The following is a 56,724-nucleotide window of genomic DNA, read 5'->3' as shown; positions in this document are numbered from 1 at the left end:
CCAAAACCTTGCAATGGTGTGATGTCTTTGACGGGTGGGAGCAAGTAGCGGGTTCTTCCGCGGGCGGAATCGTGTGCAGCTCTCTACCGCACTACATAGCCGATCGGGTCATCCGCAACGACCGGCGCGCCCTCTGGTCTTGAGTGCTCCAGCATTCCTGCGGCGTCGGCCACGAGCTGCGTCTCCATCTTCATCGCCTCGACGACGGCGACGGGCTGGCCATCGGCGACGGTCTCGCCGTCGGCCACCAGCCAGCGCACCAGGGTGCCCGGCATGGCGGGGAGCAGCGGGACACGCCCGGCGTCGTCCACGCTGTGCGACGCCGGAGGCGCGCCCTGGGCCGGTGCCGCGCCCGAGCCGGCCGCGGGGCCGACGCCGAACCCCATCCCGCCCGGAGTGCGTACCCGGTGCCGCTTCCCGTCGATCTCGACCCACGTCTCCACGACCCCGGGCTCGACCACAGGCGCGGTCAGCGCCTGGGGGTCGATCGAGGCGAGCAGCTCCGTCTCTATCCACTGTGTGTGGACGGCGAAGCCGGACCCGTCGGTCGAGGCGGTGAACGCCGGGTCTTCGAGCACCGCGCGGTGGAACGGCAGCACCGTGGGCACGCCGTCGACCACCGTCTCGGCCGCGGCCCGCCGGGTCCGGGCGAGCGCGGCCTCGCGGGTGGGGCCCCACACGACGATCTTGGCGAACAGCGAGTCGAACTCGCCGGGGATCACCGACCCCGGCTCGACCCCGGCGTCCACCCGCACACCCGGGCCCGACGGCGGCACGAACCGATCGATACGCCCGGGGCCGGGCAGGAACCCGCGCGCCGGGTCCTCGGCGTTGAGCCGCAGTTCGATGGCGTGCCCGCGCGGGGCGGGGTCCTCGGTCACCGACAGCGGAAGGCCGCTCGCCACACGGAGCTGTTCGACCACGAGGTCGAGCTCGGTGGTCTCCTCCGTGACGGGATGCTCCACCTGGAGCCGCGTGTTGACCTCCAGGAACGAGAGGGTGCCGTCCGCGCCGAGCAGGAACTCCACGGTCCCGGCGCCGCGGTATCCGGCGGCGGCGCACAGGTCGCGAGCCGACTCGTGGATCCGCTTGCGTACCGCGGGGTCGAGGAACGGCGCGGGGGCCTCCTCGACCAGCTTCTGGTTGCGTCGCTGCAGGGAGCAGTCGCGCGTGCCCGCGACGACCACGTGCCCGTGGTTGTCGGCGATGACCTGCGCCTCCACGTGCCGGGGCCGCTCCAGGAACCGTTCGACGAAGCACTCGCCGTGCCCGAATGCGGCCTCGGCCTCGCGCCGGGCGGCGTCGAACAGCTCGGGCACCTCTTCCAGGGTCCGGGCCACGCGCATGCCGCGTCCGCCACCGCCGTGCGCGGCCTTGATGGCGAGCGGCAGACCGTGCTCCTCGGCGAAGGCGAGCGCGCCGGCGGAGTCGGGCACCGGGCCGGCCGAGCCGGGCACCAGGGGCGCGCCGACCGTCCGGGCAAGGTCGCGCGCGGCGATCTTGTCGCCGAGCAGCTCGATCGTGGCCGACGTCGGCCCCACCCACACGAGCCCGGCCTCCTCGACGGCGCGTGCGGCGGCAGCGCGCTCGGACAGGAAGCCGTACCCGGGGTGGACGGCGTCCGCGCCGGAGCGGCGGGCGACGTCGAGCAGCTTCTCGACCGACAGGTAGGTCTCGGTGGCGGTGCGGCCGTCCAGGGACCAGGCCTCGTCGGCCAGGCGGACGTGCGGGGCCTCGGCGTCGCCGTCGGCGTACACGGCGACGGAGCGGATGCCCAGGTCCGCACACGCGCGGATGACGCGGACCGCTATCTCGCCTCGGTTCGCGACGAGCACGGTGCGGATCATGGGGTGCCTCCTGGGTGGTTCTGGATCGTGTCTTCCGCCCGGGCGCCCGGCGTGCGGTCGCGGACGGCGAAGCGGACGCGTGCGCCCGCGGGGAGCTGCGCGGCGAGCGGCACGTGGGCGGCGGCGACCGCCCCGACCACGGGATACCCGCCGGTCAGGGGATGATCGGCGAGGAAAAGGACGGGCAGCCCGTCCGGCGGTACCTGGATGGCGCCGGTCACGCAGCCCTCGCTGGGCAGCTCGGCGCCGTCCCGGTCCGGGATCCGGGCGAGGGGCTCGCCGTCCAGCCGCAGCCCGATCCGGTTGGAGCGCGGCGTCACCAGCCAGTCCTGGCCGGTCAGGCGCGCGATGGCCGCGGCGTCGAACCAGTCGTCGCGTGGCCCCAGGACGATCGGCAGCACTGTCACCTCGCCGGGTGCCGGCAGGCTGCCCGACGGCGGCGCCTCGCCCGGGCGCACCGCGGTCCCTGGGCTGGTCGGGCTCGCCTGGCTGGTCGGGCCGGCTGGCCAGGCTGCCGGGACGCCCCGCTCCGGGACGCCGACGGGCAGCAGGTCGCCGGGCCCCAGCGGGTCGGGTCCCAGCCCGGCCAGCACGTCGGTGGCGCGGCTGCCCAGCACGGGCGGCACGGCGATCCCGCCGCGCACCGCCACGTAGGCACGCATGCCCCGGGCGGGCGGCGCGAGGCGCAGCTCGTCGCCGTCGTCCAGCGCGAAGGGTTCGCCCGGCCGCGGACGCCGGTCGGGGCGGGACGGCTCTACGGCACCTGGTTCGGCGGAGCTCGGCTCGGCGTTGCCCGATATGCGTCCCGATCGGGCTGCACCCGGCCGCACCACGATCTCGCCCACCGCCCCCGTCACCGCGAGCACCTGCGGTCCGTGGGCGCGCAGCCGCAGGCCGCCGACCGACTCGACGGCCGCGGCGTCCGACGGGTTGCCGACGGCGCGGTTGGCCGATCGCAGGCTCGGCCGGTCCAAGGCGCCGGATGCCGAGACGCCGGCCCCCTCGGAACCGGGCCGCCCGAGGTCCTGGACCAGCGCCTGCACGCCGGGGCTCACGACTTCAAGAGCTCCGCGACCAAGGTCTGCGCCGGGGACCGCCGTCTCCGTGGGCTCGCAAAGGTCCGCCTGGACCACACGCTCGTGCACGGTTTCGAGCGGAGGAGCATGCCCAAGTGTGTGGTCGACGCGGACCTTCCTGGTGTCTCCGGCCAGCTCGCGGACCGCTACGAAGCGGACGCCGTCGCCTGGGAGCAGCAGGGCCGGGCGCTCGCGCGTCACGTCCCAGACGGGCGCGTCGGTACGGCCCAGGAGCTGCCACCCGCCGGGGCTCTCCCGCGGATAGACGCCGCTGTACTGCCCGGCGAGTGCCACCGACCCGGCCGGAACACGGGTGCGCGGGGTCGAGCGGCGGGGGACCACGAGCTCGGCGTCGTCGCTGGTCATATACGCGAACCCGGGCGCGAACCCGACGAACCCGATTGTCCACGCGGCGGCGGTGTGCCGCCGCACGAGCTCCTCGGGGCTCCAGCCGAGGAGCTCGGCCGCCTCGGCGAGGTCGGCGCCGTCGTACAGGACGTTGATCTCGACGGTCCGCGCGGTCGCGGTGGCGCGCCGCTCCAGCGGACGGGTCCGGAGTTCCGCGGCCAGGGCCGCCGCGGTGATCGCCGAAGGGCGGAAGGGCACGAGCAGCGTCCGCGCGCCCGGTACGGGCATGCCGACGCCGCGCACCGGGTCGGCCAGCAGGGACTCGTACAGCGCGACCGCCTGGTCCAGGTCGTCGAGCTCGACCAGGAGGGCGTCGTCGCGGGCGGTCAGTACCCGCATCACGCTGCGGGGCCGCTGCCCGCCGCCGGGGCGAACGCCGTGAGCGTGATGCCCTCGGCGTCGAACACCTCGCGGATCCGCCGGGCCATGGCGACGGCGCCGGGGGAGTCGCCGTGCACGCACACCGAGTCGGCGCGCACGGCGACGTCGGACCCGTCCACCGCCGTGACCACGCCCTCGGTGACGAGGCGAAGCATGCGCCGCGCGACGTCGTCGGCGTCGTGCAGCACGGAACCCGGCTCGCGCCGGGAGACCAGGCGGCCCTCGGGGGTGTACGCACGGTCCGCGAACGCCTCGGTGGCGGTCGCGAGACCGGCGTCGGACGCCGCGGCCAGGGCCACGCTGCCGGGCAGGCCCAGCAGCACGAGCCCCGGGTCGACGGCGGCGACGGCGGACGCCACGGCCTTGGCGACCCGCTCGTCGACCGCCGCCGTGTTGTACAGCGCGCCGTGCGGCTTGACGTAGGTGACGACCCCGCCCTCGGCGTCCGCCAGGCCGCGGAGCGCGCCGATCTGGTAGGCGACGTCGGCCTCGAGCTCGTCGTCGGGCACGTCCATGTTGCGGCGGCCGAACCCGGCCAGGTCACGGTAGCCGACGTGCGCGCCGATAGTGACGCCGTGCGCCACCGCCGACCGCACGGTGCGGCGGATGGACGCCGGGTCCCCGGCGTGGAACCCGCAGGCGACGTTGGCGCTGGAGACGATGCCGAGCATCTGCTCGTCGTCGCCGAGGCTCCAGCGGCCGAAGCCCTCGCCGAGGTCGCTGTTCAGATCGACGGCGCTCATGGTGCGTTTGTCCTTTCGGTGGTGCGAGGTGCCGAGCCGGAGGCTCAGGCGGGCCGGTCAGGCGGAGAGCAGGTCGAAGATCGGCCCCACCGCGTTGACCGCCATGTACCAGGTGACCACGGTGGCCAGGGTTCCGACCACCAGGAGCCACCGCGGGTACCGCACGCCGCCCAGCAGCGAGCCGCGGAACCAGCCGATGTACATGAACAGGGTCAGCCCGATCGGCAGGATGAGGCCGTTCACACCACCCACGAACACCAGCAGGGTGGCCGGTGCGGTACCGATCGTCAGGTACACCGCCAGCGAGACGACGATGAAGCCCACCGTCCACAGGTCGGCGGCGCGGCCCGTGATCCTGGCGGAGAACACCGGCAGGAACGAGACCGACGTGTAGGCGGCCCCGATGACGCTGGTGATCGCCGCGATCCAGAACACCGCGCCGAAGATGCGCAGGCCGGTCTCGCCGGCCGCGGCACCGAACGCGTCGGCGGCCGGGTTGCCGGCCACGTCCAGCACGACGCCGGAGGCGACGACGCCGAGGATCGCCAGGAACAGCACGTACCGCATGATCCCGGTGACGATGATGCCGCTGACGGCTGCCCGGTTGACCTCCCGGACGTGCTCGGGGCCCGCCGTCCCGGAGTCGAGCAGCTTGTGCGCGCCGGCGTACGTGATGTATCCGCCGACGGTGCCGCCCACGATCGTGGTGATGGTGGCGAAGTCGATGGTGTCGGGCAGCACCGTCTGCTTCAGTGCCTCGCCGACGGGCGGGCCGGACAGGATCATGACGATCACGGTGAGCACGATCATCACCAGGCCGGCCACGATGACGACCCGGTCGACGACGGCTCCCGCGCGCTTGGCGAGGAAGATGGCGACGGCGATGGCGGCGCTGATCGCGCCGCCCAGCCGGGGGTCCATGCCGAACAGGGCGTTCATGCCCAGGCCGGCGCCCGCGGTGTTGCCGATGTTGAAGATCAGCCCGCCGAACACGATCAGCACGGCGAGCACGTAGCCGCTGCCCGGCAGGGCTTCGTTGGCCAGCACGCTCGCGCGCTTGCCGGTCAGCGTGATCATGCGCCACACGTTCATCTGGACGGCGAGGTCCAGCAGGATCGAGACGAGGATGCCGAACGCGAACGCGGCACCGAGCTGCTGGGTGAAGGTGGCGGTCTGGGTGATGAAGCCGGGACCGATGGCGGAGGTCGCCATGAGGAAGAGCGCGCCCAGCAGGGAGCGGCTGCGCGCGGAGGCGAACCGATTGATACCGGCTCGCGGGGTGCCCGGGGGCGGCTCCGGGGCCGCTGTTCCGGCCGGCGGGCTCGCGGGCTCGTGGCTCGTGTCGGACATGGCGTCCTCCTGGTCGTTGTGATGCACCGGATTGTTCAACAGTCAGGATCGTGTCGCTCGGATGTTTCATCCGCATTGCCGGACCTTGTCGATCATGGCACGGCTCCAGCGCTGGGGCATAGGCCGGGATACGAGATGTTTACGTTTCTGGCCCTGTCGGATTGTTCAACGAAGCCCTACGGTCAGTCACGACACCTCTGAGGGGAGAGACGACCATGTCGACACCACGTACCGCCGTCAGAGCACGGGCGGGCGCCGTAGCCCTCGCGCTCTGCGCCACCACGGCTCTGGCGGCTCCGGCGTCCGCCGGGGCTCCGCCCGAAGCCGAGGCTCCGGCCGCCGAATGCCTCGACCCGAGCATCCCGCTCTCGGTCGAGGAGCGCCGCCTGGCCGCCCACCTGCCTGACGCCGCCGATCCGACGGTGCCCGCCGACAAGACCTACGCCCGGACCGTCATCGAGGGCGGCGGCTTCGGCGGGTATGCGGCCGCCCTCACGGCGGCCCTGTGCCGCACCGGCACGCTCGACGGCGCGACGGCCCTGGCCGAGCGGAAGGGCGAGGCCCTGTGGGACGCCGCCGTCCGTCGCGCCCAGGCCGACGGCGACGTCCCGGGTGACCTGCCCGCGAGCGACGACCGCCCGCTGTACTGGACCCGCGTCGAGGCCATGGCGGTGCTGCGCCAGTGGGCGCCGGAAGGCGGCCTCACCGGCGCCGAGCGCGCCGGCCTGATCGAGACGTTCGACAAGGCCGCGCGCGGCATGTTCGACATCGATCTGCCGCGCGGTGACAACGTCCTGCGCGTGATCGTCAGCGGGTTCGACGTCTACACGCTCGACGGCGGCACCACCTCGCCGGCGCCGGGCACCGTCGGCAACAACATCCGGCACGGCAACCCGTCGGGCGCCACCGCGCTCTCGCTGGACGGCACCACCTACCGCACCGACGGCGGCAAGCTCGCCCATGTCGAGGCGTACACGCTGCCCGTGAGCTACCCCGAGTTCGAGCGTGGCTACCTCGAGGACACGGTCGGCCCGTTCATGGAGCCCGGTCCCCGGCAGGTCGACGCGTCGCTCACCGTGAGCCAGGCCGGCGGGTCGCAGTTCAACCTGGAGCAGTGGAACGGCCGCTACCACGGCACCTACCCGGGAAACGACAACGGCTTGCCGTGCCCGATCGTGGGCGGCGTGCCACAGCTCGCGGTCGACAACCCGGGCTGCAACATCCAGGTCGTCGACCGCTGGGGCGGTGGCGACGGGCTCACCGACCCGCCGCAGTGGACCACGGCGAGCCTGCCGATCGCGGAGATGATCGCCGCCGACACCGGGGCCGACGTGCCGCGCCCGCCGGGCGACACGTGGCCGGACCCGTCGGTCGCTTTCGGCGTCGTCTGGAACACGAGCTACACGCAGTTCCCCGACTGCACGTCGCCCGCGCGCGAGACATTCAACAGCCCGCCGCCCGTCGACTACCCACCGGCCACGCCGCCGGTGCCGCCGGCCGAGGGCTCCTGCTCGTACAGCGGGGGTGGCGGCAACTACCTCTCGAACGAGAGCGCCTATCGCAACACGCTGCTGCGTGACCGAGCCGGGCTCGACATCCCGGCCGGGCACATCCACACCCCGGACATGCAGCACTTCGAGACCGACTTCGGCGTGAGCGACCCGACGTTCGACGCGTGGCGCACCTCGATAGCGGCCCAGTCCCGCAACCTGGTCCACACGGTCCTGAACACGATCGACTAACCACATCCGCCGAGGTAGAACCCTGGCGAGGTAGAACCCTGGCGAGGTAGGACCAGGGCGAAGTAGAACCGCAGCGAGCCAGAACTCGAGCACATGGCTCAGCTTCTACCTCGCCAAGCTTCTACCTCGCCAGGCTTCTACTTCGCCAGAGTTCTACTTCGCCCTGGTCCTACCTCGGCGGGGGAAGGTGGGTCCGTAGGATGGGTTCAGTGACAACCGATCGGGCCGAGCGGAGTGCCGACGCCATCCGCGAACTGATCGTCACCGGGCGCCTGACGCCCGGGCAGCGGCTCTCCGAGCAGTCGGTCAGCGAGTCGCTCGACGTCTCCCGCAACACCCTGCGCGAGGCCTTCCGGATCCTGGTCCACGAGGGCCTGCTGGTCCGGCGCCCCAACGCGGGCGTCGCCGTCGCGCGACCCACCCTCGCCGACATCGTCGACATCTACCGCGTGCGGCGGCTCATCGAGGTCCCCGTGCTCGCCGCCGGCGACCCCGCCCACCCGGGGGCCCGCATCATGCGGGACGCCGTCGACGCGGCCCTCGCCGCCCGGCTCGGCGGCGACTGGCGCGACATCGCCGCCGCCAACATGCGGTTCCACTCGGGGATCGTGGCGCTCGCGGGCAGCCCCCGCCTCGACCGCGTGCACGCGAACCTCTCCGCCGAGCTGCGCCTGTCGTTCGGCCTGCTGGGCGACAACGGCTCCTTCTTCGACGGCTTCGTGGACCGCAACGCCGGCCTGCTGCGCCGGTTCCTGGCGGGCGACGCCGACGGCGCCGCGGCGGACCTGAACCGCTACCTCACGGACTCGGAGCGCATGCTCCAGGACATGGTGGACGGCGCTGCCCCGGTCGGCTCGCCGGATACCGTGAGCCTGTGAGCACTCTTCCCATCTTCGACTCCCCCTCCACGGTCAGCCCGGGGCTCGACGCCGCCTGGATCGCCCGCACCGTCGAGGTGGCCCTCGACGAGGACCTGGGCCCCGCGCCCGGCCGGGACGTCACCTCGCAGGCGACCATCCCGCCGTCGGGCACCGGGGTGGCCGAGCTGGTGGCACGGGAGGACGGCGTGGTGGCAGGCCTCGTGGTGGTGCGCGAGGTACTGGACCAGGTCGCGACCCGGCTGGGCCTGCCGGCCCCGACCGTCACGTACCACGCGCAGGACGGCGACGCCGTCACTGCGGGCCAGGTCCTGGCGGTCCTGAGCGGCCGCACCCAGGTGCTGCTCGTGGCCGAGCGGACCATGCTCAACCTGGCCAGCCGCGCGTCCGGCGTCGCGACGGCGACCCGCGCGTTCGCCCGCGAGCTCGCCGGCACGGGTGCGCGGGTGCTCGACACCCGCAAGACGACCCCGGGCCTGCGCGCCCTGCAGAAGTACGCGGTGCGGGCCGGCGGCGGCACCAACAAGCGCATGGGCCTGTACGACGTCGCCATGGTCAAGGACAACCACGTGGTCGCCGCCGGGTCGGTCGCCGCGGCGATCCGCGCCGTCCGCGAGATGTTCCCCGACGTCCAGATCCAGGTCGAGGCCGACACGACCGCCCAGGCCCTGGAGGCCCTGGCCTCGGGCGCGGACTTCCTGCTGCTCGACAACATGGAACCGGAGCTGCTCGCCGAGACCGTGACCGCCGTCCGCGCGCGGGAGGGGCGCGACGGCGTCCCCGCGCACGTCGAGCTGGAGGCGACCGGGAACCTGACGCTCGACAGGGCGCGCAAGATCGCGGCCACGGGAGTGGACTACCTGTCGGTAGGCGCCCTCACCCACAGCGCCCCCATCCTGGACCTCGCCCTGGACCTCCGCCCCTGACGCCGGCCCCGCTGAGTGCTGGCTATTCGCCCCTCCGATGTGGCCAACGCGGCGAAAATCCCGCACTCAGCGGGTGATGGGCACCGATAGAATCGCATCCGTGACCGATAACCCCGCCGCCGAGAATGCCGCGACCCCGCCGACCGATGACCTGCCCGAGCAGCTGCGGATCCGGCGCGAGAAGCGTGAGCGCCTGCTGGCGCGCGGCATCGAGGCCTACCCGGTCACCGTCCCGGTCACCCACGCAATCACCGAGGTGCGCGCGACGTACGGCCACCTCGAGGCCGGCCAGGAGACGGACGACGTCGTCGGCGTCGCCGGCCGGGTCGTGTTCATCCGCATCGGCGGCAAGCTCTGCTTCGTCACGCTGCAGGACGGCGAGGGCAACCGCCTCCAGGGCATGCTGAGCCTCGCCGAGCTCGGTGAGGAGGCGCTCGCGGCGTTCAAGACCGACGTCGACCTGGGCGACCACCTCTTCCTGCGCGGCCGCGTGGGCTCGTCGCGGCGCGGCGAGCTGAGCATCTTCGCGGACGAGTGGCAGATCGCGGCGAAGTCGCTGCGCCCGCTGCCCGTGCTGCACAAGGACCTGTCCGAGGAGGCGCGCGTCCGGCAGCGCTACGTCGACCTCATCGCACGCCCCGCCGCCCGTGACATGGTGCGCCTGCGTGCCGGCGTCGTGCGTTCTTTGCGGGAAAACTTCCACCGCCGCAGCTTTATCGAGGTCGAGACTCCGATGCTGCAGACCATTGCCTCGGGCGCGAGCGCCCGGCCTTTCTCGACGCACATGAATGCGTACGACCTGGAGCTCTTCCTGCGCATCGCGCCCGAGATCTTCCTCAAGAAGGCGGTCGTCGGGGGTGTCGAGAAGGTTTTCGAGATCAACCGTAACTTCCGTAACGAGGGTGCGGACTCGTCGCACTCGCCGGAGTTCGCCATGCTCGAGGCGTACGAGGCCTACGGGGATTACAACACCATCGGCGCGCTCACCCAGGACCTGGTGCAGACGGCGGCACAGGACGTTCTCGGCACCACGCTCGTCGGCCTTCCGGACGGTTCCGAGTACGAGCTGGGCGGTGAATGGGCAAACCTACGGATGTACGACTCGCTCTCCGAAAGCCTCGGCGAGGAGATCACCGGCGACACGTCGGTCGAGGAACTCGAGAAGATCGCCGGCCGCCTCGACATCGAGGTCGGCAACAAGAAGATTCTCAATCACGGAAAGCTCGTCGAGACGCTCTGGGAGCACCGGGTGGGTGACCACCTGTCGGCGCCGACGTTCGTCCGGGACTTTCCCGTGGAGACGTCGCCGCTCACCCGTGACCACCGCTCGGAAAAGGGGCAGGTCGAGAAGTGGGACCTGTACGTCCGGGGCGTCGAGCTGGCCACGGGCTACTCCGAGCTGGTCGACCCCGTGATCCAGCGGCAGCGCTTCGAGGCGCAGGCCAGGATGGCCGCGGCCGGCGACGACGAGGCCATGCTGCTGGACGAAGATTTCCTGACCGCGATGGAATTCGCCATGCCCCCTTCGGGCGGAATGGGCATGGGCATCGACCGCCTGCTCATGGCGCTGACGGGCCAGGGGATCCGCGAGACCATCCTTTTCCCGCTGGTGAAGCCGCAGGCCTGAGAAATATGAACCGCGCAGACGAGTTTGTGAGGATCTTGTGATGGATACGACGCTTGCGGTGCTCGCCGGGCTCACGCCCTCGGTGGGCGTCGGCCTGTTGTTCTGGTTTGCGATGCGCAAGATCCTGCGAGCCGACCGGCACGAGCGGGAGGCCCTCGAGCGAATGGATCGCGAGGGCATGGTGGCAGCGGAAAAGATGGGGAATTCCCCTTCGCACTGATCTGCGCCGCCGAGGTTATCCCCGCCGACCTTCCGGATCAAATCCACGTACATCACTGTCCGAGGGTGAAGTTTTGGTGATCGGGGCGGCATGCCCATTATTGACATGTCAATATTGAGTGAGGCATGCTCCGAACTAACCCCGGAATTTGTGGCGCGGAAGGGAAGTACCCGTATGGTTCAGAAGGTTCAGCTCGTTCTCGAAGACGACATCCATGGCGGTGCCGCTGACGAGACCGTGAACTTCGGCCTCGACGGCGTCTCCTACGAGATCGACCTCGACGCCGAGCACGCGGCTCAGCTGCGTGACGCACTCGCTTCGTGGGTCGGCCACGCACGTAAGGTGAAGTCGCCTGCCGCGCGTACCGCCACCACTCGCCGGTCGCGTTCCGGCAGTGACACGGCCGCGGTCCGCGAATGGGCCAAGGCCAACGGCTACACCGTGAGCGATCGCGGACGTATCGCGGCCGAGGTCCAGGAGGCCTACGCGAAGGCCAACGGCTGACGCAGTCGTTGACACGACGGCGGAATGCGCCCCGGCGCCCCTTTCCGAAGGGGCGGCCGGGGCGTCGTGCATTCCGGCCGGAGCATGGGCCCGGCGGAATTAGGCTGGCCGCATGAGTATCCCTACCGCTGCCCTGTGGATCGGTACCTATCCGACGGCGGGGGACGCCCCGGGCACCGGTGAGGGCATCTGGCGCGTCGACATCGATCCGAGCGGAAGGTTCGCGGGCGGGGAGCTCGTCGTGCAGGCCGCCTCGCCGTCGTTCCTCGCGCTGGACCCGTCGGGGCGCACGCTCCTGGCGGTGACCGAGCGCGAGCCCGGCAGGCTCACGTCCTTCCGCGTGTCCGACGCCGGTGAGCTCTCGCCCGCGTCTGCCGCCGCCTCGGGCGGTTCGGGTCCGTGCCACGTCGTGGCGACCGCCACGGTGGCCTGGGTGGCGAACTACACCGACGGCGTGGCCGCCGCCGTGCCCCTGGCGGACGACGGCGGGCTCCGGGCGCCGCGTACGTTCTCGCACGCCGGGTCGGGCCCGGTCGCGGACCGGCAGGAAGGGCCGCACGCGCACTTCACGCACGTGTGGGGCGACCGCGTCCTCGTGTCCGACCTCGGCACGGACGAGCTGCGTACCTACCCGCTGGACGCCGGGGAAGAGGTCGGCACCACCACGGTCGCCGCCGTCCTGCCGCCCGGCACGGGCCCGCGCCACCTGGTCGAGCTGGCCGACGGCACGATCCTGGTCGCGGGCGAGCTGGACTGCCGACTGCACGTCCTGGTCCCGGCCGGACCCGGCCGCCTGGAGCACGTGGGCTCCGTGGCGATCACCGGGCGCACCATGCCCGACGGCGCCGCGGGCTACCCCTCGCACATCAGCGTCGCCGGCGACCTGGTGCACGTGGGTGTGCGGGGCCCGGACGTCCTGTCGGTGCTGCGGGTGCGCGAGGCTCCGGCCGGTGCGGACGGCCCCGGCGTCGTCGGGCACCTCGTCGTCGAGAACGTCTCCGACGTCGACCTCGGGGCGGGAGCGTGGCCGCGCCACCATGCGGTCCTGGCCGACGGCGCCGTCGTGGTCGTCGCCGCGCAGAACACCGACGAGCTGATAGCGGTCCGCCTCGACCGCGCGTCGGGTGCGGGCGAGGTCGTCGACCGGCTGGAGCTGCCCGTGCCCGCGTGCGTCCTGGAGGCGTGATGCGCGAAAGCCTGCCCGCGGACCTCGCCGAGCCGGACACGGGCCGTCCGCTCCGGATCGCGATGGTCTCCGTGCACACCTCGCCGCTGGAGCAGCCCGGTACGGGCGACGCGGGCGGCCTGAACGTGTACGTGCTGGAGCTGTCCCGGGCGCTCGCCCGGCGCGGGGCGCAGGTGGAGATCTACACACGGGCGACGTCGTCGGCCCAGCCCAAGGTGACCGACGCCGAGCCGGGCATCCGCGTGATCCACGTGTCCGCGGGGCCGTACGAGGGCCTGGACAAGAACGACCTGCCGGGCCAGCTCTGCGCGTTCGCGGCGGGGGTGCTGCGCGCCGAGGCGCACCGCCCGGAGGGCTGGTACGACGTGCTGCACACCCACTACTGGCTGTCGGGACAGGTGGGCTGGCTCGCGGCCGAACGCTGGGACGTGCCGCTGGTGCACACCATGCACACGATGGCGCGCGTGAAGAACGCGTCCCTGGCGCCCGGGGACACCCCGGAGCCGCACGGCCGGGTCATCGGCGAGGAGCAGGTGGTCGCCGAGTCCGACGCCCTGGTCGCGAACACCGATCAGGAGGCCGGCGAGCTGGTGCGGGACTATCACGCCGAACCCGACCGGGTGCACGTGGTGCAGCCGGGTGTGGACCTTAAGGTGTTCTCGCCGCTGCCCGAGGCTGACCTCGTCGCCGAGGCGGCGGACGGCGATCCGGTGGACCGGGTGCGGCGGCGGGCCGAGCTGCGCGAGCGCCTCGGGCTCCCGCCGGACCGGAAGATCGTGCTGTTCGCGGGCCGCGTGCAGCTGCTCAAGGGCCCGGACGTGCTGGTGCGGGCGCTGGGCGAGCGGATCTGGTCGGAGGGCGACGGGCAGCCGCCCCTGCTGGTGGTCCTGGGCGGCGCCTCCGGGCGCGCGACGGCGGTCCGCGAGCTGGAGGCGCTCGCCTACCAGGAGGGGGTGGCCGCGCACGTAGTGGTGCGGCCACCGGTGCCGCAGCGGACGCTGGCGAACTACTTCCGGGCGGTCGACCTGGTGGCGGTACCGTCCCACAGCGAGTCGTTCGGCCTGGTGGCGGCCGAGGCCCAGGCCTCGGGCACGCCGGTGGTCGCGGCGGCGGTGGGTGGGCTGCGCACGGTGGTCCAGGACGGCGTCTCCGGCGTCCTGGTGCCCGACCACGAGCCCGAGAGCTGGGCGCTGGCCCTCAAGAGCCTCCTGGACGACGACGAGCTCCGAGCGTGCCTGGCCACCGGCGCCCGCGCCTCGGCGACGAGATTCGGCTGGGACCGCGCGGCGGAGGAGATCGTGGCGGTCTACGAACAGGCCCGCAAGCACCACGCCGCCCGCTAGCTGCGCGCCCGACGCGCGTCGGCCGTCGCGCCCGCGGCCGGTGCCTGTCCAGGGTCTGGGACCGGCACCAGCCGCGTTCCCGAACCTCGGGGGGAGTGCGGCAGGATGGGGGCATGACCTACACCCTCGTGCTGCTCCGCCACGGCGAGAGCGAGTGGAACGCCAAGAACCTGTTCACCGGCTGGGTGGATGTCGCCCTCTCCGAGAAGGGCGTCGAGGAGGCCAAGCGTGGTGGCACGCTCCTCAAGGAGGCCGGCGTCTCGCCCGACGTCGTGCACACCTCGCTGCTGCGCCGCGCGATCTCGACCGCGAATCTCGCGCTCGACGTCGCCGACCTGCACTGGATCCCGGTGAAGCGCAGCTGGCGCCTCAACGAGCGCCACTACGGCGCGCTGCAGGGCAAGGACAAGAAGCAGACGCTCGAGGAGTTCGGCGAGGAGCAGTTCATGCTCTGGCGCCGCTCCTACGACGTGCCGCCGCCCGAGATCGAGCTGGGCTCCGAGTTCAGCCAGGACGCCGACCCGCGTTACGCCGACGCCCCCCTGGTCCGCACGGAGGCCCTCAAGCTCGTCCTCGAGCGCGCCTTGCCGTACTGGGAGAGCGAGATCGTGCCCGACCTCAAGGCCGGCAAGACGGTGCTCGTCGCCGCGCACGGCAACTCGCTGCGGGCCCTCGTGAAGCACCTCGACGGCGTCTCCGACGAGGCCATCGCCGGGCTCAACATCCCGACGGGCATCCCGCTGGTCTACGAGCTCGACGAGGAGACCCTCGCCCCGGTGAACCCGGGCGGCACCTACCTGGACCCGGAGGCGGCGAAGGACGCGATCGCCGCGGTAGCCAACCAGGGCCGCTGACCCCTCCGCCGAAGTAGAACCAGGGCGAAGTAGAACTGTGGCGAAGTAGAACCGCCCTGGTTCTACTTCGCCACAGTTCTACTTCGGCGAGCTGGCGGTCACACGTCCGGGAAGTCGCCCGTCACCAGGAAGGTCACGCGGCGGGCCACCGAGACGCCGTGGTCACCGAAGCGCTCGTAGTAGCGGCCGACGAGGGTCACGTCGACGGCCTCCTGGACCGTGCCCTGCCACTCGGGCGCCAGGAGCTTGTTGAACGTCTCCTGGTGCAGCTCGTCGATGATGTCGTCGTCGCGCTCGATCGCCTCGGCCACCGTGAGGTCGCGTGTCGCCAGCAGCTTGGTGGTCCGCTGGGCCACGCGGACGGCGGCGTCGTGCATCTTCGCGAAGGTGTCCTCCGCCTCCGGCACGATCGCGTGCGCGGGGTAGCGCCCGCGTGCCACCTGGGCCACGTGCCGGGCGAGGTCGCCCATCCGCTCCAGGGAGGCGCTCATCCGCAGCGCGCTCACCACTATGCGCAGGTCGGTGGCGACCGGGGCCTGCTGCGCGAGGATGTGCACGCAGCGCTCGTCGAGCGAGTCCTCGATGGCGTCGATGGTCTTGTCGGAGGCGATCACCTCCTGTGCGAGCTGAAGGTCGGCCTCAAGCAGCGCCGTTCCGGCACGGGTGATGGCGGACTCGACGAGCCTGCTCATCTCGATCAGGTCGTCTCCGACCTGCTGGAGCTCAGCTTCGAAGATCTGTCGCATCGGTTTCCTCTCGCACTCGGGGCGCACGGACGGTTCGCGTCCGCTGAGCGCCGCCGCAAGGCGGGCAGGGGCCGACGCACGGCCGGGCCGGCCGCCCGGACAGTTCCCGGGACGACGCACGGCACAGCTACCGCCCGCACCCGCCAAGGTTCGACGTCGCGCTGTACCGGGAGGTTAACGCTCTTCCTCCCGTACATGAACAGTAGGCGACACGATGCCCCGTGCGCCCGCCGACGTCGACCTGCGGTTGAAACGTCGACCTACCCTGGAGGCGTGGACGGAATCATCTCCGGGGTGCCGGTGCTGGCCGCCGGCATCCTCGGCGTGATCGTCGGCGTGGTTGCCACCGTGGCCTTCCGCGTCTCCGAGCGGCAGCAGCATGCCCTTGCCCAGGCCGAACCCGACGAGCTCGACGCGGGTCTCGTCCGTGTGCTCTCGGTGCTGCGGTCCGCGGCCGTCGTGCTCGACGGCGAGGACGAGGTGATCCGCGCCTCGCCGCCCGCCTACGCGCTCGGTGTCGTGCGCAACGACGCCCTCGTGCACCCCGCGATCACGGACCTGGTGGCCCTGGTGCGGCGCGACGGCGTCATCCGCGAGCAGGAGCTGGAGCTGCCCCGCGGCCCGGTGGGCCAGGGCACCGTGCTCCTGCAGGTGCGCGTGGCGCCACTCGGCCTGGAACGGGTTCTGGTGCTCGCGGAGGACCGCACCGAGGCACGGCGCGTCGAGGCGATCCGCCGCGACTTCGTGGTCAACGTGTCCCACGAGCTGAAGACGCCGGTCGGAGCGCTGGCGCTGCTGGCCGAGACCGTCGCCGACGCCGCGGACGACCCGGTCGCCGTCCGCCGGTTCACCGAACGTATGCAGCGCGAGGCGGTCCGGCTGTCCGCCCTCGTGCAGGAGATCATCGAGCTGTCGCGCCTGCAGGGCGCCGGCGCCGTCCCGAAGCTGACCCCCGTCCCGATCCGCGAGGTCGTGGAGGAGGCGGTCGACCGCGCGCGGACCACCGCGCAGTCCAAGAACATAGCGATCACGATGGGCGGCGACCTGGACACCGAGGTCTACGGCGACCACAACCTCCTGGTCACCGCCGTCCGCAACCTGGTCGACAACGCCGTCGCCTACTCCGGGCCCGCCAGCCGCGTGGGCGTCGGGGTGAACGAGCGGGCCGGCCTGGTCGAGATCGCCGTCGTCGACCAGGGCGTCGGGATCGCCGAGGATGCGCAGGACCGCGTCTTCGAGCGCTTCTACCGGGTGGACCCCGCGCGCTCGCGCGACACCGGTGGCACCGGCCTCGGCCTGAGTATCGTCAAGCATGTGGCCGCCGACCACGGGGGCGACGTCACGATGTGGTCGGAGCCCGGCCGGGGCTCCACCTTCACGCTGCGCATCCCGTCCGCGGACCGGCCTGACGGCGGGAGCCGCGGCACCTCTCGTGAGGAAGCGGGACAGCACGAGGCGCAGGACCTGCAAGGCCAGCACAAGGCCACGGACAACGGGGCCACGAAGAACGAGGAGGTAGGTGCGTGACGCGCATCCTGGTGGTAGAGGACGAGGAGTCGTACCGGGACCCGCTGACGTACCAGCTGACCCGCGAGGGTTTCGAGGTGATCGAGGCCGCGGACGGCAACTCGGCGCTCGCTGCGTACGACGCGGAGGGGGCGGACCTGGTGCTGCTCGACCTGATGCTGCCGGGGCTGTCGGGCACCGAGGTGTGCCGCGAGCTGCGGGCGCGCGGCGACGTGCCGGTCATCATGCTGACCGCGAAAGACTCGGAGATCGACAAGGTCGTGGGCCTGGAGCTCGGCGCCGACGACTACGTGACCAAGCCCTACTCGTACCGGGAGCTGCTCGCTCGCGTCCGGGCGGTGCTGCGCCGCCGTCAGCCCAACGACTCGGCGGAGCACGACGAGGACGGCGTGCTCGAGGTCGGGCCGGTCCGGATGGACGTGGAGCGGCACACCGTCGCCGTCTCCGGGGAGGGCGTGGCGCTACCGCTCAAGGAGTTCGATCTGCTCGAGCTGCTCATGCGGAACGCGGGCCGGGTGCTGACCCGCGGCCAGCTCATCGACCGGGTCTGGGGCGCCGACTACGTGGGCGACACCAAGACGCTCGACGTCCACGTGAAGCGCATCCGGTCGAAGATCGAACCGGACCCCGGCACGCCGAAGTACCTGCTCACGGTGCGTGGCCTGGGTTACAAGCTGGCCGACGACGAGGCGTGACGCGCGCGCCGGCGCCCGTCGCGTGTCGCACGTCACGGGGTGAATGGGACGCTGGTCATCTTCCGTTCACCTGATGTTTGCTCACGGGACGGCGCTGGTGAGTAGTTTCGCGATCCGTGCGTACCTCCCTCTACACCCGTCTCGTCTCCGCTGCCACCGCAGGCGCCTTCATGCTGCCGCTCGCGGGCTGCGGCGTCGAGCTGCCCGGGTTCGGGGCGGAGGACGAGCCGAGTGCCGACCCCGAGCCCACCGTCGTCGGTGAGTTCCGCGGCGCCGGTTCCAGCGCTCAGGGTGCCGCGATGGAGGCGTGGATCGCCGGCTTCCGTGAGCAGCACCCTGATGCGGCGATCAGTTACGACCCGGTCGGCTCGGGTGATGGCCGCGAAACCTTCCTCGCGGGCAGCACCGCGTTCGGCGCCTCCGACGTCGCCCTCAACGACGAGGAGATGGCCGCGTCGGGTCCGGCGTGCGACGGCGGCAACGCCATCGACCTGCCGGTCTACATCAGCCCGATCGTGGTGACCTTCAACGTGAAGGGCGTCGACCAGCTGAACATGTCCTCGGACCTGATCGCGCGCATCTTCACGGGGCAGATCACCCGGTGGGACGACCCGGCGATCGTCACGGCCAATCCCACCGTTCAGCTGCCCGCCCTGGAGATCACGCCGGTGCACCGGTCCGACGACTCGGGCACCACCGACAACTTTACCGACTACCTGCACGCGACGGCCCCGGAGGCATGGCCGCACGATCCCGACGGCCTGTGGCCGCTGCCCGACGGGTTCGCCGCGGAAGGCACGGGCGGCGTGATCGAGACGGTCCGCTCGACGCCGGGCGCCATCACCTACGCGGACGCCTCGGCGACCGCCGACCTCGGGCAGGTCGCCATCAAGGTGGGCGAGGAGTACGTGCCCTACAGCGCGGACGCCGCGGCCGCCGTCGTGGACGTCTCGCCCCGGATCGAGAACCGCTACGAGCACGACCTCGCGTTCGTGCTCGACCGGAAGATCGACAAGTCCTTCGCCTATCCGATGGTGCTCGTCTCCTACCTGGTCGTGTGCTCGCGCTACGAGGACAAGGCCGAGGGCACCTTCGTCAAGGAGTTCGTCGAGTACGTGGCCTCCGTGGAGGGCCAGGAGCGGGCGGCCGCGGCGGCAGGCAGTGCCGTCATCTCGCCTGACCTCCAGGACTGGATCGCGGAGGCCGCGAAGTCCATCTACCTGACCCAGGAACGCCCGGAAGAAGAGGCGGCTGGACAGGCGGCCCGGCAGCCCGGAGGGACGGCCGGCGGGTGAATAATCCCAGACCATGCCATGGTGAGCGTGTTGCGGATCACCCCCTCCGTGATGGCTTGTTCACCTTGCGTTTACCTAGACCTGGGGATCAGGTCATTCCCACTCCCTAGCGTCCCGATTGACGCGCCGGCGATCGCCGCGCGTACGACTTGAACAGGATGGAACGACACGTGAAGATCAGCCGATTCCCCCGCGTTGGCTCCGCTGTCATGGTGGGCGCGCTCGCGCTGAGCCTCGCAGCTTGCGGGTCCGACCCCGGTGCGGACGAGCCGAACGGTGAGGGCTCCGAGACCGCCATGGACCTCTCCGGTGACCTCAACGGCGGCGGTGCGTCGTCGCAGGAGTCCGCGATGGAGGCCTGGCGCGCCGGCTTCCAGGGCCAGTACCCGGACGTCACCGTGAACTACGACCCGGTCGGCTCGGGTGGCGGCCGCGAACAGTTCGGCTCGGGAGCCTTCTCGTTCGCCGGCTCGGACGCGGCGCTCGACGAGGACGAGATGGCCACTGCGGAGGAGATTTGCGGCGCGGGCGGTGTCATCGAGTACCCGGGGTACATCTCCCCGGTGGCCGTCGCCTTCAACCTCGAGGGCATCGACACGCTGAACATGTCCCCGGAGACCATCGCGAACATCTTCGCGGGCGAGATCACGACCTGGGACGACGAGGCGATCGCCACTGACAACCCGGACGCCGACCTGCCCAGCACCGACATCACCGTCGTGCACCGCTCGGACGACTCGGGTACCACCGAGAACTTCCAGGAGTACCTGAACACGGTCGTCCCGGACGTGTGGACCTACGAGCCCGAGGGCATCTGGCCCATCGAAGGCCAGGAGTCCGCGCCGCAGACCTCGGGCGTGGTCAGCGCCGCGCAGGCCGGCGAGGGCACCATCACCTACGCCGACGCGTCGCAGATCGCGGACCTGGGCACGGTGGCCGTGGGTGTCGGCGACGAGTTCGTCGAGTACAGCCCTGAGGCCGCTGCCGCCGTCGTCGAGGGCTCGCCCCGCGTCGAGGGCACCGGCGAGCACGTGTTCGCCTACGACCTCCAGCGCGACATCGAGGGCACCTACCCGATCGTCCTGGTCTCGTACCACCTGGCCTGCGCGACGTACGAGGACGCCGCTACCGCGGACCTCGTCAAGGGCTTCTACACCTACATCCTGAGCGACGAGGGTCAGCAGGCCGCCGCCGACTCGGCGGGCTCCGCCCCGCTCCCGACCTCGCTGACCGAGCAGTTCCTGCCGTCGGTCGAGGCGATCACGGCCGGCTGACCCCGGCCGCACCGAGCTATATGCAGTAATGCAACCCGGCCGGTGGTCGGGCCGCACGAGCACGGCAGTCGCTCGTGGCCCGACCGCCGGCATGGCTGTGCCAGGCTTACCTCAACACAGACACGACGAGCCGAGGAACCTCTGTGACGACCACTGACAGCCCGCCCGCTCCCGCGGCGCCGGTCCGGCGACGACGGTCGAGCGGTGACACCGAACGGGGCTTCAGCCGGACATTCCGCTGGATCGCGACGGGGTCCGGTGCCCTGATCCTCGCGACCCTCGCGGCGGTGGCGCTGTTCCTGATCGTGCGGGCGTGGCCCGCCATGACCGCGAGCTCGGCGGAGCTGGCCGACGCTGTTCCCAGGTACCCCGACGACACGTCGTTCCTCGCGTACGTGGGACCGCTCGTCTTCGGCACGCTGCTCGCCGCCGTCCTGGCCCTGCTGATGGCCACCCCGGTGGCCATGGGCATCGCGCTGTTCATCTCGCACTACGCGCCGCGCAGGCTTGCCCAGGTCCTGGGGTACCTGGTGGACCTGCTCGCGGCGATCCCGTCGGTGGTCTACGGCTTGTGGGGAATCGCGGTCCTCGCGCCCGCCGTCGGGCCCGTGTGGCTCTGGCTGAACGAGTACCTCGGGTGGTTCCCGCTCTTCGCCGGGGGCGCGTCGCCGACCGCCCGCGTGCTGGCTACCGTCTCCGTCGTGCTCGCCGTGATGATCCTGCCGATCATCACGGCGGTCTCCCGGGAGGTCTTCCTGCAGACGCCGAAGCTGCACGAGGAAGCGGCCCTCGCCCTCGGGGCCACGCGCTGGGAGATGGTCCGCACCGCGGTGCTGCCCTTCGGCCAGTCCGGCGTCATCTCCGCGGCGATGCTGGGGCTCGGTCGTGCGCTCGGCGAGACCATGGCCGTGCTGATGATCCTGTCGCCCGGGTTCCTGTACTCGTTCAACATCCTCCAGGCAGCGCAGCAGCAGACGATCGCCGCCTACATCGCCCTGGACTTCCCGGAGGCGAGCGGCCTGGCCGTCAACGCGCTGATCGCCACGGGGCTCGCGCTGTTCGTCATCACGCTGGCGGTGAACATGGCCGCGCGGGCCATCGTCGCCCGCCGCAAGGAATTCTCGGGGGCCAACTGATGAGCGCCGACACGTCCACCATGGACTCCACAGAGCGCACCCGCGCGCTCCTGACCACTGCCGAGCCGCGTCGCCGACGCGTCGACCGGGCGATGACGGTGCTCATCTGGGGCGCCTTCGCGCTGGCGATGGTGCCGTTGGTCTCCCTGCTCTGGACCGTACTGTTCAATGGTGCGGGCCGGATCAGCCTCGAGTTCCTGTCGTACTCGATGCGCGGCATCTTCGGCGGTGACCCGAGCGGCGGTATCTATCACGCCGTGACGGGGACGCTGATCATCACCGGCTGGGCCGCGCTCGTCTCGGTGCCCATCGGCATCCTGGTCGCCATCTACCTGGTCGAGTACGGCCGCGGTGCCCTGGCGCGGTCGGTGACCTTCTTCGTCGACGTCATGACGGGCATCCCGTCGATCGTGGCCGGTCTCTTCGCGGTCTCTCTGTTCACGATCTTCTTCGGCCCGGGGGCCCGGTTCGGGTTCATGGGCGCGGTGGCGTTGTCCGTGCTCATGATCCCCGTCGTGGTGCGCTCCTGCGAAGAGATGCTCAAGCTCGTGCCCAACGAGCTGCGCGAGGCGTCCTATGCGCTCGGTGTGCCCAAGTGGCTCACGATCGTGCGGGTGGTGCTCCGCACCTCCGTGGCGGGTCTGACCACCGGTGTCCTGCTGGCCGTGGCCCGCGTCATCGGTGAGACGGCACCCCTGCTCGTCGCCGTCGGCGTGACCGACTCGATCAACTTCGACGCCTTCGACGGGCGCATGATGACGCTGCCGGTCTTCATCTATCGTCAGTACGCCCAAGGCCTTGCCACCTGCCGCGAGGGCCAGGAGGGCTGCGTCGCTGACATCGCCCTGCAGAACGCGTGGGGCGCTGCCTTGACCCTGATCGCGATCGTGATGATCCTCAACATTGCGGGCCGGCTCGTGAACCGCTGGTTCGCACCGAAGCTCCGCTGACGCGCATCGCACGTCTACCTCACCCGAAGCCACAGCCCGAAGGAATCAGACAGATGGCTCAGCGCATCGACGTCACGGACGTCAACATCTACTACGGCGACTTCCGCGCCGTCGAGGGCGTCTCCATGACCGTCGACCCCAAGTCCGTGACGGCCTTCATCGGCCCGTCGGGCTGCGGCAAGTCGACGTTCCTGCGCACGCTCAACCGCATGCACGAGGTGATTCCCGGCGCCTACGTGGAGGGCAAGGTCGAGCTCGAGGGCGTCGACCTGTACGGCGACGACGTCGACCCGGTGGCGGTTCGCCGGAACATCGGCATGGTGTTCCAGCGACCGAACCCGTTCCCGACGATGTCCATCAAGGACAACGTGCTGGCCGGCGTCAAGCTGAACAACCGCAAGATCTCCAAGTCCGACGCCGACGACCTGGTCGAGTCGTCCCTGCGCGGCGCCAACCTCTGGAACGAGGTCAAGGACCGCCTCGACCGGCCCGGCTCAGGCCTGTCCGGCGGCCAGCAGCAGCGCCTCTGCATCGCCCGCGCCATCGCCGTGAAGCCGCAGGTGGTGCTCATGGACGAGCCGTGCTCGGCTCTGGACCCGATCTCTACGCTGGCGATCGAGGACCTCATCCAGGAGCTCAAGAAGGACTACACGATCGTCATCGTGACGCACAACATGCAGCAGGCCGCGCGTGTGAGCGACCGGACGGCGTTCTTCAACATCGCGGGCACTGGCAAGCCCGGCCGGCTCATCGAGATGAACGACACCGCGACGATCTTCTCGTCGCCCGCCGAGAAGGCCACCGAGGACTACGTCTCGGGCCGCTTCGGGTGACCCTCGGTCCGCCGAGGTAGAACCAGGGCGAGGTAGAACCAGGGCGAGGTAGAACCAGGGCGAGGTAGGACTCTGGCGAGGTAGAACCGCAGCGGAAGCCGCTGGTTTTACCTCGCCAGAGTCCTACCTCGCCCTGGTTCTACCTCGGCGGGGTCACTCCGTGGGGGAGGGCGACGGCGACGTGGCCGGCGAACCCGCGGGGGACGGCGATGCCACCGCGGACGGGAGGTGGTCCGCGTACTCCGGCAGGGTGCCGTCGAACACCGGGAGCTGGAATTCCTTGGAGTCGCTGCCCACGGTGAGCACCGCGTCGAGGTAGTTGCCGGGTGCCGCGCCCACGGTGTCGAGCAGGACGGCCTCGCCGGTCTCCGTGCCCAGGTAGACGGTGTCGCCCGCCGGGACCTCCAGGGTGATGGGAGAGGCGCCGGGCGCCTGGAGAGTGAACGACGCGTCGTCGGGGGTCTTGTTGGCGAGGGCGCCCAGGACGCTGCCCGCCTCGCCCTCGGCGGCCGACACGACCATGAGGTTGATGCCCCGCAGATCCCTGTTCTCCTCGCCCAGCACGGAGACCCCTGCGCCGTCGGACGGGTCGTAGTTCAGGTCCGTGGTGGTCGGCGAGCAGGCCGCCAGGAGCAGGGCCCCCGTGGCGGAGACCGCAGCGAGGGCGATGGTGCGGGCGCCTCGGACGGCGGTGGCGCGACGGGACACGGTGAACTCCCTGATATTCGTCTGGTTCGGGCGGGGGCGGATCCCCGCCATATCCTAGTGGTCCCCGGGGTGTGCCCGCGCATCGCGACCGGAGACGAAATGCCCGGTCAGGGCGTGGCAACGGTCACGGCTGCGGAACGATCCGATCGAGCGTCCAGGAGTGGCGACCGCCCGAACTTGGGCCTTCCGCAGGCCTCTGACCTGCGGAAACACCGTTCAGAACCACCCGCTGCGAAGGCCAAGGGCGCAAGTTCTCCAGATCACGCCGTGGTAACCTGGTTTCAGGGAAAGGGGACATCTGCAGATGACGTTCACAGTAGGCGAGACGGTTGTCTACCCGCACCATGGCGCGGCGCTGATCGAAGAGATCAAGACCCGCAAGATTCGCGGCGAAGAGAAGATGTACCTCAAGCTCAAGGTTGCTCAGGGCGATCTGACCATCGAGGTTCCGGCGGAGAACGTCGACCTCGTGGGTGTACGCGACGTCGTCGGCCAAGAGGGCCTCGACCGCGTGTTCGAGGTCCTGCGTGCGCCGTACACCGAAGAGCCCACGAACTGGTCGCGCCGGTACAAGGCGAACCTCGAGAAGCTGGCGTCCGGCGATGTCATCAAGGTGGCCGAGGTCGTCCGCGACCTGTCCCGCCGAGACGCCGACCGTGGTCTTTCCGCAGGTGAGAAGCGTATGCTCGCCAAGGCTCGGCAGATTCTGGTGTCCGAGCTCGCGCTGGCCGAGCACACCGAAGAGGAGAAGGCGGAAGCGATCCTCGACGAGGTTCTCGCTTCCTGACTTACCCACAGGATCCCTCGCACGTCTGGCCTACCAGTCAGGAGCCGGTGCTCGCGCCCCACGGGATCCTTCGCTCAATCACGATCCTGTGGGGACCCCGACGAGATGACGACCCTTGCAATCCTGACGGCCGCCGGTTCGGGATCCCGACTGGGGCGCGACCTGCCCAAGGCTCTGGTCGAGCTCGACGGTTTTCCACTCGTGCTGCACGCCGCGCGACGCCTCGCGGCGTCGGGCGTCGTGGACGCGTTGGTGGTGACCGCACCTGATGGCCTGGTCGGCGTCATGACCGACCTCATGGCCGACGATCCGCACGTGCACATCCCCGTCGACGTGACCGACGGCGGTCCTACCAGGCAGGCGTCGGTCGCCGCGGGCCTGGCGCTCGCCCGGACGGATGACGACGTCGTGCTGGTGCACGACGCGGCGCGCCCGCTGGTCCCGTCCGAGCTCGTCCAGCGGGTCGTGCGCGCCGTCCAAGGGGGCCACGGCGCCGTCGTGCCCGGCCTGCCGGTCACCGACACGGTGAAGCAGGTTCGCCCGGACGGCGACGTGGAGCTGGTCACGGGCACCCCCGACCGCTCGATGCTCCGTGCCGTGCAGACACCCCAGGGGTTCGCCCGTGACCTGCTGGTCCGCGCGCACCGTGAGGGCGCGGCCCGGGCCGTGGCCGAGCACCTGGCGGCGACCGACGACGCCGGCCTCGTCGAGGCCCTGGGCGAACCGGTCCACATCGTCGCCGGGGACGCGGCAGCCTTCAAGATCACCACCGAACGCGACCTGTGGCTCGCGTCCCTCGTGCTGCAGGAGACCAACGCATGACCGACTCGTCCAGCACGCCGGACCCGGCGCGGCCGGCCCCGGCCGGGTACCCCCTGCCTCGCACGGGTGTCGGGGTCGACGTGCATGCCTTCGCGCCGGACGGTGCCGGCCGCGAGCTGTGGCTCGGCGGCCTGCACTGGCCGGGTGAGCGCGGCCTGGCCGGGCACTCCGACGCCGACGTCGCCGCACATGCGGCGGCGGACGCGCTGTTCTCGGCGTCGGGCCTGGGCGACCTCGGATCGCACTTCGGGACGGGCCGTCCCGAGTGGGCGGGAGCGTCCGGGACCACGCTTCTCGCGGAAGCCGCGAGGCGCGTACGGGCTGCTGGGTACATGATCGGTAACGTGGCAGTCCAAGTGATCGGAAACCATCCGCGGGTCGGTACGCGGCGCGACGAAGCACAGGCGGCTCTCTCCGCCGCCGCAGGCGCGCCCGTTTCGCTGACCGCGACCACCACCGACGCCCTTGGCCTGACGGGCCGCGGCGAGGGCATCGCGGCGATCGCGACGGCGCTCGTGGTGCCCGACGGGAGCAAGGCATGAACAAGCGCAAGCCGCTCGACGAGCGTCGGGCCGAGATCGTCGAGGCCGGCCTGAGCGTCGCGATGCGGGAGGGGGTCGAGTCCGTCACCGTGCGCCGGGTCGCGCAGGAGGCCGGCATCTCCCTCGGCACCGTGCACTACTGCTTCGACGACAAGGACGCGATGCTGCGGGCCATGGGCCGCGCCATCGCCCTGCGGGCGTCGGAGCCGGTGCTCTCCGCGCTCGACGCGGGCCCCGACCGGCGAGCCCTGGCCGAGGCCACCGTCGACGCGCTGCTGGTCGGGCTGAAGGAGCACCAGCACATGCGGCTGCTCACCTTCGAGTTCGCGGTCTCCGGCGCGCGGACGCCGGTGCTGCGCGAGGTCGCGCAGGCACACCTCAAGCAGAGCATCGCGATGACCCGCGAGTACCTGCAGCGGCTGGCGGAGGTCGCGGGCGTGACGTACCGCACCGAGATCGGCGCGCTGGCGCGGATGACCGCGCTCCGCATCGACGGCATCGAGCTCGCGTGGATGGTGGACCAGGACGACGCCGAAGCGCGCGAGGGGTTCGCGGTTCTCGCCCGCGACGTGTTCGCCGACATGGAGCCGCCATTGGCTCCGGCTCAGCCGGCCTAGGCCCGGTTCTTCCGGGTCCGGCTCAGCCGAAGACGCGGCGCGTGTACGGGTTGGCGAACACCCCGTCGGGGTCGGCGGCGCCCCGCGCCCGCCGGAAGTCCGGGAACCGGCGGTACTGGCCGGCGAGGTACTCGGCGTCGCGCGAGTGCATCTTGCCCCAGTGCGGGCGCCCGCCGACAGCCGTGAAGATCTGCTCGGCCGCGTCGAAGTACCGGGCGTACGGCAGGCGCCAGTACTGCTGCACCGCCACGTAGGCGGTCTCGCGGCCGTACGCCGTGGAGAGCCACACGTCCTCGGCCGGGGCGAAGCGGATCTCGAGCGGGAACGGGACGTTCTCGCCCGAGCTGCACAACCAGCCGTCGATCTCCCTCAGGACGTCGGCCACGACCGCACGCGGCACCGCGTATTCGGTCTCCCGGAACCGCACCCGGCGGCGGTTGCAGAGCACCTCGTACGACGGCGCCGTGTAGGTGCGCGGGCGCAGCGCCTGGGCCGCGAAGGAGTTGAGGGCCGGCGTCATTGCCGGGAACGTGGTGGCCGTCCGGTTGGTCAGCTCGAGCCCCACGTTGGACAGCACCTCGTCGTCGATGAACGTGCGGACGGCGGCGGCCGCCCGGCGCACCCGGCGCCCGGCGCTGACCGGCCCGCCGGCGTCCGCCCGCGCCTCGACCCGGGTGTTCGTGAGGGTCTGCACCTTGCGCGCGGTCGGGAACCAGAAGAACTCGAAGTGATCGGACCGGTCGACCAGGTGGTCGAGCTCCTCGAGCACGCGGTCCACCGGCTGGACGTCCTCCACGGCATGCAGATCGAACGCCGGGACCGCCTCGACGGTGACCGTGCTCAGCACCCCCGTCGCGCCGAGGCCGAGCCGCGAGGCCTCGAACAGGTCGTGGTTCTCGGTGGGGCTGCAGCGGGTGACCTCGCCGTCGGCGCCCACCACCGTGAGGGCGCGTACGCGACTCGCCATCCCGCCGAACCGCGCACCGGTGCCGTGCGTCCCCGTCGAGACGGCGCCCGCGATCGTCTGCCGGTCGATGTCGCCGAGGTTCTGCATGGCCAGCCCGCGCTCGGCGAGGACCTGGTTGAGCTGGTGCAGCCGGATGCCGGCGCCCACGGTGACCAGGGCGTTGCCCGTGCCCGGGTCGCGTTCGACGCGGTGCAGGGCGTTGAGCCGGTCCAGGTCGAGCTGCACACCGTCCGTGGCCGCGGCAGCCGAGAACGAGTGACCCGCGCCGACGGCCCGGACGGTGTGTCCCTCCCGCACGGCCCGGCGCACGGCGTCGGACAGCTCCTCCTCCGTGGCCGGGTGCGCTTGCCGCACGGGAGTCGCACTGGTGGTGCGTGCCCAGTTCGTCCAGATCATCGACGCACTATCCCACGGCACGAGCCGGGGGAGTAGCGTTCGGACATGAGCTCCGCAGCAGACACCGCCGCCCGGCTGTCCGCCGCCACGTCCGGCCTCCCGGCGCCCGTCGCCGTCGTGGACCTGGACGTGTTCGACACGAACGCGCGAGACCTTCTCAAGCGCGCCGACGGCGTCCCCGTCCGCGTCGCGTCGAAGTCCGTGCGGGTGCGCTCCCTCGTCGAGCGGGCGCTCGAGCACGGGTTCGCGGGCACCATGGCGTACTCGCTGCGGGAGGCGTTGTGGCTGGTCCGCGAGGGTGCGAACGATGTCCTGGTCGGGTATCCGACCGTGGACCGGGACGCGCTGGCCGCCCTCGCCGCCGACGCCAGGGCCCGCGCGGAGGTCACCCTGATGGTCGACGACGTCGCCCACCTCGGCCTGGTCGCGGCCGCCGACGAGGCCTCGGGTCGCTCGGGCGGCACCGACCCGATAAAGGTCTGCCTGGACGTCGACTGCTCGCTGCGCTTCGGCGTCGGGCCGCTGACCGCCCACCTGGGCGTTCGTCGCTCGCCCCTGCGTGAGCCCGGCGACGTCGCGGCCCTCGCGACCGTCGCTCAGGCGAAGGGCCTGGCGGTGCGCGGCCTCATGTTCTACGAGGCCCAGGTGGCCGGGCTGCCGGACACGAGCCCCGCCGTCCGGCTGGTCAAGCGCCTGTCGATGCGGGAGGTGAACGAGCGCCGGGTACGGATCCTCGCGGCGGTGCGCGACGCCGTCGGGCAGGAGGTGGAGCTGGTCAACGCCGGCGGTACCGGGTCGATCGAGGTCAGCGGGAGCGCGCCCGGGGTCACCGAGGTGACCTCCGGCTCCGGCCTGTACACGCCCGGCCTGTTCGACGGCTACCGCTCCTTCGAGGCACGCCCCGCGGCGTTCTTCGGGCTGGACGTCGTGCGGGAGCCAGCCCCCGGCTGGGTGACGGCGTTCGCGGGCGGCTACGTGGCGTCGGGCAAGGCGGGCGCCGCGCGGGTCCCGCGCCTCTTCACGCCCGGCTATACGCTGAGCGGCCCGGAGGGCGTGGGCGAGGTCCAGACGCCGCTGCGCGCGACGCGCGGGTCGGCACCCGACGGCCAGCTGCACACGGGCGACCGGGTGTGGCTCCGGCATGCGAAGGCGGGCGAGATGATGGAGCGGTTCGACCAGGTTCACCTGGTCAGCGGTACCGAGATCGTGGAGACGGTGCCGACGTACCGGGGCGAGCAAAAGAACTTCGGATAGGCCGTGAGGCAGGGCATCGGGTAGAAAAAGGGCCATGCCCCGCACACATCACCGCAACCGTCCCATGAAGGGCCGGGACCCCCACGAGCCCGCGCGCAGCGCCACCCCGCTCGAGCTGCTGTTCGACCTGGCTTTCGTCGTCGGGTTCGGCGTCGCCGCGGAGCAGGCCGCCCACCTGGTGGCCGACGGGCACGCGGCCGCCGGCGTGATCGCGTTCGCGTTCTCGATGTTCGCCATCTGCTGGGCGTGGATCAACTTCTCCTGGTTCGCCTCCGCCTTCGACACCGACGACTGGTTCTACCGCGTCACCACGATGGTGCAGATGGTCGGCGTCGTGGTGCTGGCGCTCGGCCTGCCGGACATGTTCGCGTCGGTCGTCGAGGGCGAGCAGGTCAACAACGTGGTCATGGTCGCCGGGTACGTGGTGATGCGCCTGGCCATGCTCGTGCAGTGGCTGCGCGCGGCTCGGCAGGCGCCCGAGTACCGGGCGACCTGCATGGGATACGTGCGTACGCTCGTCATCACGCAGATCGGGTGGATCATCCTCGCGGTCGCGCCGGTGAGCGTGCCGGTGTTCTTCGTGTGCGGTGTGGTGCTGGGTACCGCGGAGATGGCGGGTCCGTACCTGTCCGAGCGCCTCCGCGCGGACCAGCCCGGCCAGCGGAGTACCCCGTGGCACCCGCACCACATCGCCGAGCGGTACGGGCTGCTGGCCATCATCACGCTCGGCGAGGGCGTGATCGGCACCGTCGCGTCGCTGTCCGCCGTCACCCACGACTCGGGCTGGACGCTCGACGCCGCCCTCGTGGCGCTCGCCGGCACCGGGCTCACGTTCGGGCTCTGGTGGACGTACTTCCTCACGCCCCACGCCGAGATGCTGCACCGGCACCGGGAGCGGTCGTGGGTCTGGGGCTACGGGAACATCCTCGTCTTCGCGGGGCTCGCCGGCGTGGGTGCGGGGCTGCACGTGGCCGCGTACTACCTGGAGGGGGAGGCCCACATCGGCGCGGTGGGGACCGTGCTCGCCGTCGCCGTGCCGGTGCTCGTGTTCGTGCTGGCCGACTACATCCAGTTCTGGGTGCTGACCCGGTCTCTCGACCGACTGCACCTGGGCCTGGTCGCCGGCACCGTGGTGGTGCTCGTCGCAGCCGTCGCCACCGCCGCGGCCGGTTTCCACATGTCGTGGTCGCTGCTCCTGGTCATGCTCGCGCCGGTGGTGACGGTCGTCGGCTACGAGGTGCGGGGGCACGAGCACGTGGCGCGGCTGCTACAGGAGGACGCCGGTACCCTTGACAGGTGACCATTCGCCTGTTTGACACCGCCACGCGCGAGGTGCGCGACTTCACCCCCATCACCCCGGGCGAGGTCGGCATCTACCTGTGTGGCGCCACGGTGCAGGCACCCCCGCACGTCGGCCACCTGCGCCCGGCCGTCGCGTTCGACGTGCTGCGGCGCTGGCTCACACGGCGGGGCCTGAAGGTCACCCTGATCCGGAACGTCACCGACATCGACGACAAGGTGCTGGCCAAGTCGGCGGCAGCGGGCCGTGAGTGGTGGGCGCACGCCGCGCTGTACGAGCGCGTGTTCACGCAGGCGTACGACGCGCTCGGCGTCCTCCCGCCGACCTACGAGCCGCGCGCCACCGGCAGCGTGCCCGAGATGATCGGGCTCATGGACACCCTGGTCGCCAAGGGCCACGCCTACAGCACGGGCGAGGGCAACGTCTGGTTCGACGTCCACTCCTGGCCCGCCTACGGGGAGCTCACGCGGCAGAAGGTCGAGGACCTCAGCCCCGAAGAGGGGACGGAGGCAGCGGCCGGCCCGGCGAGCGAGGCCAAGAAGAACCCGCACGACTTCGCGCTCTGGAAGGCTCCCAAGCCGGGCGAGCCCGAGTCGGCGTCGTGGGACACCCCGTACGGGCGGGGGCGCCCCGGCTGGCACCTGGAGTGCTCCGCGATGGCCCGCCGCTACCTGGGCGACACGTTCGACATCCACGGCGGCGGCCTCGACCTGCGGTTCCCCCACCACGAGAACGAGCAGGCGCAGTCCCGGGCCGCGGGCTTCGGGTTCGCGCAGCGCTGGATGCACGTGGCGTGGGTCACGCAGTCCGGCGTCAAGATGTCGAAGTCCCTGGGCAACGGGCTGCTGGTCAGCGAGCTGCTGGGCCAGGCGCCTGCCCCCGTCGTGCGCTACGCGCTGGCCGCCGTGCAGTACCGCTCGATGCTGGAGTGGGCGCCCGACACTCTCGACGAGGCGCGCACCACCTGGGAGCGCCTGTCGGGCTTCGTCACGCGCGCCTCCGAGCGCGTAGGCGACGTCCCGGCCGAGGAGGTCGCCAAGGCGGAGGTCCCCGAGGCCTTCGCGGCGGCCATGGACGACGACCTGAACGTGCCGCAGGCGCTCGCCGTCGTACACGAGCATCTGCGCGCCGGGAACACGGCCCTCGCCTCGGGGGCCGACGCCGCGGTGCGTGACGAGCTGGTGGCGCTGCGTGCGATGCTGGACGTACTGGGCCTCGACCCCGCGGACCCGCAGTGGGCGACGTCCACCGACGACCGGCACGCCGCGGCGCTCGACGCGCTCGTGGCCGCCGAGCTCAAAGCCCGCGCCGAGGCGCGGGCCGCGAAGGACTGGGCCACCTCCGACGCGATCCGCGACCGCCTGGCGGCCGCGGGCATCGAGGTCCAGGACTCCGCCGACGGCGCCCGCTGGGCGCTCTCCTGACCTTTTCCCGGGTGGTCGCGCTTGTCGCGGCCACCACCGACGAACCCGCGGTGGTCGCGACAAGCTCGACCACCGGCTGAGAGACGAGATACACGATGGCAGGCAACTCGAAGCGCGCCGGTGCGGTGCGCAAGGCCGGCTCCAAGAAGGGAGCCCAGGTAGGTACCGGCGGGCACAGCCGCAAGGCGCTGCGCGGCAAGGGCCCCACGCCCAAGGCTGAGGACCGCACCTACCACCCCGCCCACCAGCGCAAGGCCGAGGCCGAGAAGAAGCGGGCGGTGTCGGGTGGACGGCGTCCGGGCGTCCCCGGCGGCCGTGGCGCCGGGCGTAAGGGGGCCGGTGCCACGGAGGTGGTCGCCGGCCGCAACGCGGTGCTGGAAGCGCTCCGGGCCGAGATGCCCGTCGAGGGCATCTACCTGGCGTCGCGCCTGGAGTCGGACGACCGCACCCAGGAGATCCTGGAGATCGCGCACGCCCGCAGCCACCCGATGTTCGAGGCGTCGCGCCTCGATCTGGACCGGATCACCGACGGCGCCGTGCACCAGGGCGTCGCGATGAAGGTGCCGCCGTACGACTACAAGGACACCGAGGACCTGCTCGACGCCGCGGCGGAGGCCGGTGAGCCGCCGTTGATCGTGGCGCTCGACGCCATCACCGACCCGCGCAACCTCGGCGCGGTGCTCCGTTCCGCCGGGGCGTTCGGCGCGCACGGCGTGCTGGTACCGGAGCGGCGCGCGGCCGGCGTGACGGCGTCGGCGTGGAAGGTGTCGGCGGGCGCCGCGGCGCGCGTGCCCGTGGCGCGCGCGACCAACCTGGCCCGCGAGCTCGCCGAGCTGAAGAAGAGCGGCTGCTTCGTGGTGGGCCTCGACGCCGGCGGCGACATGCCGGTGGGCGAGCTCGCCTACGCCACCGACCCGCTCGTGCTGGTCGTGGGCTCCGAGGGCAAGGGCCTGTCCCGCCTGGTCCGCGACACGTGCGACGCGGTGGTGTCGATCCCGATGGCGACCACCACGGAGTCGCTGAACGCGGCGGTGGCGGCCGGCATCACGCTGTACGAGGTGGCCAAGCAGCGCTCGGACGCGAGCTAGCCAGGCGTCCTCCGCGAGCACGGCCTCCGCGAGCTAGGCCTCCAGCTCGGCCTCTTCCGCCTCGCCCGGCGGGAGGCCGAGCACCGCGTCCTCGTCGGGGCGGTGCCGTAGCACGTTCTCCACGTAGGACTCGGCGGCCTCGGGCATGGGGATGTCCCGTTGCGCCTGCTGCGAGATGAACCAGCGGTGGTCGAGGATCTCGTGGAACAGCTGCGCCGGCTCCAGCTTGCGACGCAGCTCGCGCGGCACGGCGTCGATGGTCGGGCGGAACACCTGGCGGACCCAGGCGTGCGCCACGATCTGCTCCTGGTCGTTCTGCCGGTCCGTCGCGGCGCGGTAGCTGTCGAGGTCGTTGAGCATGCGGCGGGCCTGGTTCTCCTGCACGTCCAGCCCTGTGAGGCGGAGCAGACGGCGGGAGTGGTGCCCGGCGTCGACCACCTTGGGCTGGATGCGCACCTTGGTGCCGTCGATGTCCGTGGTGATCTCGAGCTCGCCCACGTCGAAGCCGAGGTCGTTGAGCCGCTCGATACGGGCGGCGACGCGCCAGCGGTCGTCGGAAGCGAATGCCTCCGAGCCGGTGAGGGCGTTCCACAGCTCCTGGTAGCGCTCCACGAGGGCGTCGCCGATGGCCACCTCGTCGACGTCCTCGTCGAGCAGCTCGCCCGCGGCGAGGTCCATCAGCTCGCCGATGATGTTGGTGCGCGCCAGGTCGACGTCGTAGTTGCGCTGGCCGTTGGTCAGGGTGCGGTGCAGGTCGCCGGTCTCGGCGTCGACCAGGTAGGCCGCGAAGGTCTCGGCGTCCCGCCGGAACAGGGTGTTCGACAGCGAGACGTCGCCCCAGTAGAAGCCCACGAGGTGCAGGCGGACGAGGAGCACGGCCAGGGCGTCGATGAGGCGGGTCGCGGTGTCAGGGCGCAGGTCCTGGCTGAACAGGGCGCGGTAAGGCAGAGAGAACTGCAGGTGCTCGGTGATGAGCACGGCCTCGAGCCGTTCGCCGTCGGGCGCGCGGCGGCCCGTGATGACGCCGACCGGGACGACCGAGGGCACCTCGATGCGGTGCAGCTGGCGCAGCAGCTCGTACTCGCGGTAGGCGACGGTCTCGCCGATCTCCTTGATCGCGATGACGCGGCCCCCGTGGTTGACGAAGCGGACCACGTGCCGCGAGATGCCCTGGGGCAGGGCTGCCAGGACGTCCTCCGGCCAGTCGACCAGCGGAACGTCCCACGGGAGGTCCAGCAGCGCGGGGTCGGGTGCGACCGCGGTGATCTGGAGATTCTGCTGGGGCATGGGCACCATTCTCGATGACGGGATGCGCCGAGATAGAACTATGGCGAGATAGAACTGTGGCGAAGTAGAACGATGGCGAAGTAGAACTGTGGCGAGACAGAACGCCAGACGGTGCTGACGTTCTATCTCGCCACGGTTCTACTTCGCCACGGTTCTATCTCGGCGCATTGAGGGCTGAGGATCAGCCGAGGCGCTCACCCGAGGTCGCGGAGAACACGTGCGAGTGGCCGGCCTGGATGGAGACGGCGATGACGTCGCCCTTGTCCGGCACGGTCCGCGGGTCGATGCGCACGATGAGCTGGTTGGTCTCACCGGCGGTCAGGTTGACGTCGGCGGCGTCGCCCTTGAGCGTGCCGTAGACGAACGCGTCCGAGCCGAGCTCCTCGACGAGGTTGACCTCGACGTCGAACGAGCCGGGCGTACCGACCGGGACGGGGTCGAGCGCCTCGGGGCGGAAGCCCAGGGTCACCTTGCCGCCGTCGGCGTCGGTCATCTCGCTCGCGATGGAGCGGTCGAGCGGCACGTCGGCCGAACCGACCTTGACGTGGCCGTCCTTGACGTCGAACGTGCCGATGTTCATGGCGGGGGAGCCGATGAAGCCGGCGACGAACACGTTGTTCGGGCGGTCATACATCTCGCGCGGGGTGCCGACCTGCTGCAGGATGCCGGCGTTGAGGACCGCGATGCGGTCACCCATCGTCAGCGCCTCGGTCTGGTCGTGGGTCACGTAGACCGTGGTGACGCCCAGGCGACGCTGCAGCGACGCGATCTGCGTACGGGTCTGCACACGGAGCTTGGCGTCGAGGTTCGACAGCGGCTCGTCCATGAGGAACACCTGGGGCTGACGCACGATGGCGCGGCCCATGGCGACACGCTGCCGCTGGCCACCCGAGAGGGCCTTCGGCTTGCGGTCGAGGTACTCGGTGAGGTCGAGGATCTTCGCAGCTTCCTCGACGCGCTGGCGGATCTCCGCCTTGGGCGTGCCCGCGATCTTCAGGGCGAAGCCCATGTTGTCCGCCACCGACATGTGCGGGTAGAGGGCGTAGTTCTGGAACACCATCGCGATGTCGCGGTCCTTGGGCTGCACGTCGGTGACGTCGCGGTCACCGATGAAGATGTGCCCGCCGTTGACGTCCTCGAGACCCGCGAGCATGCGCAGGGACGTGGACTTACCGCAGCCGGACGGGCCGACGAGGACGAGGAACTCGCCGTCCTCGATCTCCAGGTTCAGCTGGTCGACGGCCGGGCGCTCCGTGCCCGGGTAGACGCGCGTCGCGTGGTCAAAGGTGACCGTAGCCATGAGAAAACATCCCTCCACCGGCAGGTACGTGCCGGACGATCCGTTGTGGTCGGGTGCCGTTGCTTCCACTCGCGTGTCGGCGGTGACACTGTTGCAGCGCGATCGTACCCCGGTTCGTCAAGGTCGCGGTATCGGCCAGGTCACGGCTGGGTCAGATCTCCGAGTCACCCCTCGCCGCGCAGCGTGCGCGCCAGGCCCGAGAGGACGGCGGCCAGCGCGTCGGGGTCGGGCACGCGGTGCGAGGCGAGTGTGTCGCCCGTGCCGACCTTGATCGACAGGTCTCCGGACTCGAGCGCCCCGAAGGCGTGCTCGTCGGTGGTGTCGTCGCCGGCGTACAGCACGCGCACCTTCTCGACGCCCAGCTCGGCCGCGACCGTGCCGCGCAGCCGGCGCAGCGCCTCGCCCTTGCTGGTGGTCACCACCGACACCTCGACCACGTCCTTGCCGTGCATGGCGGGCAGCCCCAGGTTGGCGGCCACCTCGTCGGCGGCCACGGTGATGGCGGCGGCGTCGTCCACGCTCGCCAGCCGCGTGTGCACGACGGCGGCGGCGGGCTTGACCTGCACCCACGCCCCCTCGCGGCCGGAGACGGCGGACTCGAACCCCGCGACGAGCGCGTCGAGCTGGCCGGACTGCGTGGTGGTCAGCTGGAACGGCACCTGTTCGACGCCGGTGCTCGTGGCCCGGCCGGCCTCCGCGCCGTGGCTGCCGACGAGGAACGTGCCCTCCGGTGCCACGCTGCGCTCGGCCAGGTCGGACAGGTCGCGCCCGGAGACGAGCGCAAGGCGCACGGGCGCCTCCTGCGCGACCGTGTGCAGCTGCTCGAGGGCGGTGCGCGCGGCGCGGGTCATGGTGGACGACTTGGGGTCGTCGACCAGGGGCGCCAGCGTCCCGTCGAAGTCCGAGGCGAGCAGCCAGCCTGTGGTGGGCTTCTTGCGCCGTCCGCTCCCGTTGCCCATGCGGGCGAGCCGACCCCGCGCCGGGACGCCGTCGGGCACCGTGGTGAACGCCGTGAGGGCGTCCCGGAGGTTGTGGTGGCGGGGCTCCGCGGAGCGCGGGTCCACGCTGAGCGGTCGCGGCGGCACGGCGGTGAGCACGCCGAGGAAGGTCTCCGACCACTTGGCGACGTCATCGGCCAGGACCTTGCGGCGCAGGCGGCGCATGCGGCGCCGCTGTTCCTTGGGGTCCATGGTCGCGGCGGCCACGATGATGTCCTTCATCCCGTCGATGTCGTGCGGGTTGACCAGCAGCGGGCCGGGCGAGAGCTCGTCCGCCGCACCGGTGAACTCGCTCAGCACCAGCGCGCCGCGGTCGTCGGAGCGGGCGGCGATGTACTCCTTGGCGACCAGGTTCATGCCGTCGCGCAGCGACGTCACCAGCAGCACGTCGGCGGCCAGGTAGAGCGCCGCCATCTCCTCCGGCGGGTAGGAGTGGTGCAGGTAGTGGATGGCGGAGTGGCCCAGCTCGCCGTACTCGCCGTTGATCCGGCCCACGAGCACCTCGACGTGCTCCCGGAGCTCCTGGTAGGCGCCGACGTTCTCCCGGCTCGGGCTCGCCACCTGCACGAGCGTGGCGTGCTCGACGTCGAGGCGGCCGTCGTCGAGCAGCTCGCCGTACGCCTTGATGCGGTGCCGGATGCCCTTGGTGTAGTCGAGGCGGTCGACGCCCAGCATCAGGGTGTCGGGGTTGCCGAGGTCGGCCTTGATCTCCTTGGCGCGGGCCTGCACCTCGGGTGTGCGGGCGAGCGTGTCGAACCGGCGCGAGTCGATGGAGATGGGGAACGACGACGCGCGCACGTGCCGGCCGGGGCGCCCGTCGGCGTCGGGGATGGTGATGACGGGGCCGCGCGTGGTGTAGCCGGTCAGGCGGCGCGCGGACCGCACGAAGTTCGCGGCGTCGCCGTTGCGCTGGAAGCCGACGAGGTCCGCCCCGAGCAGGCCGTCGATGATCTGGCGGCGCCACGGGAGCTGCGCGAACAGCTCGACGGGCGGGAACGGGATGTGGTCGAAGAACCCGATGCGCAGGTCCGGGCGCAGGTCGCGCAGCATACGGGGGACGAGCTGGAGCTGGTAGTCGTGCACCCAGACCACGCCGCCCTCCGCTGCCTGCTCGGCGGCGGCGTCGGCGAAGCGCTGGTTGACCCGGCGGTACGCGTCCCACCACTGTCGGTGATAGTCGGGCGGCGCGATGACGTCGTGGTAGAGCGGCCAGAGGGTCGCGTTGGAGAAGCCCTCGTAGTAGCGCTCGATCTCGGTGGCACTGAGCGTGACCGGGACCAGCAGCACGCCGTCCGCCTCGAAGGGCTCGTGGGCCAGGTCGGGGGCGCCGGACCAGCCCACCCAGGCGCCGTCGGCGTCCCGCATCACCGGTTCGAGTGCCGTGACGAGGCCACCGGGAGACCTCTGCCAGGTGAGGTCGCCCTCTGGACCGACCGAGAAGTCGACCGGTAGCCGGTTCGCGACGACGACCAGATCGTACCCGTCTTTACCCGGCAATGTACTGCTCCTTGGTTGTAGAAGAGTCTCGCTGTCCAGTGTCAAGAGTACCGAGTTCTCATACCTCATCAGGGTAACGAGCGTCTCAGTGAGATGGATGAGCACCTGTCTCATCGCTGGTCAGAGGGCTCGGACTTGGCGGGCGTCGCCTCTCCGCGACGACTACCGTGTGCCTTATGAAGGAGGTGGAGGCCTCGATCGCGCCCTCGAACGGCGGCCCCGCCACGGGCTCGAAGCTCGGCGGGTACACGGTCGTGCGTCAGATCGGGTCGGGCGCCATGGGCGCCGTCTACCGAGCGGAGGACGACGGCGGGCACGCCGTCGCGCTGAAGATGCTGCACCGCCACCTGGACGACCCCGCGGCCCGGGAGCGGCTGCGCCGCGAGGCCGCCGCGCTGCAGGGCCTGCGCCACCCGGCAGTGGCCCGCGTGCTCGACGCCGAGCTCGAGGGGCCCGACGCGTTCATCGTCACCGAGCTCGTCGAGGGCCCGACGCTCGAGGAGGAGATCGACGAGCGCGGACCGCTCGACCCCCGGGACCTCTTCGAGCTCGCCGACCAGCTCGCCGATGCGCTCGAGGCCGTGCACGGCACCGGCGTCGTGCACCGAGACCTCACCCCGTCGAACGTGCTCATCGCACGGACCGGGCCGGTGCTGATCGACTTCGGCCTCGCCCAGGGGCCGGGCGACGTACGGGCGACCCGGACCGGGTTCGTCATGGGCACCCCCGGCTACCTGGCGCCCGAGCTGCTCAACGGCGCGGAGCCCGGCCCGGACACCGACTGGTGGTCCTGGGCCGCCGTGCTCGCGTTCTCCGGCACCGGCCGCGCGCCGTTCGGCGTCCGCCCCACCGAGCTGGTGCTGCGCCGCTCCCGGCAGGGCCAGGCGGACCTCGACGGGCTGCCGCGCCGGGCCGAGCGCGCACTCGCCGCCGCGCTCCGGGCCGTTCCGGCCGAGCGCTGGGGCCCGAACGAGGTGGCCCGGGCGCTCAAGGCCGAGTCGGAGGCGTTCATCGCCGAGACGGCGGGCGAGGACGGTTCGACGACGGCAGTGCTCGACGCGTCCGATGCCCAAGGCGCCCCCACCGCCGAGACGCCGGCCGACCTCGGTTCGACCCGGGTCATGCCGCAGGGCCTGCTGCCGCACCGGCGGCCGCTCTCCGAGGCGGCCGGGGGAGCAGGCGTCGGCGCCGCCGCGGGAGCTGCAGCGGCCGCCGGTGCCAAGCGCCGGGCGAGCCGGGACGTCGGCGGGGTGACCGACCTGGCGGCTGCGTCCGCGGCGCCCGGGGGTGGCCAGGTCAAGGGCCGGTCGGTGACCGGTCGCGCGACGGGTGCGGCGCGCCCGGCTCCGCCGTCCGTCGACCCGGCCTTCGCGCCCCAGCCGGCCAATCCTGCGCGCGTCACCGGCTACCGGGGACTGTTCCTCGCGACCGGGCTCGCGCTCGTGGCGCTCGCCGCGACCCTGCCCGGCATCGCCGTAGCCGTGCTGGTCGCCCTGCTGATCGTGGCCCGCCTGGCGGGAATCGCCGTCGACGAGTTCCGCAGCCGCCGGGCGCGGCGCGGCCCGGGCCGCGCCGACGCGCTCGTGGCGACGCTGCTGTCCCCCTGGCACCTCGTGCGGGCCGTCTTCGGCGTGCTGCCCGCCGCGGCCGTCGGCGTCTGCGTGGGCGTCATCGTGGTGCTGCTGGGCCTGCTGGTGTTCGGCCCCGGCAACCTGATCATCGCCCCCATCGAGACCGTCGAGGCGCGGTCGGTGGGCGGCACGAACCGGCCGATCGTCGACAGCATGGTGCTGAGCGTGGCGATGCTCGTCACGGTGGTCGTGTCGTGGTGGGGGCCGGGGTCGTACGGCACGCGGGTCGGCGCCGGGCCGCTGCTGCGCCGGATCGCGCCCTCCCGGGCGGCGAAGGTGGTGGTCGGCCTGGTCGTCCTGGCACTCGCGGTGCTGGCCGCGGCGCCGCTGTTCGACGGCACGGTGGACATCCTGTGGTGGCCCCTGGGGGGCCGGCCCGAGATCGGGTGGTGACCCAAGGTTCGGTGTCCGGATCGTGCCGAAACATTCAGCCGACTTCCAGCGAGCGCTTGTAGGCTGGGAGCGGGCGCCTGAGGCGCCTCGCCCCATTGGCCCGCATCTCGAAGGACCCCGATGTCGACGAATCAGACCAAGGCGCAGCGGCGAGACGCCGCCCGCGCCGAGGCCCTTGCACTCCAGAAGAAGCAGCAGGCGCGCGAGAAGCGCAGCCGTCTGATCGTGCTGAGCGCGCTCGGGCTGGGACTCATCATCCTGATCGTCGCGGTCGTGATGATCTTCATGGAGGGTCAGAAGACCGCCATGGAGAAGGTCGAAAACATCCCGGCCGGCGTGGTCGAGGACACCGGGATCCCGGTGGGGGCCGACGGCGTCGCGGGCACCGAGAACGAGGGCGCCAAGACGCTCGATGTCTACGTCGACTACATGTGCCCCGTCTGCGGCCAGTTCGAACAGATCAACGGTGCCAGCATCGCCGAGATGCGCGAGGCCGGCGACGTGACGCTCGTGGTGCACCCGGTCGCGATCCTGGACCGTACGTCCCAGGGCACCGAGTACTCGACGCGTGCCGCGTCGGCCGCCGCCTGGGTCGCTGACCGGGCGCCTGCGCAGTTCTCCGCGTTCCACGACGCGATGTTCGCGAGCCAGCCGGAGGAGCAGACGCCCGGTCTGTCCGACGAGCAGATCGCGCAGGTCGCCGAACAGGCTGGCGTGTCGGCCGAGGAAGCGGCGGGCATCGCCGACGGCACAGCGCACGAGACCTACGAGGAGTGGGTGACGGCCTCCACCGAAGCTGCCGGTTCGGACCCCGACGTCGTGAACCCTCAGACGGGCGGCATGGGTACCCCCACCGTGCTCATCGACGGCGAGCGGTTCGATGGCTGGCAGACTCCGGGCGCGCTGGCCGGGGCGATCACGGGCGAGGCGGCGCCGTCGTCGGAGCCTTCCGCGGAGCCGTCCGAGTAGTACCTGGCTTTACGCTGGCGGGGTCTCGGGCTGCGGCCCGGGGCCCCGCTGGTCTGCGCCCGGACGACTTGTGGTTCTCGACTCGGATTCTGGTGGCGGCAACCGTTAGGCTGTTCCCCGCCAGCCGCCTTAGCTCAGCTGGTAGAGCTCCCGCCTTGTAAGCGGAAGGTCGTCGGTTCGAACCCGACAGGCGGCTCCACGCATGACAGCAGGCCAGCACCGTTACGTGCTGGCCTGCTGTCGTTTCGCCTCGATGCGGGAGGCATGCTGACCAGCACAGATGGTTTCTGGTCTACCGATCGCACGGCTTCTAGTCTTCCAATCGCACGACCGCGTAGTCCCGGTCGGCAGGGCTTGGTGACGACGACGCAGGACTCCGAGGTCTCAGGGACGGGCCGATGTTCGGGGCGCTCTTCGAGTCTCTTGTGACGCTCAGCATCCGAACCTATGCAGATGTGCTCGGCCTTGAAACTGGTCACCTGCGTACACACCGGGGTGATCGCGAGGTCGATCTGGTCCCGCACTCCGGTGACGGGCGCGCTATCGCTGTGGAGGTCAAGCTGGCCGCAGCGGCTGACGACAGGGATGCGCGCCATCTCAACTGGCTGCACGAACAACTTGGCGACCGTCTTGTCGACCGCATCGTCGTCACGACCGGAGAGCGTGCCTACCGTCGGCCTGACGGCGTTGCGGTCGTGCCGCTTGCACTGCTCGGTCCTTGATGTCGGTTCCAGGTCGGGTGAGCCGACGGCAGTCAGCTGCCATCTGAAATACCCACTGCCCGCACCAGATGGTCCGCGACGGCGCGCCGTTGCGCCTCCGGCATCGCGCGGTAGGCGAGCGCTTCGAACATCCACAGCCCGTCGGCGGCGAGCCGGGCGACCAGCCGGGTCATGGACGCGGCGTCCTTCTCGGCGTCCTCGGGAAGGGGCGCCCAGCGCTCCAGGACGGCGCTCCAGGGCGCGGCCCACTCGGAACGGTTGGCGGCCTCGAGCATGAGCTGCAGCTCGGCGCGGGTCGCGGACCGGGCGCTCACGCGGATGTAGGCGGCCAGCCGGTCGTCGGCGCCCAGCTCGTCGAGGGGCCGCCCGGCGTCGGCCAGGAGCGTGGCCTCCCACTGGGCGGCCAGGTGCTGGTGGAGCGCGGCCAGCAGGTCCTCCCGGGACGGGAAGTGGTACATGATCCCGCCGCGGGTCAGCTCGGCCTCGGCCGCGACGGAGTCGAAGGTGACGGCGGTGACGCCCTCGCGCTGCACGACGCGCACGGCGGCGTCGAGGATTCGGTTGCGGTTGCTCGGTCGCACGTGGCCTCCAGCGGATCGGGGGTCGGTTCAGTGGCCGGAGCCGTAGGCGGAGGACGCCGACCCGGGCCCGTAGCGGCGGAGCAGCACGGTCGTGACGACAGCGCCGACGGCCAGCACCCCGACGCAGACGACCATGACCGCCGAGTAGCTGTTCCCGAACGCGCGGTACGCGGCGTCGAGGACCTCCGGGCCGGTGCCCGGTGCGGTGAGGGCGTCGGTCATGGACCGGCCGGCCTCGGCGGGAGCCCCCTCGGGCAGCCGGATCGTCATCGTGTAGACCGTGGTCAGCAGCGAGCCGAGCAGCGCGACGGCCGCCAGGCTGCCGAACTCGTAGGAGACCTCCTCGACGGAGGAAGCCATGCCCGCCCGGCGGGCGGGCACGTTCCCGATGATCGCCGTCGAGGCCACGGACATCGCCGCGCCCAGGCCCAGGCCCGTGACGAGCAGCCCGCCGAGCAGCCAGCCCATCCCGTGGGGGACGGCGAGCAGGGTCCAGGCGACGCCGACGGCCCCGACGCCGAGGCCGCCTCCGATCAGGACCCGCAGGCCCACGACATGGAGGAACGCCCCGCCCAGGATCGACGACGGCAGCGAGCCGACCGCGATGGCTGCCACCAGCAGCCCCGACTCGAGCGGCGAGAAGCCGGCCACGAGCTGGAACCGCTGGGTGGTGGCCAGCTGCAGGCCGCCCATGGCGAACATCGCGACGGCGGCCGCGAGCACCCCGGAGGCGAACGCCGCGTTGCGGAAGATCGACAGGTCCAGCAGAGGGAAGGGCAGACGCCGCTGACGGCGGACGAAGACCCACCACCCGACCACGGTGGCCAGCGTCGCGCCGAGGAGCACCGCATCGGAGCGTTCGACCTTGGCGACCTCCTTGATCAGGACCACCAGGCCGACCAGGGTGACCAGCGCCTGCACGGACGAGGTGAAGTCCCACCGGGCGGTGGGGTGGGGGTCGTTCCTCGGGGCGACGGCGACCCCGAGGATCACAGCCAGGAGCACCACCGGCACGTTGATCAGGAAGATCGAGCCCCAGGCGAACTGCTCCAGCAGTGCGCCGCCGACGATCGGCCCGAGCGCGCCGCCGACCACCGACAGGCTGCCCCACACGCTGATGGCGATGTTGCGCTCGCGCTCGTCCGTGAACGTCACGCGGATCAGCGCCAGGGTGGCCGGCATCATCGCCGCGGCGCCCACGGCCAGCAGGCCGCGTGCCGCGATCAGTACCTCGGGTGTGGGCGCGGTCGCGGCCAGGAGCGAGGCCAGCCCGAACACCACGAGACCCGCCAGGAACATGAGCCGGTGCCCGAACCGGTCGCCCAGCGTGCCCGAGCCGAGCAGCAGCCCTGTCATCACGAGCGGGTAGGCGTTGATGATCCACAGGCTCTCGGTCCAGCTCGCGTCGAGCTCCCGCGTGAGGGTGGGCAGCGCGGTATAGAGGATCGAGTTGTCCAGGGTGATCAGCAGCAGGCCGGCGCCTACGGTCACCAGGAGCGTCCAGCGCCGTCGGGCGCTGAGGTGGGACGTGCCCGCAGCCAGCGGAGGGCTCATCGTCATGGGCTTAACTGTACCATCTAGAAGGTTAAGTTACGCGGCGAACGCTAGGTTCCTGAGACGCCAGAGGCTCCCCGGCGCGAGCACCGGGGAGCCTCTGGGATTCACCCGCCGAAGTCTACGGCGGGACGGGCGGTCACGCCCGGGGCCACGCCTGCGGTGTCGGCCATTTGGCAGAGCGGCCGTCACCGCTGGAGGTGCCCGTCAGCCGGCGCTTGACCCATGGGCCCACGTGCTGGCGCATCCAGGCCGCGTTGGCGCGGGCAGCGTCGCGGAAGGCCGCGGGCGGGGCGGCGTCGAGCGGGGTGTCGTACGCGGCGTCGTCCGGGTCGAGGCCGAGGGCCACCAGGGCGGCGTTCGCCACCCGCTGGTGCCCCTCGGGGGTGAGGTGGATGCGGTCGTCGGACCAGAGGCGGAGGTCGGCGAGGGACCGCATGCCCCACAGGTCCAGGACGTGCGCGCCGTGCCGGCGGGCGATGGACCAGACGTTCGCGTTGAAGATGCCCACCCGGCCGTTGGTCCAGCTCAGGGCGGCGCCCGCCTTGAAGCCGGTGCCCATCAGGACGTCGGCGCCGGTGGCGCGGAGCGCGGCGACGGCGTCCTCCAGCGCACCCGAGATCGCCTCGATGTCGGCGGACGCGCGCAAGATGTCGTTGCCGCCACCGACCAGCGAGACGAGGTCCGGCTGGGCGTCGATCGTGACGTCCAGCTGCTCGTCGATGATCGGGCGCAGCTTGCGGCCGCGGATCGCGAGGTTCGCGTACTCGAGCGGCTCGTCGCCGGCCGCGATGCGGCGTGCCGAGAGCGCGGCGGCGAGATTGTCGGCCCAGCCGCGCTGGACGTCCGGGGCGTCGGGGTACGGGTCCCACAGGCCCTCCGAGAAGGAGTCGCCCATGGCGATGTACCGCGCCCAGCGGACCGGGTTCGTCGCAGGGAGGTCGGTGGTGGGGCCTTCCGGGTCTGGGGTTGTCGTGGCGCTCACGGCGCTCATTCTCCCGCTTGCACTGGACGGCTCGCTGGGCGGAGGGTGTGACGGGCAGCACAAACTGGCGCTGTCAGTGGGTGCCGGTAACCTCCTGGACGTGGAGACCACCGTGAACCCGACACCCCCTGTCGACACCACCCCCGCGTCCGGCCCGCCGCCGTTGTCCCAGGTCATCGCACCTGACTGGGCCGAGGCGCTCGCCGACGTCGAGCCGCGCATCCACGCGATGGGTGATTTCCTCCGGTCGGAGGTCGCCGCGGGGCGCACCTACGTACCCGCGGGCGAGAACGTGCTCGCCGCGTTCAAGCGACCGCTCGCGGATGTCCGGGTGCTCATCGTGGGCCAGGACCCGTATCCGACGCCGGGCCACGCCATGGGTCTGTCCTTCTCCGTCCAGCCGGACGTGCGCCCCGTGCCGCGGTCGCTGGCCAACATCTACCAGGAGATGCAGGACGACCTCGGTGTCCCGCTCCCCTCGAACGGCGACCTGCGTCCCTGGGCCGACCAGGGGGTCATGCTGCTGAACAGGACGCTCACCTGCCGTCCCGGCTCCTCCGACTCCCATGCGGGCAAGGGCTGGGAAGAGGTCACCGAGGCGGCCATCCGTGCGCTGGTGGCGCGGGGCGGGCCGCTCGTGGCGATCCTGTGGGGCGCGAAGGCGCGCAACCTGAAGCCATGGCTGGGCGACGTGCCGATCGTGGAGAGCGCGCACCCGTCACCCCTGTCAGCACGCAATGGATTCTTCGGCTCGCGACCCTTCTCCCGGGCGAACGCGCTGCTGGAGCAGCAGGGTGCGCAGCCGGTCGACTGGCGCCTTCCGTAGGGGGTCCGCGAGCTTTCAGACGGCGCGGGGCGGGTCGACGTGTTGACACTGTGAAAGGGCAAGGGTGAATGAGCGCCAGGCATTACGGGCATACGGTGACCAGATGAGCGAGATGCTGGTTTCCGGCGCCGATACCCCGGTCGTCGCGAGGGCCGAGAGCAAGCTCTCCGACCGAGACCGCGAGATTCTCGCGTTCGAGCGCAGGTGGTGGAAGTACGCGGGCGCCAAGGAGGAAGCAGCCCGCGAGCTGTTCGATCTCACGGCCACGCGTTATTACCAGGTTTTGAACACGCTGATCGACTCTCCAGCGGCCCTCGAGCACGACCCGGCGCTGGTCAAACGGCTGCGCAGGGTCCGGTCGACCCGCCAGCGAGCGCGTTCCACACGCCGGCTGGCGGATGAGAACCACTGAGCGGGCACCGATCCGTCACAACGACCCGCTACTCTCTCTGCCGTGACGAAGAGTGGCTACCCCTACCCGCCCGACGAGTTCGACGTCGCTGTCCCCGGGGGCGCACCAGTGGGTGTGCACCGTGCGCCGCGAAGCGGTTGGAGCTCGGCCTGGCCGTTCCTGTTGGTCGCCGTAGTGTGCGCCGCCGTGGCGTGGGGCGGCATCACGCTGCTGTCCGGGGGTGACGATCCGGCAGAGGCGTCGGGTAACGGTTCACCGTCGGCCTCCGCCTCGGCGCCCGCGGCGTCGCCGAGTACTTCCCCCAGTCCGGAGGCGTCCCCCTCCAGCTCGCCGTCGACGCCGACGGGAGTGACGGGTGATCCGACCGCGGCCGACCTGACCGCGGGGGTTCAGGTCCTGAACTCGGGTGGCCCGACGGGCTCTGCGAAGAGCACGGCCGAGACGATAGTCGCTGCCGGTTTCGACGTGAACAACGTGGTCGCCGAGGACGACACCGCGGGCCTGGGCGACGGTTACACCGAGACCACGGTGCTGTATGGCGAGAACAGGGCGGACACCGCTGCGGCTGTCGCCCAGGCGATCGGCGCGACCACTGCCATCGAGTCGGCGGACGTCACGGCGTCGGCATACGCGGTCATCGTGCTCATCAAGTAGCTGGAAACAGCCTTACCTCCCGTACCACTAGGTTGATATTCGCCTGCCCGGACCCCTTGGCAGCGCTCTGACCTGCACGTTCGCCGACCGCTTAATGCCCCATACCGGACATAGAGGCTTCCCTGGTGTGAGCCGGACCACTAGGCTCGAACCACCACGGGTCGACCGAGTGTCCCGTGCAGAGGTACAAGGAGAACTACGCATGGCCCAGGGCACCGTCAAGTGGTTCAACGCCGAGAAGGGGTATGGCTTTATTACCCCGACTTCCGGCGGCCAGGACCTTTTTGTTCACTACAGTGCGATCCAGACCGACGGGTACCGGTCCCTCGACGAGGGTCAGGAAGTCGAATACGAGGTGGGGCAGGGACAGAAGGGTCCGCAGGCAGAGCAGGTTCGTCCACTCTGATTCGATGGGACGACGGGCGGGAAGGGCCCGCCCGTCGCCCGCCGCCCCCCACAGGACTGCCGGGACCCAGACCCCGGCGTCCGATCTGGAAGGTCGACGACGACCGCTGTCGCACCGTGTCGGACGATGATGCCCGACGCCGCCGAGCAGCCGCCTCGTACCGCGGCTGCTCGTTCTGGTCTCTGGCCTGACGACCCCCCGCCGTCGGCCGTGTGACCCACGACCGTGTCAGACCCACGACCGCGCTTGACGCACGACCGTGATTCGATGGGGGAATGACCCTGCTCGACGCGGTGGTGGTGGGCTCCGGGCCGAACGGCCTGGCGGCCGCGGTCACGCTCGCGCGCGCGGGGCTAGGGGTCCACGTCCTCGAGGCCCAGCCCACGATCGGTGGTGGCGCGCGCACCGTCGCGATCCCCGAGCTCGCGGGCGACATGCTCTTCGACCTCTGCTCCGCCGTGCACCCCATGGCCTGGGCGTCGCCGTTCTTCCGGGCCTTCGACCTCTCCGCGCACGGCGTCGAGCTCGTCGGGCCGGAGATCGCCTACGCCCAGCCGCTCGACGGCGACCGCGCGGGCCTCGCCTTCCGCGACCTGGCCCGGACCGCGGACCGCCTTGGGCCCGACGGCGCCGCCTGGCGCGACCTGTTCGGCCCGCTGTCCGCGGACTGGCGCGCCGTCACGGCCCTGGCCATGGGCGACAAGCGGACCCTCCGCGGCATGCTGGAAGGTATGCCGCACGAGTCGGCGTCGAACGCGGGTCTGGTCGCGGAATCGGGCCGCGTGTCGCTACCGAAGCGGCGTTCGAGGGCGGGGAACCTCGTCCGGGCCGTTCGACCCGGGCTCCGGTTCGGGGCCGCCCTGCTCGAGCAAGGGGGTACGCGCTGGGACCGGCGGTTCCTCACCGATGAAGCAAAAGCGCTGTTCACCGGTGTTGCGGCGCACAACATCACGCCGCTTCCGTCGCTCGCGGGAGCGGGCACGGCACTCCTCCTCGCGGCGCTCGCGCACGCCGACGGCGGCTGGGCCATCCCCGTCGGCGGTTCCCAGGCCATCATCAACGCCATGGTCCGCGACCTGGAGGCGCACGGCGGCACCGTCGAGGCCGGCCGCAGGGTCGAGAGCTGGTCGGACCTCCCGCCCGCCCGCGCCGTCCTCTTCGACACCACGCCCAGCACGCTGCTCCGGATAGCAGGGGAGCGGGTCGGGCCGGTGCGCCGCGCGGCCCTGAGGCGGTTCAAGCACGGGAACGCGGCGGCCAAGGTCGACTTCGTGCTCTCGGGTCCGGTGCCGTGGCGGGTGGCCGACGTCGGACGCGCCTCGACGGTTCACGTCGGCGGGACGCGCGCCGAGATGGTGATCGCCGAGGACACCGTCGCGCACGGGCTGCACGCCGACCGGCCGGTCGTCCTGGTCAGCGACCCGACAGTCGCGGACCCGAGCCGGCTGCGGGGATCGAAGCGTCCGCTGTGGGCTTACGCACACGTCCCGGCCGGCTCGACCCAGGACGTCACCGAGGCGGTCACCCGGCAGATCGAACGGTTCGCGCCGGGCTTCCGCGACGTCGTCGTGGGCTCGCGGTGCATCCCCGCCGCGCAGATGGAGCGGCACAACCAGAACTATCCAGGGGGCGACATCTCGTCGGGTGCGGCGACCATGTGGCAGATGGTCGCGCGGCCTACGCTCGCGCCCGACCCGTACCAGGTCGCCGAGGGCGTGTACCTCTGCTCGGCCTCCACCCCGCCCGGTCCGGGCGTGCACGGGATGGGCGGCTGGCACGCCGCCCGCCGGGCACTGCTGCGGGAGTTCGACGTGCGACACACGCCCGGCCTGGCACCGGGGTAGGCCGGCGTCTCGTTTCGCCGGCGGTGTACGCGCCTTGCACTCTCAAGGTCCGAGTGCCAATAATGTCTTAGCACTCTCCGTTCGAGAGTGACAGCAGGGTCGAATGGTGAGGCCTCCTGTCGCGGCGAGACATGATCGTCGAGGCGGAGGCCGTCCGTCGCGGGCACCGGCCGGCCTGGACAACGCCACCAGCGGAGGATTCATCCCCATGGCCAAGATCATCGCTTTCGACGAGGAAGCTCGTCGGAGCATGGAGCGCGGGCTCAACCAGCTCGCCGACACGGTGAAGGTCACGCTCGGCCCCAAGGGCCGCAACGTCGTTCTGGACAAGAAGTGGGGCGCCCCCACGATCACGAACGACGGCGTCTCCATTGCCAAGGAGATCGAGCTCGACGACCCGTACGAGAAGATCGGTGCGGAGCTCGTCAAGGAGGTCGCCAAGAAGACTGACGACGTCGCGGGTGACGGCACCACCACCGCCACCGTGCTCGCCCAGGCGCTCGTGAAGGAGGGCCTGCGCGTCGTTGCCGCCGGTGCCAACCCGATCGCCGTCAAGCGCGGCATCGAGAAGGCCGTCGAGGCGGTCACCGAGCAGCTGCTCAACGCCGCCAAGGAGATCGAGACCAAGGAAGAGATCGCTGCCACGGCCGCCATCTCGGCCGGTGACCCGGCGATCGGCGAGCTCATCGCCGAGGCTCTCGACAAGGTCGGCAAGGAAGGCGTCATCACCGTCGAGGAGTCGAACACCTTCGGGCTCGAGCTCGAGCTCACCGAGGGTATGCGCTTCGACAAGGGCTTCCTCGCCCGCTACTTCGAGACGGACCCCGAGCGCCAGGAGGCCGTGCTCGAGGACCCGTACGTCCTGATCGTCGAGTCGAAGATCTCGAACGTCAAGGACATGCTGCCGCTGCTCGACCAGGTCATGAAGTCGGGCAAGTCGCTCCTCATCATCGCCGAGGACGTCGAGGGCGAAGCCCTGGCGACCCTGGTGCTGAACAAGATCCGTGGCACCTTCAAGTCCGTCGCCGTCAAGGCCCCGGGCTTCGGCGACCGCCGCAAGGCCATGCTGCAGGACATCGCGATCCTCACCGGCGGCCAGGTCATCACCGAGACGGTGGGCCTCAAGCTGGAGAACGCGACGCTCGAGGAGCTGGGCCAGGCGCGCAAGGTCGTCGTCACCAAGGACGAGACCACCATCGTCGAGGGTGCCGGCGACGCCGACCTCATCGCGGGACGCGTGAACCAGATCCGCAGCGAGATCGACAAGTCGGACTCCGACTACGACCGCGAGAAGCTCCAGGAGCGCCTCGCCAAGCTGGCCGGCGGCGTGGCCGTCATCAAGGCCGGTGCGGCCACCGAGGTGGAGCTCAAGGAGCGCAAGCACCGCATCGAGGACGCCGTTCGCAACGCGAAGGCTGCCGTCGAGGAGGGCATCGTCGCCGGTGGTGGCGTGGCCCTCATCCAGGCCGGTGCCGTCGCGTTCCCGAAGCTGGAGCTCGAGGGTGACGAGGCGATCGGCGCCTCGATCGTGCGTGCCGCGATCGACGCCCCGCTCAAGCAGATCGCCATCAACGCCGGCCTCGAGGGCGGCGTCGTGGCGGAGAAGGTGCGCAACCTCCCCTCCGGTCAGGGCCTGAACGCCGCGACCGGTGTGTACGAGGACCTGCTCGCCGCCGGCGTGAACGACCCGGTCAAGGTGACCCGTTCCGCGCTGCAGAACGCCGCGTCGATCGCCGCGCTGTTCCTCACCACCGAGGCCGTCGTCGCCGACAAGCCGGAGCCCGCTGGCGCCCCGGCCGGCGACCCGTCCGGTGGCATGGGCGGCATGGACTTCTGAGTCCGGCCTGACCCGCCCGGGCTCCGTCCCGAGCACTCTGTCCGACGCCGGTCGGTCACCTTCCGTACGGAGGGCGACCGGCCGGCGTCGGCCATTTTGTTGTGAGCGTGATAAATGCGCCTTCCCGTCCGTTATAGGCGCAACGATCCCGCCCACAACCCTCGAGGGTCAGGCGAACATTCGGGTGGCCGCTGCCTCGGCCTCCGCGTAAGTGCGGGCCGTGGCCGCCAGGGCGGCCTGGATCGTGTCCAGCGCGCCCTCGACCTGGGCCTGCGCGCCGCGCCACTGCGCGACGGTGCCGCCGAACGCCGCGGCGGCGGGCCCTTGCCACGTCGCCTGCAGCGCATCGAGGTTGCGCATGAGCGCCCCCACCTCCGTGCGTACCGTCGCCACCGAGCCCGCCACCGCCGCGCTCGCCTGCTCCACCTGGTCGCTGTCGACCTCGAACCGCATGGGTCATCACCTCCTGTGCGCCGGCCCGTCCGGCGTCGTCCCCCCGACCGTAGGCGGGCGCGGCCCGACGGCGGGGTAAGCCGGGGGCGCACTGTGCACGGACGCGCGAGAGCCAGGGGTGTGGTCGCGCTCGAACCGGTGGGGGACCGTGCGGAGGGGCCGGCTCAGGCGGAGCCGAGCTTCTCGGAAAGTCAGGCCGACTCGAGCTTCGCCTGCTCCTTGCGCAGCCGGTGCAGCTCCATGTCGAGGTTCTGCCGCGCGGGCTCCTCCCACGCGGTGCCCATGGGGCTGAGGAACAGCGACTTGCGCGCGAGGAGCCGTTCGATGACCCGGATCCGAGCCTTGAGGTACACATCCGTCGGGATGTGCCCGTACTCGGCGCGGATCGCCGACTTGTACTCCTTGTAGCGCTGTGGCTCGGCGGCGAGCATCGCCAGGTCGGCGTCGTTCAGCACGGCCGCGTCGAAGTCCGCGGGGTCCGGCGCGTGCCGCACTATGGCGTTGACCAGGTGGGCGACCCGGGCCGCCGCACGCTCGGACACCCCGAGACCGACCAGCTCGTCGTGGGCCAGGGTCGCGGAGGCGGTGGTCTGCTCGCCGCCCTGCGAGGCCTCCGCCACCTTCTTCTCGGCGCTGAACACCGCGCCGTGGTACCAGGCCGCGAGACGCACCAGGTCGGGCTCGTGCGTCTCCTCGGCCAGCTGGTCCACGCGATGCAGGACGGCGGCGAGGTGGCGCAGGTTGTGAAAGTGCCGGTTCGCGTCGGACCAGCGGTCGAGGAGACCCTGACCGACTTCCTCGATCGCCTCGGTATCCGCCGTGGCTCCCGCGCCCACCGCACTGCGGACGAAAGAACTCAGGAACCACTGCGGCGCGTCAGACGTCAGCACGCCCATGTGAATTCTGCCTAACGGTTGAGGTCGGTCACTGCGCAGCCAGCCTATTACCGAATGCGTCAGCGGCGGCTACCACCGTCTTGGATGCTGGTCATCGCCCGTGTCAGACGCTCAGGACACCGGGGTGGCCTCAGGGTCTGACACGTCGGGGGTGTCGCCGGTCGGGAGCGTGACCCGGACGGTGAGGCCGCCGCCCTCGGTGTCCGCGACCTCGACATGGCCGCCGTGGGTGCCGACGATCGCCGCGACGATCGCCATCCCGAGGCCCGAGCCGCCGGACTCGCGCGTGCGGGACGAGTCGGCGCGGTAGAACCGCTCGAAGATCCGCCGGCCCTGCTCCTCGGTGAGGCCGGGGCCGTGGTCGCGCACCTCCAGCACGGCGACGCCGTCGTCCGGCCGCAGGCCGAGCGCGATCTCGGCGGGCGTGCCCGCGGGCGTGTGCCGCGCGACGTTGCCGATGAGGTTGGTGACGACCTGGCGCAGGCGGTCGCCGTCGCCTTCGACGACCAGCTTGTCGGGGACCTGTCCCGCGGTGTCGAGCGGCACCACTGCCACGTCACGGGTCGGGTCCAGCGCATGCAGGTCCTGGACGGAGTCGCGCGCGAGCGCGACGAGATCGACGTCCTCCCGGGCGACGGGCCGGCCCTCGTCGAGCCGGGCGAGCACCAGCAGGTCGTTGACGAGCGTGCCCATGCGGCGCGCGGCGTCCTCGATGCGGACCATCGTGTCGTCGATCTTGTCCGTGGTGTCCAGCGCACCCATCCGGTACAGCTCGCCGTACCCGCGGATGGTCGCGACCGGCGTGCGAAGCTCGTGCGAGGCGTCCGAGACGAACTGCCGCATCCGGACCTCGGAGGCCTCCTGCGCCGCGAAGGCGCGCTCGATCTGCGTCATCATCGCGTTGAGCGACAGTGCGAGCGAGCCCATCTCCGTGCTCGGCGGGGCCCCGGGAACACGCAGCGTGAGGTCGCCGGCCGCGATCTTCGCGGCTGTGTGCTCCACGGACCGCAGCGACCGTAGCGACCGCTCGACCAGGACCCAGGCCGTGAGCCCGCCCAGCAGCACGATACCCAGGCTCGACATGATCAGGGTGCGGGTCAGGGTCGAGACCGTCTTGTCCATGCCGACCAGCGGCAGAGCCACGTAGACGACAGCTCGCTCGCCCGTCGGGTACTGCGCGGCCAGGGTGATGACGCGCCAGCTCTCGGTGCCCGCTCCGCTGTTCGTCCCGGGCGTCGTGAACGGCTCGCCGCGGCTCTCCGCCGCCTCCTCGTAGGTGACCTCCGGCAGCTCAGGCGTGCCGAACCGCGCGATCGCCGAGCGCCCGAGGGTGCTGGCCTCGCCCTCCTCGGGCACGATCCGGACGTAGTAGTTGCTGGGCAGCCCTTGCGCGGGCGGCGTCTGAAGGGACGTGAGGATCTCGTACGGGTTGAGGGCTGCGGTGTGCAGCTCCTCGTCCACCTGCCCGACGAGGAAGCTCGACACCACCGTCGTCGTCGCGACCCCCGCGATGCCCAGGCCCGCCGCGAGCAGCAGCGAGATGATCGCGACGAGCCGCGCGCGCAGCGGGATGCCGGAGAGGCGCTCCTTGGTCCCCTCAAGCACGGGCGTGCTGCGGGGCGCGCAGCAGATACCCCACGCCGCGCTTGGTGTGGATCAGGGGCGGCAGGGGCTCGCCGTCGACCTCGAGCGTGTCGATCTTGCGCCGCAGATAGGAGATGTAGGACTCGACGATGTTCGCGTCGCCGCCCCAGTCGTACTGCCACACGTGGTCGAGGATCTGCGCCTTGGACAGCACGCGGCCGGAGTTGAGCATGAGGTAGCGCAGCAGCTTGAACTCGGTGGGGGAGAGGTCCACCTCGACGCCGGCGCGGCGCACCTCGTGCGAGTCCTCGTCCATCTCCAGGTCGCCCACGTGCAGCACCGCCTCCTCCTCCGGCGCGGGCACACCCGTGCGGCGCAGCACCGCGCGGATCCGGGCCACGACCTCCTCGAGGCTGAACGGCTTGGTCACGTAGTCGTCGCCGCCGACGGTGAGGCCCTGCACCTTGTCCTGTGTGTCGTCCTTCGCGGTGAGGAAGACGACCGGGGTGTGCCGGCCGGTCGCGCGCATGCGGCGGGTCACGGTGAAGCCGTCCATGTCGGGAAGCATCACGTCGAGCACCACGAGGTCCGGCTCGACGTCCCGGACCAGCTGGAGAGCGCCGTTGCCGTCCGCGGCCGCATGTACCTCGAAACCCGCGAAGCGCAGGGAGGTGGACAGGAGCTCACGGATGTTCGGTTCGTCGTCGACGACGACGAGACGCGCCTCAGGAGTAGCCATGTTTCCAGTGTGCGGCCGGTTCCTGGACGATGCCTGAGATTCGCCAGGGAAATTGCCCCAGCCGTGTCCGGGCCTGCGACCTGGCACGCGGCTAGGCTGTGTCGCATGTCAGCACCGTTCCCGCAGGTTCCAGGGCAGACGCCCCGGCGTACGTATCTCATCGTCGACGGTGAGAACATCGACGCCACGCTCGGCATGAACGTGCTGAACCGCCGTCCCGCGCCCGAGGAGCGGCCCCGCTGGGACCGCATCTCCGCGTTCGCGGAGAAGGTGTGGTCGCAGGACGTCGTGCCGCTCTTCTTCCTGAACGCGACGTCCGGCCAGATGCCGATGCCGTTCGTGCAGGCGCTGCTCGCCATGGGCTACAAGCCCATCCCGCTGGCGGCGCAGGGTACGGAGAAGGTCGTCGACGTCGGCATCCAGCGCACCCTCGACGCGCTGATGGACCGCCCCGGCGACGTGCTGCTCGCGAGCCACGACGGCGACTTCCTGCCGCAGATCGAGGCGCTGCTCGAGGACGACGACCGGCGCGTGGGTCTGCTGGGGTTCCGAGAGTTCGTCAACGCCCGGTTCACCGAGCTGGAGCAGCACGGCCTGGTGATGTACGACCTGGAGGCTGACGCGGACGCCTTCACGACGATGCTGCCGCGCGTCCGGATCATCCCGATCGAAGAGTTCGACCCGCTCCGCTACCTGTAGCAGCCCGGGCAGGTCCCTTGGTTGTGGGCGTGATCGTTGCGCCTAAAACGGGCGCATAGTCGCAACGATCACGCCCACAACCAAGTGATCTCAGTCCTGGTTGACCGTGATCGTGCCCTCGTAGGCCACGCGGTCGCCCTGCGGCTGGATCGGGCGGGCGTTGTCCTCGTAGGCACCCTTGAGGACGGCGATCTGCTCCGCCGACAGCTCTATGGGCTCGTGGTAGATGACCCAGTCGACGCCCTCGGTGCAGGGCGGGGTCGTGAGGCTGCCCGCGTACTCCTCGAACGTCGGGTCGGTCGGCAGCATCGCGGCGACGTCGATCGGCAGCTCGTCCGAGCCCGGCTCGGCCGCGCCGTCGACGAACGGCTGCCAGGCCTCGTTCTCGGCGTCGCCCTCCTGGGCGAGCACGCCCAGGACGAGCACCTTGCCGCTCTCGGTGGTGTGGACGAAGTGGAACTCTGCGTCCAGCGCCTTGCCCTCGACGGTGTGCTCCGACGGCATGTGGAAGTGCACCTGGGCGAGGTCGAACTCGTTGCCCTTCCACTCGATCTCGGACGCGTCTCCGTCGGGCACGAGCTGGATGGTGTGACCGGTGTCGACCGACTCACCGACGGTGGGCGACGACGTGATCTTGGGGTGCCCCTTCACCTTCTCGGCGGCGTGGTCGGGCAGGTCGATGGGCGACTGCGCGTCACCCGTCTCGCACGCGGCGAAGTCCTTGGCGAGCGCGCCCCACTCGTCGGGGCCCTCCTCGCCGTCGTAGGACCAGTGCACCTCGCCCTCCGCGGCGGGCGGCGGAGCGGACGACGCCGCGTCGTCGGGCGAGCCCGACGCACACGAGGCGAGCAGCGGGGCGAGGAGCAGGACGACGGGCAGTGCGAACTTCTTCATGGTGGCTACCTCTCGTGGGGAGCATCCGGCTCCCCTTAGGTGAAATGACCGGCATGTCAAAGTACTCCCGATTCGCCGGTCTCCCGATGCCACCTGACTGTGATGTGCGACCCCTAT

Annotated in this window: 51 protein-coding genes, 1 tRNA gene and 1 pseudogene; 35 read left to right on the top strand and 18 right to left on the bottom strand. The window is 71.2% G+C overall.

What is annotated here, in order from left to right; translation table 11 throughout:
- Positions 1-83: 83 nt before the first annotated feature.
- Genes EW117_RS09435 through EW117_RS09420 form a run of 4 tightly spaced genes read right to left on the bottom strand, consistent with a single transcriptional unit; the run spans position 84 to position 5,805 of the window.
- Positions 84-1,847 carry an acetyl/propionyl/methylcrotonyl-CoA carboxylase subunit alpha gene (locus EW117_RS09435; RefSeq protein ID WP_129786030.1) on the bottom strand — a complete coding sequence of 588 codons (1,764 nt, stop codon included), beginning with the start codon at positions 1,845-1,847 and terminating at the stop codon, positions 84-86.
- On the bottom strand, positions 1,844-3,670 hold the full coding sequence (locus EW117_RS09430; protein WP_129786028.1) for a 5-oxoprolinase subunit B/C family protein: 1,827 nt from the start codon (positions 3,668-3,670) through the stop codon (positions 1,844-1,846). Before EW117_RS09430 ends, EW117_RS09435 begins: the two co-directional genes overlap by 4 nt.
- Positions 3,670-4,455 (bottom strand): LamB/YcsF family protein, encoded by a 786-nt coding sequence (locus EW117_RS09425; protein WP_129786026.1) that lies wholly within the window; start codon positions 4,453-4,455, stop codon positions 3,670-3,672. Before EW117_RS09425 ends, EW117_RS09430 begins: the two co-directional genes overlap by 1 nt.
- A 57-nt stretch (positions 4,456-4,512) precedes the next feature.
- Positions 4,513-5,805: an NRAMP family divalent metal transporter gene (locus EW117_RS09420; RefSeq protein ID WP_207211823.1), complete on the bottom strand. Its 1,293-nt coding sequence runs from the start codon at positions 5,803-5,805 to the stop codon at positions 4,513-4,515.
- Between the two features lie 215 nt (positions 5,806-6,020).
- Here EW117_RS09420 and EW117_RS09415 point away from each other — a divergent pair, with 215 nt between their 5' ends.
- From EW117_RS09415 to EW117_RS09375, 9 genes are all read left to right on the top strand, one after another.
- Positions 6,021-7,547 carry a PIN domain-containing protein gene (locus tag EW117_RS09415; protein ID WP_129786024.1) on the top strand — a complete coding sequence of 509 codons (1,527 nt, stop codon included), beginning with the start codon at positions 6,021-6,023 and terminating at the stop codon, positions 7,545-7,547.
- A gap of 209 nt (positions 7,548-7,756) precedes the next feature.
- Complete coding sequence (locus tag EW117_RS09410; protein WP_207211822.1) at positions 7,757-8,425, top strand: GntR family transcriptional regulator; 669 nt, start codon at positions 7,757-7,759, stop codon at positions 8,423-8,425.
- The gene (nadC, locus tag EW117_RS09405; RefSeq protein WP_129786020.1) at positions 8,422-9,351 is read left to right on the top strand and encodes a carboxylating nicotinate-nucleotide diphosphorylase; all 930 of its coding nucleotides are present in this window, start codon (positions 8,422-8,424) and stop codon (positions 9,349-9,351) included. The genes EW117_RS09410 and nadC overlap by 4 nt, the downstream gene beginning before the upstream one ends.
- Before the next feature lie 76 nt (positions 9,352-9,427).
- Complete coding sequence (gene lysS / locus EW117_RS09400) at positions 9,428-10,978, top strand: lysine--tRNA ligase (protein WP_422890553.1); 1,551 nt, start codon at positions 9,428-9,430, stop codon at positions 10,976-10,978.
- 40 nt (positions 10,979-11,018) lie between these two features.
- Positions 11,019-11,198, top strand: a complete 180-nt coding sequence (locus EW117_RS09395) for a hypothetical protein (RefSeq protein WP_129786016.1) — start codon at positions 11,019-11,021, stop codon at positions 11,196-11,198.
- Between the two features lie 174 nt (positions 11,199-11,372).
- Entirely contained in the window at positions 11,373-11,702 is a 330-nt protein-coding gene (locus EW117_RS09390) for a histone-like nucleoid-structuring protein Lsr2 (RefSeq protein ID WP_129786014.1), read from the top strand.
- A 112-nt stretch (positions 11,703-11,814) separates the two neighbouring features.
- The gene (locus EW117_RS09385; RefSeq protein WP_129786012.1) at positions 11,815-12,888 is read left to right on the top strand and encodes a lactonase family protein; all 1,074 of its coding nucleotides are present in this window, start codon (positions 11,815-11,817) and stop codon (positions 12,886-12,888) included.
- Positions 12,888-14,231 carry a D-inositol-3-phosphate glycosyltransferase gene (gene mshA / locus EW117_RS09380; RefSeq protein ID WP_129786010.1) on the top strand — a complete coding sequence of 448 codons (1,344 nt, stop codon included), beginning with the start codon at positions 12,888-12,890 and terminating at the stop codon, positions 14,229-14,231. Before EW117_RS09385 ends, mshA begins: the two co-directional genes overlap by 1 nt.
- A 113-nt stretch (positions 14,232-14,344) precedes the next feature.
- A complete protein-coding gene (locus EW117_RS09375; protein ID WP_129786008.1) occupies positions 14,345-15,085 on the top strand; it encodes a phosphoglyceromutase in 741 nt (246 codons plus the stop codon).
- A 98-nt stretch (positions 15,086-15,183) separates the two neighbouring features.
- On the opposite strand, the gene phoU is transcribed toward EW117_RS09375, so the two are convergent.
- Positions 15,184-15,831 carry a phosphate signaling complex protein PhoU gene (gene phoU, locus EW117_RS09370; protein WP_129786006.1) on the bottom strand — a complete coding sequence of 216 codons (648 nt, stop codon included), beginning with the start codon at positions 15,829-15,831 and terminating at the stop codon, positions 15,184-15,186.
- A 273-nt stretch (positions 15,832-16,104) separates the two neighbouring features.
- Here phoU and EW117_RS09365 point away from each other — a divergent pair, with 273 nt between their 5' ends.
- From EW117_RS09365 to pstB, 7 genes are all read left to right on the top strand, one after another.
- Positions 16,105-17,358, top strand: coding sequence for a sensor histidine kinase (locus tag EW117_RS09365; RefSeq protein WP_129786004.1), 1,254 nt, complete (start codon positions 16,105-16,107; stop codon positions 17,356-17,358).
- Complete coding sequence (locus tag EW117_RS09360) at positions 17,355-18,053, top strand: response regulator transcription factor (RefSeq protein WP_129786002.1); 699 nt, start codon at positions 17,355-17,357, stop codon at positions 18,051-18,053. Before EW117_RS09365 ends, EW117_RS09360 begins: the two co-directional genes overlap by 4 nt.
- A 116-nt stretch (positions 18,054-18,169) precedes the next feature.
- Positions 18,170-19,348, top strand: coding sequence for a phosphate ABC transporter substrate-binding protein PstS (gene pstS, locus EW117_RS09355; RefSeq protein ID WP_242504189.1), 1,179 nt, complete (start codon positions 18,170-18,172; stop codon positions 19,346-19,348).
- Positions 19,349-19,518: 170 nt separating this feature from the next.
- Positions 19,519-20,622 (top strand): phosphate ABC transporter substrate-binding protein PstS, encoded by a 1,104-nt coding sequence (locus tag EW117_RS09350; RefSeq protein WP_242504188.1) that lies wholly within the window; start codon positions 19,519-19,521, stop codon positions 20,620-20,622.
- A 143-nt stretch (positions 20,623-20,765) separates the two neighbouring features.
- The gene (gene pstC, locus EW117_RS09345; protein ID WP_129785998.1) at positions 20,766-21,758 is read left to right on the top strand and encodes a phosphate ABC transporter permease subunit PstC; all 993 of its coding nucleotides are present in this window, start codon (positions 20,766-20,768) and stop codon (positions 21,756-21,758) included.
- Complete coding sequence (gene pstA, locus EW117_RS09340; protein ID WP_129785996.1) at positions 21,758-22,708, top strand: phosphate ABC transporter permease PstA; 951 nt, start codon at positions 21,758-21,760, stop codon at positions 22,706-22,708. Before pstC ends, pstA begins: the two co-directional genes overlap by 1 nt.
- Positions 22,709-22,761: 53 nt before the next feature.
- Complete coding sequence (gene pstB / locus EW117_RS09335) at positions 22,762-23,541, top strand: phosphate ABC transporter ATP-binding protein PstB (protein WP_129785994.1); 780 nt, start codon at positions 22,762-22,764, stop codon at positions 23,539-23,541.
- Positions 23,542-23,694: 153 nt separating this feature from the next.
- Here the strand turns inward: pstB and EW117_RS09330 are convergent, their stop codons facing one another.
- The gene (locus EW117_RS09330) at positions 23,695-24,249 is read right to left on the bottom strand and encodes a hypothetical protein (protein WP_207211821.1); all 555 of its coding nucleotides are present in this window, start codon (positions 24,247-24,249) and stop codon (positions 23,695-23,697) included.
- A 304-nt stretch (positions 24,250-24,553) separates the two neighbouring features.
- Here EW117_RS09330 and EW117_RS09325 point away from each other — a divergent pair, with 304 nt between their 5' ends.
- The 4 genes from EW117_RS09325 (at position 24,554) to EW117_RS29710 (ending at position 27,017) form a co-directional block, all read left to right on the top strand.
- Complete coding sequence (locus tag EW117_RS09325; RefSeq protein ID WP_020017968.1) at positions 24,554-25,036, top strand: CarD family transcriptional regulator; 483 nt, start codon at positions 24,554-24,556, stop codon at positions 25,034-25,036.
- A 105-nt stretch (positions 25,037-25,141) separates the two neighbouring features.
- Entirely contained in the window at positions 25,142-25,858 is a 717-nt protein-coding gene (ispD, locus tag EW117_RS09320; protein ID WP_129785992.1) for a 2-C-methyl-D-erythritol 4-phosphate cytidylyltransferase, read from the top strand.
- Positions 25,855-26,400, top strand: coding sequence for a 2-C-methyl-D-erythritol 2,4-cyclodiphosphate synthase (ispF, locus tag EW117_RS09315; protein WP_129785990.1), 546 nt, complete (start codon positions 25,855-25,857; stop codon positions 26,398-26,400). Before ispD ends, ispF begins: the two co-directional genes overlap by 4 nt.
- A complete protein-coding gene (locus tag EW117_RS29710) occupies positions 26,397-27,017 on the top strand; it encodes a TetR/AcrR family transcriptional regulator (protein ID WP_207211820.1) in 621 nt (206 codons plus the stop codon). The genes ispF and EW117_RS29710 overlap by 4 nt, the downstream gene beginning before the upstream one ends.
- A 22-nt stretch (positions 27,018-27,039) precedes the next feature.
- On the opposite strand, the gene EW117_RS09305 is transcribed toward EW117_RS29710, so the two are convergent.
- Positions 27,040-28,380 (bottom strand): D-arabinono-1,4-lactone oxidase, encoded by a 1,341-nt coding sequence (locus EW117_RS09305; RefSeq protein ID WP_129785988.1) that lies wholly within the window; start codon positions 28,378-28,380, stop codon positions 27,040-27,042.
- Between the two features lie 45 nt (positions 28,381-28,425).
- On the opposite strand from EW117_RS09305, the gene EW117_RS09300 reads away from it, so the two are divergent.
- The 4 genes from EW117_RS09300 to rlmB all read left to right on the top strand — a co-directional run bounded on the left by EW117_RS09300 (position 28,426) and on the right by rlmB (position 33,446).
- Entirely contained in the window at positions 28,426-29,634 is a 1,209-nt protein-coding gene (locus EW117_RS09300; protein WP_129785986.1) for an alanine racemase, read from the top strand.
- Positions 29,635-29,668: 34 nt separating this feature from the next.
- Positions 29,669-30,934 carry a low temperature requirement protein A gene (locus EW117_RS09295; RefSeq protein ID WP_207211819.1) on the top strand — a complete coding sequence of 422 codons (1,266 nt, stop codon included), beginning with the start codon at positions 29,669-29,671 and terminating at the stop codon, positions 30,932-30,934.
- Positions 30,931-32,358, top strand: coding sequence for a cysteine--tRNA ligase (gene cysS / locus EW117_RS09290; RefSeq protein ID WP_129785984.1), 1,428 nt, complete (start codon positions 30,931-30,933; stop codon positions 32,356-32,358). The genes EW117_RS09295 and cysS overlap by 4 nt, the downstream gene beginning before the upstream one ends.
- A gap of 95 nt (positions 32,359-32,453) precedes the next feature.
- Entirely contained in the window at positions 32,454-33,446 is a 993-nt protein-coding gene (rlmB, locus tag EW117_RS09285; RefSeq protein WP_129785982.1) for a 23S rRNA (guanosine(2251)-2'-O)-methyltransferase RlmB, read from the top strand.
- A 33-nt stretch (positions 33,447-33,479) separates the two neighbouring features.
- Here rlmB and EW117_RS09280 read toward each other — a convergent pair whose 3' ends face one another.
- From EW117_RS09280 to otsB, 3 genes are all read right to left on the bottom strand, one after another.
- Positions 33,480-34,742: a DUF4032 domain-containing protein gene (locus tag EW117_RS09280; RefSeq protein ID WP_165362616.1), complete on the bottom strand. Its 1,263-nt coding sequence runs from the start codon at positions 34,740-34,742 to the stop codon at positions 33,480-33,482.
- A gap of 172 nt (positions 34,743-34,914) precedes the next feature.
- Positions 34,915-36,033 (bottom strand): ABC transporter ATP-binding protein, encoded by a 1,119-nt coding sequence (locus tag EW117_RS09275; protein ID WP_129785978.1) that lies wholly within the window; start codon positions 36,031-36,033, stop codon positions 34,915-34,917.
- A gap of 164 nt (positions 36,034-36,197) precedes the next feature.
- Positions 36,198-38,597, bottom strand: a complete 2,400-nt coding sequence (otsB, locus tag EW117_RS09270) for a trehalose-phosphatase (RefSeq protein WP_422890543.1) — start codon at positions 38,595-38,597, stop codon at positions 36,198-36,200.
- Between the two features lie 107 nt (positions 38,598-38,704).
- On the opposite strand from otsB, the gene EW117_RS09265 reads away from it, so the two are divergent.
- The 4 genes and pseudogenes from EW117_RS09265 to EW117_RS09250 form a co-directional block, all read left to right on the top strand.
- On the top strand, positions 38,705-40,552 hold the full coding sequence (locus tag EW117_RS09265; RefSeq protein WP_129785974.1) for a protein kinase domain-containing protein: 1,848 nt from the start codon (positions 38,705-38,707) through the stop codon (positions 40,550-40,552).
- 120 nt (positions 40,553-40,672) lie between these two features.
- A complete protein-coding gene (locus tag EW117_RS09260) occupies positions 40,673-41,521 on the top strand; it encodes a DsbA family protein (RefSeq protein ID WP_129785972.1) in 849 nt (282 codons plus the stop codon).
- 123 nt (positions 41,522-41,644) lie between these two features.
- Positions 41,645-41,720: transfer RNA gene (locus EW117_RS09255), tRNA-Thr, on the top strand.
- A gap of 193 nt (positions 41,721-41,913) precedes the next feature.
- A pseudogene (locus EW117_RS09250) lies at positions 41,914-42,243 on the top strand (DUF4143 domain-containing protein); the annotation flags it as partial.
- Positions 42,244-42,275: 32 nt separating this feature from the next.
- On the opposite strand, the gene EW117_RS09245 reads toward EW117_RS09250, so the two are convergent.
- The 3 genes from EW117_RS09245 to EW117_RS09235 all read right to left on the bottom strand — a co-directional run bounded on the left by EW117_RS09245 (position 42,276) and on the right by EW117_RS09235 (position 45,372).
- Positions 42,276-42,824 carry a TetR/AcrR family transcriptional regulator gene (locus EW117_RS09245; RefSeq protein ID WP_129785968.1) on the bottom strand — a complete coding sequence of 183 codons (549 nt, stop codon included), beginning with the start codon at positions 42,822-42,824 and terminating at the stop codon, positions 42,276-42,278.
- Positions 42,825-42,851: 27 nt separating this feature from the next.
- Positions 42,852-44,384, bottom strand: a complete 1,533-nt coding sequence (locus tag EW117_RS09240) for an MFS transporter (RefSeq protein ID WP_129785966.1) — start codon at positions 44,382-44,384, stop codon at positions 42,852-42,854.
- 133 nt (positions 44,385-44,517) lie between these two features.
- The gene (locus tag EW117_RS09235; protein ID WP_422890539.1) at positions 44,518-45,372 is read right to left on the bottom strand and encodes an SGNH/GDSL hydrolase family protein; all 855 of its coding nucleotides are present in this window, start codon (positions 45,370-45,372) and stop codon (positions 44,518-44,520) included.
- 154 nt (positions 45,373-45,526) lie between these two features.
- Here EW117_RS09235 and EW117_RS09230 point away from each other — a divergent pair, with 154 nt between their 5' ends.
- The 6 genes from EW117_RS09230 (at position 45,527) to groL (ending at position 51,342) form a co-directional block, all read left to right on the top strand.
- Positions 45,527-46,189 carry a uracil-DNA glycosylase gene (locus tag EW117_RS09230; protein WP_129786392.1) on the top strand — a complete coding sequence of 221 codons (663 nt, stop codon included), beginning with the start codon at positions 45,527-45,529 and terminating at the stop codon, positions 46,187-46,189.
- A gap of 103 nt (positions 46,190-46,292) precedes the next feature.
- On the top strand, positions 46,293-46,601 hold the full coding sequence (locus tag EW117_RS09225; protein WP_129785964.1) for a DUF3263 domain-containing protein: 309 nt from the start codon (positions 46,293-46,295) through the stop codon (positions 46,599-46,601).
- A 42-nt stretch (positions 46,602-46,643) separates the two neighbouring features.
- Positions 46,644-47,255, top strand: coding sequence for a LytR C-terminal domain-containing protein (locus EW117_RS09220; protein WP_129785962.1), 612 nt, complete (start codon positions 46,644-46,646; stop codon positions 47,253-47,255).
- A 202-nt stretch (positions 47,256-47,457) separates the two neighbouring features.
- Complete coding sequence (locus tag EW117_RS09215) at positions 47,458-47,661, top strand: cold-shock protein (protein ID WP_129785960.1); 204 nt, start codon at positions 47,458-47,460, stop codon at positions 47,659-47,661.
- A 275-nt stretch (positions 47,662-47,936) separates the two neighbouring features.
- Complete coding sequence (locus EW117_RS09210; protein WP_129785958.1) at positions 47,937-49,505, top strand: phytoene desaturase family protein; 1,569 nt, start codon at positions 47,937-47,939, stop codon at positions 49,503-49,505.
- A 208-nt stretch (positions 49,506-49,713) separates the two neighbouring features.
- Positions 49,714-51,342: a chaperonin GroEL gene (gene groL / locus EW117_RS09205; protein ID WP_129785956.1), complete on the top strand. Its 1,629-nt coding sequence runs from the start codon at positions 49,714-49,716 to the stop codon at positions 51,340-51,342.
- 168 nt (positions 51,343-51,510) lie between these two features.
- Here the strand turns inward: groL and EW117_RS09200 are convergent, their stop codons facing one another.
- The 4 genes from EW117_RS09200 to EW117_RS09185 all read right to left on the bottom strand — a co-directional run bounded on the left by EW117_RS09200 (position 51,511) and on the right by EW117_RS09185 (position 55,014).
- Positions 51,511-51,795 carry a WXG100 family type VII secretion target gene (locus EW117_RS09200; protein ID WP_129785954.1) on the bottom strand — a complete coding sequence of 95 codons (285 nt, stop codon included), beginning with the start codon at positions 51,793-51,795 and terminating at the stop codon, positions 51,511-51,513.
- Between the two features lie 191 nt (positions 51,796-51,986).
- The gene (locus EW117_RS09195) at positions 51,987-52,691 is read right to left on the bottom strand and encodes an HD domain-containing protein (RefSeq protein ID WP_129785952.1); all 705 of its coding nucleotides are present in this window, start codon (positions 52,689-52,691) and stop codon (positions 51,987-51,989) included.
- Positions 52,692-52,802: 111 nt separating this feature from the next.
- A complete protein-coding gene (locus EW117_RS09190) occupies positions 52,803-54,296 on the bottom strand; it encodes a sensor histidine kinase (protein ID WP_242504187.1) in 1,494 nt (497 codons plus the stop codon).
- Complete coding sequence (locus EW117_RS09185) at positions 54,289-55,014, bottom strand: response regulator transcription factor (RefSeq protein WP_129785947.1); 726 nt, start codon at positions 55,012-55,014, stop codon at positions 54,289-54,291. Before EW117_RS09185 ends, EW117_RS09190 begins: the two co-directional genes overlap by 8 nt.
- Before the next feature lie 105 nt (positions 55,015-55,119).
- Between EW117_RS09185 and EW117_RS09180 the strand changes: the two genes are divergently transcribed.
- Positions 55,120-55,713, top strand: coding sequence for an NYN domain-containing protein (locus EW117_RS09180; protein WP_129785945.1), 594 nt, complete (start codon positions 55,120-55,122; stop codon positions 55,711-55,713).
- Positions 55,714-55,803: 90 nt separating this feature from the next.
- On the opposite strand, the gene EW117_RS09175 is transcribed toward EW117_RS09180, so the two are convergent.
- Positions 55,804-56,607: a carbonic anhydrase gene (locus EW117_RS09175; protein WP_129785943.1), complete on the bottom strand. Its 804-nt coding sequence runs from the start codon at positions 56,605-56,607 to the stop codon at positions 55,804-55,806.
- Positions 56,608-56,724 lie beyond the last annotated feature (117 nt).

The sequence above is a fragment of the Promicromonospora panici genome, assembly GCF_900608595.1.
GTDB classification, from domain to species: domain Bacteria; phylum Actinomycetota; class Actinomycetes; order Actinomycetales; family Cellulomonadaceae; genus Promicromonospora; species Promicromonospora panici.
The sequence above is the reverse complement of the archived record's forward strand: the minus strand, read 5'-3'. Positions and strand labels throughout refer to the sequence as shown.

Bases quoted from the DNA above. Each gene is read 5' to 3' on its own strand.
- mshA (WP_129786010.1), top strand. From the start codon at position 12,888: ATGCGCGAAAGCCTGCCCGCGGACCTCGCCGAGCCGGACACGGGCCGT.
- EW117_RS09420 (WP_207211823.1), bottom strand. From the start codon at position 5,805: ATGTCCGACACGAGCCACGAGCCCGCGAGCCCGCCGGCCGGAACAGCG.
- ispD (WP_129785992.1), top strand. From the start codon at position 25,142: ATGACGACCCTTGCAATCCTGACGGCCGCCGGTTCGGGATCCCGACTG.
- EW117_RS09325 (WP_020017968.1), top strand. From the start codon at position 24,554: ATGACGTTCACAGTAGGCGAGACGGTTGTCTACCCGCACCATGGCGCG.
- phoU (WP_129786006.1), bottom strand. From the start codon at position 15,831: ATGCGACAGATCTTCGAAGCTGAGCTCCAGCAGGTCGGAGACGACCTG.
- EW117_RS09375 (WP_129786008.1), top strand. From the start codon at position 14,345: ATGACCTACACCCTCGTGCTGCTCCGCCACGGCGAGAGCGAGTGGAAC.
- EW117_RS09215 (WP_129785960.1), top strand. From the start codon at position 47,458: ATGGCCCAGGGCACCGTCAAGTGGTTCAACGCCGAGAAGGGGTATGGC.
- EW117_RS09435 (WP_129786030.1), bottom strand. From the start codon at position 1,847: ATGATCCGCACCGTGCTCGTCGCGAACCGAGGCGAGATAGCGGTCCGC.
- EW117_RS09415 (WP_129786024.1), top strand. From the start codon at position 6,021: ATGTCGACACCACGTACCGCCGTCAGAGCACGGGCGGGCGCCGTAGCC.
- EW117_RS09280 (WP_165362616.1), bottom strand. From the start codon at position 34,742: ATGGTGCCCATGCCCCAGCAGAATCTCCAGATCACCGCGGTCGCACCC.
- EW117_RS09390 (WP_129786014.1), top strand. From the start codon at position 11,373: ATGGTTCAGAAGGTTCAGCTCGTTCTCGAAGACGACATCCATGGCGGT.
- EW117_RS09235 (WP_422890539.1), bottom strand. From the start codon at position 45,372: ATGAGCGCCGTGAGCGCCACGACAACCCCAGACCCGGAAGGCCCCACC.
- groL (WP_129785956.1), top strand. From the start codon at position 49,714: ATGGCCAAGATCATCGCTTTCGACGAGGAAGCTCGTCGGAGCATGGAG.
- EW117_RS09200 (WP_129785954.1), bottom strand. From the start codon at position 51,795: ATGCGGTTCGAGGTCGACAGCGACCAGGTGGAGCAGGCGAGCGCGGCG.
- EW117_RS09260 (WP_129785972.1), top strand. From the start codon at position 40,673: ATGTCGACGAATCAGACCAAGGCGCAGCGGCGAGACGCCGCCCGCGCC.
- EW117_RS09210 (WP_129785958.1), top strand. From the start codon at position 47,937: ATGACCCTGCTCGACGCGGTGGTGGTGGGCTCCGGGCCGAACGGCCTG.
- EW117_RS09225 (WP_129785964.1), top strand. From the start codon at position 46,293: ATGAGCGAGATGCTGGTTTCCGGCGCCGATACCCCGGTCGTCGCGAGG.
- EW117_RS09385 (WP_129786012.1), top strand. From the start codon at position 11,815: ATGAGTATCCCTACCGCTGCCCTGTGGATCGGTACCTATCCGACGGCG.
- pstB (WP_129785994.1), top strand. From the start codon at position 22,762: ATGGCTCAGCGCATCGACGTCACGGACGTCAACATCTACTACGGCGAC.
- EW117_RS09430 (WP_129786028.1), bottom strand. From the start codon at position 3,670: ATGCGGGTACTGACCGCCCGCGACGACGCCCTCCTGGTCGAGCTCGAC.
- EW117_RS09180 (WP_129785945.1), top strand. From the start codon at position 55,120: ATGTCAGCACCGTTCCCGCAGGTTCCAGGGCAGACGCCCCGGCGTACG.
- EW117_RS09425 (WP_129786026.1), bottom strand. From the start codon at position 4,455: ATGAGCGCCGTCGATCTGAACAGCGACCTCGGCGAGGGCTTCGGCCGC.
- EW117_RS09395 (WP_129786016.1), top strand. From the start codon at position 11,019: ATGGATACGACGCTTGCGGTGCTCGCCGGGCTCACGCCCTCGGTGGGC.
- EW117_RS09275 (WP_129785978.1), bottom strand. From the start codon at position 36,033: ATGGCTACGGTCACCTTTGACCACGCGACGCGCGTCTACCCGGGCACG.
- EW117_RS09300 (WP_129785986.1), top strand. From the start codon at position 28,426: ATGAGCTCCGCAGCAGACACCGCCGCCCGGCTGTCCGCCGCCACGTCC.
- EW117_RS09175 (WP_129785943.1), bottom strand. From the start codon at position 56,607: ATGAAGAAGTTCGCACTGCCCGTCGTCCTGCTCCTCGCCCCGCTGCTC.
- pstA (WP_129785996.1), top strand. From the start codon at position 21,758: ATGAGCGCCGACACGTCCACCATGGACTCCACAGAGCGCACCCGCGCG.
- EW117_RS29710 (WP_207211820.1), top strand. From the start codon at position 26,397: ATGAACAAGCGCAAGCCGCTCGACGAGCGTCGGGCCGAGATCGTCGAG.
- rlmB (WP_129785982.1), top strand. From the start codon at position 32,454: ATGGCAGGCAACTCGAAGCGCGCCGGTGCGGTGCGCAAGGCCGGCTCC.
- EW117_RS09305 (WP_129785988.1), bottom strand. From the start codon at position 28,380: ATGATCTGGACGAACTGGGCACGCACCACCAGTGCGACTCCCGTGCGG.
- EW117_RS09265 (WP_129785974.1), top strand. From the start codon at position 38,705: ATGAAGGAGGTGGAGGCCTCGATCGCGCCCTCGAACGGCGGCCCCGCC.
- otsB (WP_422890543.1), bottom strand. From the start codon at position 38,597: ATGAGGTATGAGAACTCGGTACTCTTGACACTGGACAGCGAGACTCTT.
- ispF (WP_129785990.1), top strand. From the start codon at position 25,855: ATGACCGACTCGTCCAGCACGCCGGACCCGGCGCGGCCGGCCCCGGCC.
- EW117_RS09295 (WP_207211819.1), top strand. From the start codon at position 29,669: ATGCCCCGCACACATCACCGCAACCGTCCCATGAAGGGCCGGGACCCC.
- lysS (WP_422890553.1), top strand. From the start codon at position 9,428: ATGGGCACCGATAGAATCGCATCCGTGACCGATAACCCCGCCGCCGAG.
- EW117_RS09240 (WP_129785966.1), bottom strand. From the start codon at position 44,384: ATGACGATGAGCCCTCCGCTGGCTGCGGGCACGTCCCACCTCAGCGCC.
- EW117_RS09195 (WP_129785952.1), bottom strand. From the start codon at position 52,691: ATGGGCGTGCTGACGTCTGACGCGCCGCAGTGGTTCCTGAGTTCTTTC.
- EW117_RS09185 (WP_129785947.1), bottom strand. From the start codon at position 55,014: ATGGCTACTCCTGAGGCGCGTCTCGTCGTCGTCGACGACGAACCGAAC.